60 protein-coding genes, 1 tRNA gene and 1 pseudogene (1 of these 62 running past the window's edge) are annotated in these 54,386 nt (G+C 60.5%); 31 read left to right on the forward strand and 31 right to left on the reverse strand.

Annotated features, from left to right (window positions below):
• Positions 1-469: 469 nt before the first annotated feature.
• From EDE05_RS18160 to EDE05_RS27275, 4 genes and pseudogenes are all read right to left on the reverse strand, one after another.
• Complete coding sequence (locus tag EDE05_RS18160) at positions 470-1,858, reverse strand: M20/M25/M40 family metallo-hydrolase (protein WP_134102181.1); 1,389 nt, start codon at positions 1,856-1,858, stop codon at positions 470-472.
• A 127-nt stretch (positions 1,859-1,985) separates the two neighbouring features.
• Entirely contained in the window at positions 1,986-3,194 is a 1,209-nt protein-coding gene (arsK, locus tag EDE05_RS18165; protein WP_105373954.1) for an arsenite efflux MFS transporter ArsK, read from the reverse strand.
• 13 nt (positions 3,195-3,207) lie between these two features.
• Positions 3,208-3,678, reverse strand: a complete 471-nt coding sequence (gene arsN2 / locus EDE05_RS18170; protein WP_245422985.1) for an arsenic resistance N-acetyltransferase ArsN2 — start codon at positions 3,676-3,678, stop codon at positions 3,208-3,210.
• 60 nt (positions 3,679-3,738) lie between these two features.
• Positions 3,739-4,062, reverse strand: a pseudogene (locus EDE05_RS27275) (metalloregulator ArsR/SmtB family transcription factor); the annotation flags it as partial.
• 42 nt (positions 4,063-4,104) lie between these two features.
• Between EDE05_RS27275 and EDE05_RS18175 the strand changes: the two are divergent.
• Entirely contained in the window at positions 4,105-4,623 is a 519-nt protein-coding gene (locus EDE05_RS18175; RefSeq protein ID WP_105373953.1) for a DUF6428 family protein, read from the forward strand.
• Positions 4,624-4,644: 21 nt separating this feature from the next.
• Here the strand turns inward: EDE05_RS18175 and EDE05_RS18180 are convergent, their stop codons facing one another.
• A complete protein-coding gene (locus EDE05_RS18180) occupies positions 4,645-5,076 on the reverse strand; it encodes a MarR family transcriptional regulator (protein ID WP_105373966.1) in 432 nt (143 codons plus the stop codon).
• 406 nt (positions 5,077-5,482) lie between these two features.
• Between EDE05_RS18180 and polA the strand changes: the two genes are divergently transcribed.
• Complete coding sequence (gene polA / locus EDE05_RS18185; RefSeq protein WP_134102184.1) at positions 5,483-8,467, forward strand: DNA polymerase I; 2,985 nt, start codon at positions 5,483-5,485, stop codon at positions 8,465-8,467.
• Between the two features lie 5 nt (positions 8,468-8,472).
• Here polA and EDE05_RS18190 read toward each other — a convergent pair whose 3' ends face one another.
• The 11 genes from EDE05_RS18190 to phnG all read right to left on the reverse strand — a co-directional run bounded on the left by EDE05_RS18190 (position 8,473) and on the right by phnG (position 16,691).
• Positions 8,473-8,766: a hypothetical protein gene (locus tag EDE05_RS18190; protein WP_134102187.1), complete on the reverse strand. Its 294-nt coding sequence runs from the start codon at positions 8,764-8,766 to the stop codon at positions 8,473-8,475.
• Between the two features lie 82 nt (positions 8,767-8,848).
• Complete coding sequence (gene phnN / locus EDE05_RS18195; RefSeq protein ID WP_245519937.1) at positions 8,849-9,436, reverse strand: phosphonate metabolism protein/1,5-bisphosphokinase (PRPP-forming) PhnN; 588 nt, start codon at positions 9,434-9,436, stop codon at positions 8,849-8,851.
• Positions 9,436-10,575: an alpha-D-ribose 1-methylphosphonate 5-triphosphate diphosphatase gene (locus EDE05_RS18200; protein WP_112796331.1), complete on the reverse strand. Its 1,140-nt coding sequence runs from the start codon at positions 10,573-10,575 to the stop codon at positions 9,436-9,438. Before EDE05_RS18200 ends, phnN begins: the two co-directional genes overlap by 1 nt.
• Positions 10,572-11,285 carry a DUF1045 domain-containing protein gene (locus tag EDE05_RS18205; protein WP_112796333.1) on the reverse strand — a complete coding sequence of 238 codons (714 nt, stop codon included), beginning with the start codon at positions 11,283-11,285 and terminating at the stop codon, positions 10,572-10,574. Before EDE05_RS18205 ends, EDE05_RS18200 begins: the two co-directional genes overlap by 4 nt.
• A 103-nt stretch (positions 11,286-11,388) precedes the next feature.
• Entirely contained in the window at positions 11,389-12,003 is a 615-nt protein-coding gene (locus EDE05_RS18210) for a DapH/DapD/GlmU-related protein (RefSeq protein WP_134102190.1), read from the reverse strand.
• Positions 12,000-12,707 (reverse strand): phosphonate C-P lyase system protein PhnL, encoded by a 708-nt coding sequence (gene phnL, locus EDE05_RS18215; RefSeq protein ID WP_134102193.1) that lies wholly within the window; start codon positions 12,705-12,707, stop codon positions 12,000-12,002. Before phnL ends, EDE05_RS18210 begins: the two co-directional genes overlap by 4 nt.
• Positions 12,708-12,718: 11 nt before the next feature.
• The gene (gene phnK, locus EDE05_RS18220; RefSeq protein ID WP_134102195.1) at positions 12,719-13,495 is read right to left on the reverse strand and encodes a phosphonate C-P lyase system protein PhnK; all 777 of its coding nucleotides are present in this window, start codon (positions 13,493-13,495) and stop codon (positions 12,719-12,721) included.
• Between the two features lie 46 nt (positions 13,496-13,541).
• Positions 13,542-14,423, reverse strand: a complete 882-nt coding sequence (locus EDE05_RS18225; RefSeq protein WP_134102198.1) for an alpha-D-ribose 1-methylphosphonate 5-phosphate C-P-lyase PhnJ — start codon at positions 14,421-14,423, stop codon at positions 13,542-13,544.
• Positions 14,420-15,532 (reverse strand): carbon-phosphorus lyase complex subunit PhnI, encoded by a 1,113-nt coding sequence (locus EDE05_RS18230; protein ID WP_134102201.1) that lies wholly within the window; start codon positions 15,530-15,532, stop codon positions 14,420-14,422. Before EDE05_RS18230 ends, EDE05_RS18225 begins: the two co-directional genes overlap by 4 nt.
• A gap of 83 nt (positions 15,533-15,615) precedes the next feature.
• On the reverse strand, positions 15,616-16,218 hold the full coding sequence (gene phnH, locus EDE05_RS18235; protein ID WP_105373943.1) for a phosphonate C-P lyase system protein PhnH: 603 nt from the start codon (positions 16,216-16,218) through the stop codon (positions 15,616-15,618).
• Positions 16,218-16,691, reverse strand: coding sequence for a phosphonate C-P lyase system protein PhnG (gene phnG, locus EDE05_RS18240; protein ID WP_134102204.1), 474 nt, complete (start codon positions 16,689-16,691; stop codon positions 16,218-16,220). The genes phnH and phnG overlap by 1 nt, the downstream gene beginning before the upstream one ends.
• Positions 16,692-16,774: 83 nt before the next feature.
• Here phnG and phnF point away from each other — a divergent pair, with 83 nt between their 5' ends.
• The gene (gene phnF / locus EDE05_RS18245; protein ID WP_134102207.1) at positions 16,775-17,515 is read left to right on the forward strand and encodes a phosphonate metabolism transcriptional regulator PhnF; all 741 of its coding nucleotides are present in this window, start codon (positions 16,775-16,777) and stop codon (positions 17,513-17,515) included.
• A 37-nt stretch (positions 17,516-17,552) separates the two neighbouring features.
• On the opposite strand, the gene EDE05_RS18250 is transcribed toward phnF, so the two are convergent.
• The 7 genes from EDE05_RS18250 to mepA form a co-directional block, all read right to left on the reverse strand.
• Positions 17,553-18,188 carry a 2,3-bisphosphoglycerate-dependent phosphoglycerate mutase gene (locus tag EDE05_RS18250; protein ID WP_134102210.1) on the reverse strand — a complete coding sequence of 212 codons (636 nt, stop codon included), beginning with the start codon at positions 18,186-18,188 and terminating at the stop codon, positions 17,553-17,555.
• Between the two features lie 25 nt (positions 18,189-18,213).
• Positions 18,214-19,032: a 4-hydroxy-tetrahydrodipicolinate reductase gene (gene dapB / locus EDE05_RS18255; protein ID WP_112796349.1), complete on the reverse strand. Its 819-nt coding sequence runs from the start codon at positions 19,030-19,032 to the stop codon at positions 18,214-18,216.
• Between the two features lie 125 nt (positions 19,033-19,157).
• Positions 19,158-19,853 (reverse strand): YrbL family protein, encoded by a 696-nt coding sequence (locus tag EDE05_RS18260; RefSeq protein ID WP_166675479.1) that lies wholly within the window; start codon positions 19,851-19,853, stop codon positions 19,158-19,160.
• A gap of 87 nt (positions 19,854-19,940) precedes the next feature.
• Positions 19,941-21,728, reverse strand: a complete 1,788-nt coding sequence (locus EDE05_RS18265; RefSeq protein ID WP_134102216.1) for an ABC transporter ATP-binding protein — start codon at positions 21,726-21,728, stop codon at positions 19,941-19,943.
• Between the two features lie 126 nt (positions 21,729-21,854).
• Positions 21,855-22,877 (reverse strand): glucokinase, encoded by a 1,023-nt coding sequence (locus tag EDE05_RS18270; protein ID WP_134102219.1) that lies wholly within the window; start codon positions 22,875-22,877, stop codon positions 21,855-21,857.
• Positions 22,878-22,885: 8 nt separating this feature from the next.
• Entirely contained in the window at positions 22,886-23,266 is a 381-nt protein-coding gene (locus EDE05_RS18275; RefSeq protein ID WP_105373935.1) for a methylglyoxal synthase, read from the reverse strand.
• A gap of 117 nt (positions 23,267-23,383) precedes the next feature.
• Positions 23,384-24,439 (reverse strand): penicillin-insensitive murein endopeptidase, encoded by a 1,056-nt coding sequence (gene mepA, locus EDE05_RS18280; RefSeq protein WP_105373934.1) that lies wholly within the window; start codon positions 24,437-24,439, stop codon positions 23,384-23,386.
• Between the two features lie 185 nt (positions 24,440-24,624).
• Between mepA and EDE05_RS18285 the strand changes: the two genes are divergently transcribed.
• The 7 genes from EDE05_RS18285 (at position 24,625) to pncB (ending at position 33,317) form a co-directional block, all read left to right on the forward strand.
• Positions 24,625-26,484, forward strand: coding sequence for an extracellular solute-binding protein (locus tag EDE05_RS18285; RefSeq protein WP_134102222.1), 1,860 nt, complete (start codon positions 24,625-24,627; stop codon positions 26,482-26,484).
• A 136-nt stretch (positions 26,485-26,620) separates the two neighbouring features.
• Positions 26,621-27,703 (forward strand): microcin C ABC transporter permease YejB, encoded by a 1,083-nt coding sequence (locus EDE05_RS18290; protein ID WP_134102225.1) that lies wholly within the window; start codon positions 26,621-26,623, stop codon positions 27,701-27,703.
• Complete coding sequence (locus EDE05_RS18295; RefSeq protein ID WP_134102228.1) at positions 27,703-28,851, forward strand: ABC transporter permease; 1,149 nt, start codon at positions 27,703-27,705, stop codon at positions 28,849-28,851. The genes EDE05_RS18290 and EDE05_RS18295 overlap by 1 nt, the downstream gene beginning before the upstream one ends.
• Before the next feature lie 4 nt (positions 28,852-28,855).
• On the forward strand, positions 28,856-30,484 hold the full coding sequence (locus EDE05_RS18300) for an ABC transporter ATP-binding protein (RefSeq protein WP_134102231.1): 1,629 nt from the start codon (positions 28,856-28,858) through the stop codon (positions 30,482-30,484).
• Between the two features lie 15 nt (positions 30,485-30,499).
• Positions 30,500-31,450: a glyoxylate/hydroxypyruvate reductase A gene (locus tag EDE05_RS18305; protein ID WP_134102234.1), complete on the forward strand. Its 951-nt coding sequence runs from the start codon at positions 30,500-30,502 to the stop codon at positions 31,448-31,450.
• A gap of 74 nt (positions 31,451-31,524) precedes the next feature.
• Positions 31,525-31,848, forward strand: a complete 324-nt coding sequence (locus EDE05_RS18310; protein WP_245519938.1) for a hypothetical protein — start codon at positions 31,525-31,527, stop codon at positions 31,846-31,848.
• A gap of 164 nt (positions 31,849-32,012) precedes the next feature.
• Positions 32,013-33,317 (forward strand): nicotinate phosphoribosyltransferase, encoded by a 1,305-nt coding sequence (gene pncB, locus EDE05_RS18315; RefSeq protein ID WP_105373927.1) that lies wholly within the window; start codon positions 32,013-32,015, stop codon positions 33,315-33,317.
• 52 nt (positions 33,318-33,369) lie between these two features.
• On the opposite strand, the gene EDE05_RS18320 is transcribed toward pncB, so the two are convergent.
• Complete coding sequence (locus tag EDE05_RS18320) at positions 33,370-33,768, reverse strand: DUF1236 domain-containing protein (RefSeq protein ID WP_105373926.1); 399 nt, start codon at positions 33,766-33,768, stop codon at positions 33,370-33,372.
• Between the two features lie 277 nt (positions 33,769-34,045).
• On the opposite strand from EDE05_RS18320, the gene EDE05_RS18325 reads away from it, so the two are divergent.
• Positions 34,046-34,441, forward strand: coding sequence for a response regulator (locus EDE05_RS18325; protein WP_157949092.1), 396 nt, complete (start codon positions 34,046-34,048; stop codon positions 34,439-34,441).
• Positions 34,442-34,535: 94 nt separating this feature from the next.
• Positions 34,536-35,543 (forward strand): NAD-dependent epimerase/dehydratase family protein, encoded by a 1,008-nt coding sequence (locus EDE05_RS18330; protein WP_112796482.1) that lies wholly within the window; start codon positions 34,536-34,538, stop codon positions 35,541-35,543.
• Between the two features lie 40 nt (positions 35,544-35,583).
• Here EDE05_RS18330 and EDE05_RS18335 read toward each other — a convergent pair whose 3' ends face one another.
• Positions 35,584-37,008, reverse strand: a complete 1,425-nt coding sequence (locus EDE05_RS18335; RefSeq protein ID WP_281033743.1) for a mannose-1-phosphate guanylyltransferase/mannose-6-phosphate isomerase — start codon at positions 37,006-37,008, stop codon at positions 35,584-35,586.
• A gap of 32 nt (positions 37,009-37,040) precedes the next feature.
• On the reverse strand, positions 37,041-38,465 hold the full coding sequence (locus EDE05_RS18340) for a phosphomannomutase (RefSeq protein WP_134102237.1): 1,425 nt from the start codon (positions 38,463-38,465) through the stop codon (positions 37,041-37,043).
• Between the two features lie 264 nt (positions 38,466-38,729).
• Here EDE05_RS18340 and EDE05_RS18345 point away from each other — a divergent pair, with 264 nt between their 5' ends.
• From EDE05_RS18345 to EDE05_RS18385, 9 genes are all read left to right on the forward strand, one after another.
• Entirely contained in the window at positions 38,730-39,059 is a 330-nt protein-coding gene (locus EDE05_RS18345; protein ID WP_112796365.1) for a hypothetical protein, read from the forward strand.
• Between the two features lie 320 nt (positions 39,060-39,379).
• Positions 39,380-40,114, forward strand: coding sequence for a hypothetical protein (locus tag EDE05_RS18350; RefSeq protein ID WP_134102240.1), 735 nt, complete (start codon positions 39,380-39,382; stop codon positions 40,112-40,114).
• The gene (locus tag EDE05_RS18355) at positions 40,107-40,484 is read left to right on the forward strand and encodes an HNH endonuclease (protein ID WP_134102243.1); all 378 of its coding nucleotides are present in this window, start codon (positions 40,107-40,109) and stop codon (positions 40,482-40,484) included. The genes EDE05_RS18350 and EDE05_RS18355 overlap by 8 nt, the downstream gene beginning before the upstream one ends.
• Positions 40,478-40,774 carry a hypothetical protein gene (locus EDE05_RS18360; protein ID WP_134102246.1) on the forward strand — a complete coding sequence of 99 codons (297 nt, stop codon included), beginning with the start codon at positions 40,478-40,480 and terminating at the stop codon, positions 40,772-40,774. The genes EDE05_RS18355 and EDE05_RS18360 overlap by 7 nt, the downstream gene beginning before the upstream one ends.
• A gap of 407 nt (positions 40,775-41,181) precedes the next feature.
• A complete protein-coding gene (locus EDE05_RS26925) occupies positions 41,182-41,451 on the forward strand; it encodes a helix-turn-helix domain-containing protein (protein ID WP_166675480.1) in 270 nt (89 codons plus the stop codon).
• 87 nt (positions 41,452-41,538) lie between these two features.
• On the forward strand, positions 41,539-42,561 hold the full coding sequence (locus EDE05_RS18370; RefSeq protein ID WP_134102251.1) for a phage major capsid protein: 1,023 nt from the start codon (positions 41,539-41,541) through the stop codon (positions 42,559-42,561).
• Positions 42,558-42,779: a hypothetical protein gene (locus EDE05_RS18375; protein ID WP_134102254.1), complete on the forward strand. Its 222-nt coding sequence runs from the start codon at positions 42,558-42,560 to the stop codon at positions 42,777-42,779. Before EDE05_RS18370 ends, EDE05_RS18375 begins: the two co-directional genes overlap by 4 nt.
• Positions 42,776-43,012, forward strand: coding sequence for a hypothetical protein (locus EDE05_RS18380; RefSeq protein WP_134102257.1), 237 nt, complete (start codon positions 42,776-42,778; stop codon positions 43,010-43,012). Before EDE05_RS18375 ends, EDE05_RS18380 begins: the two co-directional genes overlap by 4 nt.
• A gap of 21 nt (positions 43,013-43,033) precedes the next feature.
• Complete coding sequence (locus EDE05_RS18385; RefSeq protein WP_134102260.1) at positions 43,034-45,007, forward strand: phage tail length tape measure family protein; 1,974 nt, start codon at positions 43,034-43,036, stop codon at positions 45,005-45,007.
• A gap of 114 nt (positions 45,008-45,121) precedes the next feature.
• On the opposite strand, the gene EDE05_RS18390 is transcribed toward EDE05_RS18385, so the two are convergent.
• The 4 genes from EDE05_RS18390 to EDE05_RS18405 form a co-directional block, all read right to left on the reverse strand.
• Positions 45,122-45,310 carry a hypothetical protein gene (locus EDE05_RS18390; protein ID WP_134102263.1) on the reverse strand — a complete coding sequence of 63 codons (189 nt, stop codon included), beginning with the start codon at positions 45,308-45,310 and terminating at the stop codon, positions 45,122-45,124.
• Positions 45,311-45,368: 58 nt separating this feature from the next.
• Entirely contained in the window at positions 45,369-45,863 is a 495-nt protein-coding gene (locus tag EDE05_RS18395) for a hypothetical protein (RefSeq protein WP_134102266.1), read from the reverse strand.
• Between the two features lie 119 nt (positions 45,864-45,982).
• Positions 45,983-46,522, reverse strand: coding sequence for a hypothetical protein (locus tag EDE05_RS18400; RefSeq protein ID WP_134102269.1), 540 nt, complete (start codon positions 46,520-46,522; stop codon positions 45,983-45,985).
• Between the two features lie 23 nt (positions 46,523-46,545).
• Positions 46,546-47,121: an Arc family DNA-binding protein gene (locus EDE05_RS18405; RefSeq protein WP_134102272.1), complete on the reverse strand. Its 576-nt coding sequence runs from the start codon at positions 47,119-47,121 to the stop codon at positions 46,546-46,548.
• Positions 47,122-47,223: 102 nt separating this feature from the next.
• On the opposite strand from EDE05_RS18405, the gene EDE05_RS18410 reads away from it, so the two are divergent.
• The 5 genes from EDE05_RS18410 to EDE05_RS18430 are packed head-to-tail and all read left to right on the forward strand — an operon-like array spanning position 47,224 to position 49,300.
• The gene (locus EDE05_RS18410; RefSeq protein WP_134102274.1) at positions 47,224-47,397 is read left to right on the forward strand and encodes an Arc family DNA-binding protein; all 174 of its coding nucleotides are present in this window, start codon (positions 47,224-47,226) and stop codon (positions 47,395-47,397) included.
• 41 nt (positions 47,398-47,438) lie between these two features.
• On the forward strand, positions 47,439-47,753 hold the full coding sequence (locus EDE05_RS18415) for a twin-arginine translocation signal domain-containing protein (RefSeq protein WP_134102277.1): 315 nt from the start codon (positions 47,439-47,441) through the stop codon (positions 47,751-47,753).
• The gene (locus EDE05_RS18420) at positions 47,750-48,004 is read left to right on the forward strand and encodes a hypothetical protein (RefSeq protein WP_134102280.1); all 255 of its coding nucleotides are present in this window, start codon (positions 47,750-47,752) and stop codon (positions 48,002-48,004) included. The genes EDE05_RS18415 and EDE05_RS18420 overlap by 4 nt, the downstream gene beginning before the upstream one ends.
• Positions 48,004-48,213 (forward strand): hypothetical protein, encoded by a 210-nt coding sequence (locus tag EDE05_RS18425; RefSeq protein ID WP_134102283.1) that lies wholly within the window; start codon positions 48,004-48,006, stop codon positions 48,211-48,213. The genes EDE05_RS18420 and EDE05_RS18425 overlap by 1 nt, the downstream gene beginning before the upstream one ends.
• The gene (locus EDE05_RS18430; protein ID WP_134102286.1) at positions 48,206-49,300 is read left to right on the forward strand and encodes a tyrosine-type recombinase/integrase; all 1,095 of its coding nucleotides are present in this window, start codon (positions 48,206-48,208) and stop codon (positions 49,298-49,300) included. Before EDE05_RS18425 ends, EDE05_RS18430 begins: the two co-directional genes overlap by 8 nt.
• A 32-nt stretch (positions 49,301-49,332) precedes the next feature.
• On the opposite strand, the gene EDE05_RS18435 is transcribed toward EDE05_RS18430, so the two are convergent.
• Positions 49,333-49,422, reverse strand: a tRNA-Ser gene (locus tag EDE05_RS18435).
• 222 nt (positions 49,423-49,644) lie between these two features.
• On the opposite strand from EDE05_RS18435, the gene EDE05_RS18440 reads away from it, so the two are divergent.
• The 5 genes from EDE05_RS18440 to EDE05_RS18460 all read left to right on the forward strand — a co-directional run.
• A complete protein-coding gene (locus EDE05_RS18440) occupies positions 49,645-49,971 on the forward strand; it encodes a hypothetical protein (protein ID WP_105373921.1) in 327 nt (108 codons plus the stop codon).
• 303 nt (positions 49,972-50,274) lie between these two features.
• Complete coding sequence (locus EDE05_RS18445) at positions 50,275-51,267, forward strand: BMP family ABC transporter substrate-binding protein (protein ID WP_105373920.1); 993 nt, start codon at positions 50,275-50,277, stop codon at positions 51,265-51,267.
• Positions 51,268-51,365: 98 nt separating this feature from the next.
• Complete coding sequence (locus EDE05_RS18450) at positions 51,366-52,871, forward strand: ABC transporter ATP-binding protein (protein ID WP_134102404.1); 1,506 nt, start codon at positions 51,366-51,368, stop codon at positions 52,869-52,871.
• Positions 52,868-53,971, forward strand: coding sequence for an ABC transporter permease (locus EDE05_RS18455; protein ID WP_105373919.1), 1,104 nt, complete (start codon positions 52,868-52,870; stop codon positions 53,969-53,971). The genes EDE05_RS18450 and EDE05_RS18455 overlap by 4 nt, the downstream gene beginning before the upstream one ends.
• A 3-nt stretch (positions 53,972-53,974) precedes the next feature.
• Positions 53,975-54,386, forward strand: partial view of an ABC transporter permease gene (locus EDE05_RS18460; RefSeq protein ID WP_105373918.1) — the 5' end (the start) only. It continues 560 nt past the right edge of the window; only the first 412 of its 972 coding nucleotides appear in the window; the start codon lies at positions 53,975-53,977; the stop codon falls past the right edge of the window.

The following is a 54,386-nucleotide window of genomic DNA, read 5'->3' on the forward strand; positions in this document are numbered from 1 at the left end:
CTGACGACCTCAACTGCTCCAACCGCCCGGTGCGGACCCGCATGCCGGGTGGTGTGGGAGGGGCGGAGCCAATAGGCTCCCCCCTATCCCGATTTGGGTCTTTCGAGCACCCTTGCAAATCGGAAAAGGCCTTCCTATCTAGGGTTCAATGGCGTTTCCGACGCACCGCAGGTTTGAGCCAAGCGCTTGAGGACTGCGTGTAACGGCAAATACGGGAAACCGTGCCGTCTTGAGACGATATCCATTTCCGCGTTAACGGGATGTTTACCGTTCGGAGAGACGATGACCGCTAGAGCCGCGTTGACTTCTTTGAGGTCGCGAAGCGGCCGCGTCGGAAATGCTTGTCCCATTGAGAGTGACCACGGATGTACTGGCACCCATGAATGGGAGTGGAAAGGTCGGGCTTGCCCGGCCTTTTTGTTTGAGGGCCCTGCAGTGAAAACTGCGGGGCCTTTTCTATGTGGCCCGATTAGCCGGCCAGCGCCGCCAGGATGCGGGTCCAGGAGCGTATGCCCTTGTGGAAGGACTTCAGGTCGTATTTCTCATTGGGCGAATGAATGCGGTCGTCGACGAGGCCGAAGCCGACAAGCAGCGAATCCATCCCGAGCATCTTCTGGAAATCTCCGACGATCGGGATTGACCCGCCCATGCCGATTACGACGGCAGGATTGGTCCATTCGTCGGACAGCGCGTTTCTGGCCTTGGTGAGAACGGGGGAATCGTACGAGAGCTGAATTGCCGGCGAAGCGCCATGCTCGTGGAATTCCACCGAGCAGTCACCGGGGATCCTTGACCGGACATAGGCGCGAAAGGCCTCGCGGATTTTGGCCGGCTCCTGCTGGCCGACGAGGCGGAACGATACCTTGGCGGAGGCCTCGGCCGCGATCACGGTCTTGAAGCCTTCGCCGGTATAGCCGCCCCAGATGCCGTTCACCTCGGCCGTCGGACGCGCCCAGGTGAGTTCCAGAACCGAGCGGCCCTTCTCGCCCGACGGGATCGAAAGGCCGACCTCGCCCAGGAAGGACTTCGCGTCCCGGCCGAGCGTTTCCCAGCCGGCCTTGATGTTCGACGGGGTTTCTTCGACGCCGTCATAAAAACCGTCCAGCGTCACCCGCCCGGTCTCGTCGTGCAGGCCGGCCAGGATATCCGTGAGGATGTGGATGGGATTGGCGGCAGCACCCCCGAAAAGGCCCGAATGAAGGTCCCTGTCGGCCGCCTTGATCGTCAGTTCCTCCCCGACCAGTCCCCGGAGGGCTGCGGCGATGGCCGGCGTATCGCCGTCCCACATGCCGGTATCGCAGACGAGCGCGCAGTCGGCCGTGAGTTCCGCCGCATTGGCTTCGAGGAAGGGTTTGAGCGACGGCGAGCCGGACTCTTCTTCCCCTTCGAAAAGAACCGTCACCCGCACCGGCAGGTTGCCATGAACCTCTTTGTAGGCCCGGCAAGCCTCGACGAAGGTCAGGAGCTGGCCCTTGTCGTCCGAGGTCCCGCGGCCGGTGATGACCTTTCGCCCGTTGCCTAGGTCTTTCACCTTGGGATCGAAAGGATCGTCCTCCCAGAGTTCGATCGGGTCGATCGGCTGCACATCGTAATGGCCGTAAAACAGCACATGCGGCGCATCGGCATGCGGTCCCGGATGATGGCCGACCACCATGGGATGACCGGTCGTATCGCGTACCGAGGCTTCGAAGCCCAGCTCCGTAAGTTGCGCAACGAGCCATTCGGCCGCCTTGCGGCAATCCGCCTTGAAGGCCGGGTCGGTGGAGATCGACTTGATGCGGACGAGGCCGAACAGACGTTCGAGGCTGGCGGGAAGGTTTTGGTCGGCGCGATCGAGGACGGCGGAAAGATCGGTCATGAAAAGATCCCTGTCTTTGAAATGCGAGGCCTTGGCTCTTCCGGACGAGGAAGAGTCAGCCGTGGTGGCGCGCTCCTTGTTAGCAAGCCTATGCATGAAGGCACAATGGCAAAGCGACGTTTGTGTGCTAGGGCGCCGGTTCGCCTGTCGCCCGCTGGTGGCCGGCCAGGCGGCCGATGAGCACGAAGGCAAGCACCGCAATCGCGCCCAGCCCCGCCGTCACCGCCAATGACCATATGACGCCTATCCAGGTCATCGACAAGGCCAGCGCAAAAGGCGCGATGGCCGAGGTGATGAGCCTCGCCGCCATCATCTTGCCTTGCAGCCTGCCGTAACCTTCGCTTCCGAATAGCGACAACGGCAAGGTGCCGGCGACGATGCTGAGAAGCCCGTTGCCCATGCCGAAGATTACCGCGAAAGCCATGGCTCCCGGCACGGAAGGGGCGGTCAGGATCAGTACCAGAACGCCGCCTGGCAACAGCGCTGCCGCGATCGTGGCCAGGTGGAGGGGCTGCAGATCGCGGCCGAGCAGCATATTGATGAGCCGGCTAAGAACTTGCGAAGGGCCGAAAAGCGTGCCGACAATTGCGGCGGTGGCGCCGAGCCCCAGCGCCGACAGTAGCGGCACCATATGCACCAGCGCTGCCGAGCTGACCAGCGACTGCAGCGCAAAGCCTGCGACCATAAGGGCGAATCCGAGGCGCCGCGATCGTGGAGCGAGTACTCCTTCCGCCCGCAAAGGCACTGCTGCTTCGAGAGGTTCCCGGGCGCTTGCGCCACGCGCCAGCCAGGCATGCAGCGGCATGCAGATCAGGAGGTTCAGGGCCGCGAAGACCAGATAGACGTTCTGCCAGGAAAGGTGTTCGTGCAGAGCCGACGTTAGGGGCCAGAAGATCGTCGAGGCGAACCCGGCAATAAGGGTCAGATAGGTGATGCTTCGTTGCGCAACCTCGGGTCGGAGCTGGACAAGAAGAGCGAAAGCAGCGCCGTATTGCACGACGTTGGCCGCAACCTCTATGGCGATCAATGCGGCAACGAAGGCGATCTTCCCCGGCGCCATGGCGCAAGCCGTGAGAGCTGCAGCCGCAACGACCGAACCGAGGGTCATGGCGCGTCCTGCTCCCCAGCGGTCGAACAGCGAGCCGAGCCAGGGAGCGGCCAGGCCGCCGACGAGAAGCGCCGCAGACAATGCCCCGAAGATCCATTCCGTTGACCAGGCAAAATATGCCGCCATGTCCGGCGCCAGGATGCTGAAGCTGTAATAGAGGGTGCCGTACCCGATGATCTGGGTGATGCCGAGGGCGGCAATGGGAGCAATCGGAATGCGGGCACTCATAAGGTTCTGGGGCTCATGCGTTCAAGTCTTCCGACTTCTTCCCAACGTTCGCGTCGGCGCCCGGCGTAAGCGGTTTGGCGAGGAGTGCCGCCGAGGCCGGACAGATGGACGTCGCCTGCCGGGTTTGCAGGATAGCGGTCGGAGCCGCCGACCGATCGATCTTTTCAAACCCGAGGCGTTCGAAGAACGAGGCCGCCGAGGTGGTCAGAAGATAAGCTCGCCGGGCGCCTGCTGAATGGGCGCTCTCAAGGAGAAGGCGGGTTGCCAGATCTCCAAGGCCTTTGCCGCGGTGGTCCGGGAGAATGACGAGCGACCGCAGCAGCGCGTCTCCGTCATGCAGTTCGTATCCGCCGAAGCCGAGGGTATCCGTGCCGCGGGCAATCCGGAAAAAGTGGCGACCGTCCTCGGTCAGATCGTCGGTCGGCAGTGCCGCGGCAGTCAGAGCAATACGCAGGTCGGCGTCATTTCCGGATATGGATTGCAAACTAAGCGACGTTGTACCTTCAGGGTCCCCGATCGCACTTTCCTTGTTCGAAGGACCGCCGCAGGCGGTGACGGTGGCAGCAGGCTTGCAGATTTTTGGATGCCCGGCGCAACAGTCCTCCATCAGAAAGCGGACGAGGTCTGAAAGCGCGTCGTAATTCGCGCTGTAGATGATCGATCGCGATTCCCGCTGCTGGCCGATCAGCCCCGCCCGGTCGAGCTCCTTGAGGTGGAAGGAGATGTTGGACGGCGACGTCCCAATCTTCTCCGCAATCGCTCCCGCGTGCATTCCCGTTGGTCCGGCGATGACCAGCATCCGGACAATCTCCAGGCGCGTTTCCTGCGAAAGCGCGCCGAAGGATGCGAGGGCTTGACGTTTCTCCATAATTCAATGATCCTTGAAATATTGAAACAAGGAGTAGCGCAAATGAATGCGATCGACAAGCCCCGCGCCGCTGATATCACTCTTGGCCTGATGCTCGACACGCTTGCCAGTCACGCGGAGGTGCCGCTGGTATTCCATTACGAGGGCAAGGCCATCAAGCAAGGCTATCACGTGACCGAGGTGAAGGCCGGCCATTTCTCCGCGCTTGATTGCGGCGCCAATCCCGAAGCATGGTCGGAGATATTCGTCCAGCTCTGGGATATCGAAGAAGGCGACAGGACGCACATGCCGGCGGCGAAGTTCTCCAAGATCATCCGCAAGGTGTCCGAGCATGTGCGGCTCGACGGATCCGCCAAGCTGACCTTCGAGGTGAGTGACGGCGTGCAGCCGATGCAGCTCTTTTGTGCGTCGCTTCCCATCTTTGGGGATGGCGCCCTGCATGTGGAATTGTCGCCGCGGCCGGCGAGCTGCAAGCCTCGCGACCGTTGGCTGGCCGAGGAAAGCCGGAAGGCGGCCGCCTGCTGCGGACCGTCCTCGGCAAGCGGCGCGTGCTGTTCCTGATACGGGCGGTTGATGGAGCTGTCAGAGCTTGCGCGCGGTCTCCACGATCGTCCGCATGTATTCGATCATCAGCTCCCGCTCAAATCGCTTGAACCCCTCGAAAAGGGCCGCATCTGCGTCGGCTGCGGCTTCCACGGCCTCCGCTTCGAGATCGCGGCCGGCCTGGGTCAGTGTGATGATTTGCGCCCGTCGGTCGTTGGGATGCGGTGTGCGCTGGATGAGACCGTCGCGCTCCATCCGGGAGAGGGTGTTGGCCAGCGTTGCCTGCTCCACCTCCAGCCGGTCGAGAAGCTGTTTCTGGGTCAGCCCATCCTCCTGCCACAGTTCGAGCAGGACGGGAAACTGTCCCGGAGAAAAGCCCAGTGCCGCAGATCGCGTCTGCAGTGAGCGCGCGAAGCCTTTGGCCAGTTGACCGGCAAGATAGGTCGCCGAACGCGAGCGGTCGAATGCCATGGCTTCGGTCTCCATCCTCTCCGATCTGCCTATGGGGCAGCCGGATATATCGCAGGCCATGCTTTCGCCAAGCCTGTGCGAAGACACGGGAAATGACAAGTCTTTCTGTGCTCTTAAAACGGAAAAACCGCCATGGCCGGGAGGGGACAGCCATGGCGGTTCCGATGGAAGGGCAAAGACCCGGAGAGGGGGGTAGGTCTTTGCCCGGTCTGGTGCGGCGGGGGACAGGCCGTCTTCCAGACTGCGGCGTGATCAGTCGCCGGTACTGCTGAGATGTGCGCCGCAACGGAGCTTTTCAAGGCATTGGGCCATTACAAATCGGTAACGTTCCGGTGAGGCTTTGCAAACCCGCGCCAGCCCAAGTTTTCGTGGACGGAACGAATGCCCCACGCTATTGCTTTGGCCCATGAAAAAAGGCGATCATCTCTTCCTTATCGACGGCTCCGGCTTCATCTTCCGCGCCTTCCATGCGCTGCCGCCGCTCACCCGAAAATCCGACGGACTACCGGTTGGCGCCGTTTCCGGCTTCTGCAATATGCTATGGAAGCTGTTGACCGACGCCCGCGATACGTCCGTCGGCGTCACGCCCACCCATTTCGCCGTCATTTTCGATTATTCCGCGAAGACGTTCCGCAAGGACCTCTACGACGCCTATAAGGCAAACCGCTCCGCGCCCCCGGAAGAGCTGATCCCGCAGTTCGGCCTGATTCGGGAAGCGACCCGCGCCTTCAATCTGCCCTGCATCGAGACGGAAGGTTTCGAGGCGGATGATATTATCGCCACCTATGCCAGGCAGGCCGAGGCGATCGGCGCGGACGTGACCATCGTTTCCTCCGACAAGGACCTGATGCAGCTCGTCACGCCGAATGTCCACATGTACGACAGCATGAAGGACAAGCAGATCGGCATTCCCGACGTCGTCGAGAAATGGGGCGTGCCGCCGGAAAAGATGATCGACCTGCAGGCGATGGTCGGGGATTCGGTGGACAACGTGCCGGGTATCCCGGGTATCGGCCCGAAGACGGCGGCCCAGCTTCTGGAAGAGTTCGGCGACCTCGATACGCTCCTGGCGCGGGCAGGCGAGATCAAGCAGGTGAAGCGACGGGAAAATATCGTCGCCAATGCCGATCTCGCGCGGCTGTCGCGCCGGCTCGTATCGCTGCGCACCGATGTGCCGCTCGAGCTGCCGCTTGATGCGCTGGTGCTGGAGCCTCAGAACGGACCGAAGCTGATCGGATTCCTGAAGACCATGGAATTCGGCACGCTCACGCGGCGTGTTGCGGCGGCCTGCGATTGCGATGCGGACGCCATTGAGCCCGCCGTGGTCAAGGTCGAATGGGGCGACGCCGCCCGAGGCCCCGATCTCGATGCCGGATCTGTAACGCCCGCAGACACCGGAGAAGCCGCGGCCAAGGCACCTGCCAACGCGGCCAAGGCGCCGGTTGCCAAGGGAACGGATGCGGCGACGCCGGCCGAACTTGCCAAGGCCCGCATCGACGCCTTCGCGAATGCCAAGCTCGACCCGAGCTGTTACGTGACGATCCGCGACTTGGAAATGCTGGATGACTGGATCAGGGCGGCCCGCGATACGGGCCTCGTCGCCTTCGATACCGAAACCACGTCGCTCGATCCGATGCAGGCGGAGCTTGTCGGTTTCTCGCTGGCGCTGGCGGACAATATCGACAGCCCGACCGGCCTTGATGTCCGCGCGGCTTATATCCCGCTCAACCACAAGACGGGAGTCGGCGACCTGCTCGGCGGAGGGCTTGCCGAAAACCAGATCCCGATGCGCGAGGCGCTCGCCCGGTTGAAGCCGCTACTGGAGGACCCTGCGGTTCTCAAGGTGGCGCAGAACCTGAAATTCGATTATCTCCTGATGAAACGCCATGGCATCACCGTCGAAAGCTACGACGACACGATGCTGATGTCCTATGTGCTGGAGGCCGGCAAGGCCAACCATGGCATGGACGCGCTGTCGGAACGCTGGCTGAACCACAAGCCGATCACGTTCAAGGACGTCGCCGGCAGCGGCAAGGCCGGAGTAACCTTCGACTTTGTCGACATCGACAAGGCAACGGCGTATGCGGCGGAAGATGCTGATGTGACGCTGCGCCTCTGGATGGCGTTGAAGCCGCAACTTGCCGCGGCCGGCCTGACGCGTATCTACGAGCGCCTGGAGCGCCCGCTGGTGGCTGTCCTCGCCCATATGGAAGAACGCGGCATCACCATCGACCGGCAGATACTCTCCCGCCTTTCCGGCGAACTGGCCCAGAGAGCTGCGGCCTTCGAGGACGAGATTTATACGCTGGCCGGTGAAAGATTCACGATCGGCTCGCCGAAGCAGCTGGGCGACATCCTGTTCGGCAAGATGGGCTTGCCGGGCGGCGCCAAGACGAAGACCGGCCAGTGGTCGACCTCGGCAAGCGTCCTGGAGGATTTGGCCGCCGCCGGGCACGAACTGCCGCGCAAGATCGTCGACTGGCGCCAGCTCACCAAGCTGAAGTCGACCTACACGGATGCTCTGCCGGGTTATGTGCATCCGCAAACCAAGCGGGTCCATACCTGCTACTCGCTGGCCTCCACAACGACCGGTCGCCTGTCGTCTTCCGAGCCGAACCTGCAGAACATTCCGGTGCGCACCCTGGAAGGGCGGAAGATCCGCACGGCCTTCATCTCGACGCCGGGCCACAAGCTGGTCTCGGCCGACTACAGCCAGATTGAACTGCGCGTGCTCGCCCATGTGGCGGATATCCCCCAGCTCCGCCAGGCTTTTTCCGATGGCGTCGACATTCACGCCATGACGGCCTCCGAAATGTTCGGCGTGCCGGTAGAGGGAATGCCGAGCGAGGTTCGCCGGCGTGCCAAGGCGATCAACTTCGGTATCATCTACGGGATTTCGGCCTTCGGCCTTGCGAACCAGCTCAGCATCGAGCGGTCGGAAGCCGGCGAATACATCAAGAAATATTTCGAGCGGTTTCCGGGCATCCGCGACTATATGGAAAGCACGAAGAATTTCGCCCGCGAGAACGGCTATGTAGAGACAATCTTCGGCCGTCGCGCTCACTACCCGGAGATCAAGTCTTCCAACCCTTCGGTCAGGGCTTTCAACGAGCGGGCTTCGATCAATGCGCCGATCCAGGGTTCGGCGGCTGACATCATCCGCCGGGCCATGGTGAAGATGGAGCCGGCGCTGGCCAATGCCGGGCTCTCGGCTCGCATGCTGCTGCAGGTGCATGACGAACTGATCTTCGAGGTGGAGGATGACGAAGTGGAGCGCGCGCTACCCGTGATCGTCTCGACCATGGAGCAGGCCGCCATGCCTGCGATAGCCATGAGGGTGCCGCTGAAGGTCGATGCGCGGGCCGCAACCAATTGGGACGAGGCTCACTGACCGGCTCAATGTCCTTTGGGATAGAGAGATTGAAGCGCCGTGGACAGCAGTTCGTCGGCATAGGAGCAGGCGGTCAGACGGGCCTCGGCCGGCATGTTCATTTCGCCGCAACGCTGTTGCACCGTTTCCATGATCAGGCTTGTGATGCTGCGGGCATATTCAACATCCGCATTGTCGGTGGTGTCCATGGCAAGTGCGAGCGCGGTCATCGAAACGATCTCGAGCACGACCACGCGGGCCTCAAGGTCGGCTATTGCCACGGTTTCCTGCTGTCCGTCACGCGGTTTGATCTGACTCATACTTTTCCTCGTTACTACACAAGAAAAGGCAAATAGAGCCTACGGGAAGACTTTAAAGCGTGGGGCGGAGGTTTTCGCCGAATTATCTTGACGCGGGCATGCAGCTGTGGAGCGCTTCGACCATTAAATGACCTGCCGTTTCTACCGAATCGCTGTTGTCGATCGTTATCACGCGATAGTCGCCGGTGACGGTAAGGGAACTGCGCTCCAGGCGGCGAAGTATTTCCGCCTTCGTCTCTCGGCCGCGGGCCGCCAAGCGCGCCGCGAGGACATCGGTGCTGGCGGTCACGTTGATGACGAAAAGAGACGGATAGACGGCCTTGAAGCGGCTGAGGGCCGAACGGGAGCCGTTTGCGACGACAAGCCGTCCGCGATCGACCGCCGCTTTTGTCTCGATGGGAATGCCGTAACGCAGTCCGTGGGCGCTCCAGGAGACGGCAAAACGACCGGTTTTTTCGAGCGTTTCGAACATTTCTTCGGAAACGGCATCATGGTCTTCGCCGCCGGCCGCTTCGTCGCGCGTAATGACCCGGCGGGTAAAAACGACGCGCTCATTTCCCGCGAAATGCCGGGCGGCATAGGCCATGAGCGTGTCCTTGCCGGCGCCACTCGGACCGACCACCACGACCATCGTGCCGGAAGGCCCGGCGTCTTCCGGCCGCGCGTCCATCAGGCGACCCGTTTGCCTTCCCGCCAGACCGCGCGGACCACCGGCACGCCCTGCTCGTGATGGACACGGACGAGGTCGGCACGCAGACCCGTCTCTATCCGGCCGCGGTCATCAAGACCAACGGTCCGGGCAGGCGTCGCGGTCACCATGGCAAGGGCTTTCGGCAAGGAAATGCTTTCCACTTCATCGGCAAGCACGAATGGCGCATGCAGGAGGCTGAGTGGTACGTAGTCGGAGGAAAGCACGTCGAGTACGCCGCGTTCGGCCAAGTCGCGAGCCGCGATATTACCGGAATGGGATTTGCCGCGCACGATGTTCGGCGCGCCCATCAACACGCTCATGCCCGCGTCGTGCGACGCTTTCGCGGCATCGAAACTGGTGGGAAACTCCGCCAGCCGCACGCCATTCTCGATCGCTTCGCCCACGTGGGCCAATGTAGCGTCGTCGTGACTGGCAACCGTAATGCCGCGCTCGGCGCAGACCTTCGAGATGGCAAGGCGGTGCGGGGTGGAATTGCGTGCCGACTCCTCCTGCCGTTTGGCAATGAACTTCGCGAAGGCTTCGTCGGTTAGGCCACGCTTCTTTTTATAATAGAAGACGTACTGATCCATGGTCTGGAACTGGCGTTGGCCGGGCGCATGATCCATCAGCGAGACGAGCCGGACATAGGGATCATCCTCGAAGTCGACGAAGTGTTCGAGCACGTTGTCGGCCGAGACCTCGCAGCGCAGGTGGATAAGGTGCTCGGAGCGTAGCCGGCCCTCTTGGCTTGCGGCGTGGATGGCGTCGGCCATCTCGCGCATTTCGCCCCTGACAAAACCCCCGTCCTCGTCCGCGCCCATGCGAAGGCAATCGAAGACGGTGGTGATACCGGAGGTCGCCACCTGCGCGTCATGGGCCTGGATTGCCGCAATCGTGTTCCAGCGCACGCCGGGACGCGGCGAATAGTGCTGTTCCAGATGGTCGGTATGCAATTCCACCAAGCCCGGGATCAGATAGTCGCCTTCGAAATCCTCTCCCGTCCGCGTGAGGCCTTCCGAAATGTCGGCGAGTTTGCCGTCGCGAATCTGGACGGAGCCGTGGATCACGCTGTCCTCCAGCACGATACGGGCGTTGGTGAGCACGAGTTCGGCGGTCATGAGGCAATCTTTCTGTTTGCGGCGCTGCGCGCCAGCGGGAACCAGCGATGAACATGGAAGGGGGCGCCGCGCGAAGGTTCGATGAACAGCGCAAGCCCATCGACGGCAAGCGCCTTATGCGCAAATGCGGCAAATCGGCGGTCTAGCTCAAGGCGCATGGCAGAGGCCTGTTCGGGGGGGACCTGGCCGGTGAGCGTCATGTGAAACCGGAATTCGTCCATCACATAGGGATAACCCCAGCGGTCGAGATTGGCGCGCTGGGGAACACTCAGGTTTTCCGGTTTGCGGCGAGCGATATCGGCATCCGTGAGCGGCGCCCGGAACGGCTCGAATTCTTCCACTGTCCGGGCCGCGAAATGCTGCAGTTCGGGATAGATCGTGTCCGGCACGAGCGCAAAGAACCGCCCGAGTTGGCCGATGATGACATTTGGGATGTCGAAAGCGGGCGTGTCGGCAGCAAAGCGTTCTGTGGCGGCGATTAGTTCCGCCTCCGTGCGGTCGGGATGCAGCTCGAAGGGCGCCTTCAGCGTTGCATGGAAACCGTAACGCCGCGGATCGGCAGTCAGCGCATGGACTGTCTCTCCCCGCAGTCCATCCACCTCGGGTGTCGGGAATATTTCACCGCTAAAGGCATCGCGTCCGAGCCAATGGGATGCCATCCTCGTCAAAGGATGGCTTTCGGAAGGCGAAAAATAGAGAGCGTAGCGCAAGACAAGTATCCAGGAATCAGGAGGGGCGAAGGAAGACTAGCCTGTCGATGTGCCCCGAGACAGGACCTCGGCTAAAAGATTTCCATGACATAATGATGATGCTTCAGCCATGGCGGAGAAGGAATTCTTCCGCAGAAAGGGCACGGAAATCATCCAGTGCGGCTCTGAGTTTCAGGTGGTCCCAGTCCCACCATGCAAGCCGGTCCATGGCCTCGCCTATCTCCTTTGTGAAGCGTTCCCGGATGAGCTTTGCCGGCACGCCGCCGACGATCGTGTAGGGCGCGACATCCTTCGAGACGACGGCGCCGGCGCCGATCACGGCGCCGTTGCCGACGGTCACGCCCGGCAGGACCGTTGCTCCGTGTCCGATCCAGACGTCATGACCGATGACGACGCGATGGTCGCGTCGCCACTCGAAGAAGTCTTCCTCGTTTTCCGCATCATCCCAGTAATTTGCGGCACGATAGGTGAAATGATGCAGCGTCGCCCGCCATGTCGGATGGTTGGTGGCGTTGATGCGCACGGACGCCGCCATATTGACGAACTTGCCGATGGTTGCGCACCAGATCGAGCCGTCCTGCATGATGTAGGAATAGTCGCCGATCTCCGCCTCGTCGATCCGGCAGCGCTCCGAGACTTCCGTGTAACGGCCGAGCGTGGAGTTGTTGACGCGGGCGGTCTGGTGGATCGCGGGCTCCAGCCCGACCTTGACGCTCATGCGGCGGCCTTTCTGGGCGAAAATTGGGAAACGTCGAGGATGCGGTCCGCGACCGCCTCACGGACTTCCTCGTCATGGAAGATGCCGAGAAGGGCCACGCCCTCGCGCTTTTTCTCGGCGATCATATCCACCACCACCCTCCGGTTCACCGCGTCGAGCGATGCGGTCGGCTCATCGAGGAGCAGAATGCTGTGGCTGGTGATGAAGCCGCGGGCGATGTTGACGCGTTGCTGCTCGCCGCCCGAGAACGTGGCAGGCGGCAGGCTCCAGAGCTCGCGCGGCAGATTGAGCTTTGCGAGCAGGTCGGAAGCCCTTTCCTTTGCTTCCGGCGCTCCGATCCCGCGAGCGACGAGCGGTTCGGCGACCACGTCGAGCGCAGAGACACGCGGCACGGTGCGCAGGAACTGGCTGACATAACCAAGCGTATGGCGGCGCACGTCGAGCACGGCGCGCGGATCAGCGCGGGCGATATCGACCAGTTTCTCCTTGTGATCGACGAGAATCTGCCCGGCATCGACGGCGTAGTTGCCGTAGAGCATTTTCAGGATGGAGCTTTTGCCGATGCCTGACGGGCCGCCGAGCACGACGCATTCGCCGCTTGCCACCGAAAAGCTCACATCGTTAACGACCGGCAGCTTGACGCCGTCGCGCAGGTGCATGGTGAAGCTTTTGAAGACTTCGGAAACGACGAGGGGAGTTGCCATTGTTTTTCTCCTCACACCTGCAGGATCGATGAGACGAGCAGCTGGGTATAGGGTTCGCGCGGATCGTCGAGCACCCGGTCGGTCAGTCCGTGTTCGATCACATGGCCGTCCTTCATCACCATCATCCGGTGGGACAGCAGGCGGGCCACCGCAAGGTCGTGGGTGACGACGATGGCCGAGAGGCCGAGGTCGTTGACGAGGCCGCGGACAAGGTCGAGCAGGCGGGCCTGGACCGAAACGTCCAGGCCGCCGGTCGGCTCGTCCATGAAGACGAGACGCGGGCCGGTGACGAGGTTGCGGGCGATCTGCAGCCGCTGGCGCATGCCGCCTGAAAAGGCGCGGGGCTGGTCGTCGATACGGTCGGTGCCGATCTCGACACGGGTCAGCCAATCATTGGCCGTCTCGCGGATCTTGCCGTAATGCCGCTCGCCCACCGCCATCAGCCGCTCGCCCACATTGGCACCGGCGGAAACCGTCATGCGCAGTCCGTCGGCCGGGTTCTGATGCACGAAGCCCCAGTCGGTGCGCATCAGGAAGCGGCGTTCAGCCTCGCTCATGTGGTAGAGGTCGCGGAAATTGCCGTCGCGCATGCGGTATTCGACGCTGCCGGTGGTCGGCATCAGCCGGGTCGACAGGCAGTTGAGCAGCGTCGTCTTGCCCGAGCCGGATTCGCCCACGATGGCCAGCACCTCGCCGGGCCAGAGATCGAAGGACACATCCTTGCAGCCGATCCGGCTACCGTAGAATTTCGAAACGCCGCTGACTTTGAGAAGAGGGGTGTCGGTCATGGCGTCTTGTCCTTGAATGTCAGAGGGGAGTAAGCCACAACCGCCATCACTCAGCCGCCTCTTTGGCAGGTGCCAGCATCTCGCCGACATGGCCGTGTTCGCGGCGGTCCTCGCAGTGGTCGGTATCGGAACAGACGAACATGCGGCCGCCCTTGTCGTCGAGCACGACTTCATCGAGATACACGCCCTGCGCGCCGCAGAGCGCGCAGGGTTGTTCGAATTTCTGGATCTCGAAGGGATAATCCTCGAAGTCGAGACTGACGACGTCCGTGTAAGGAGGCACGGCGTAAATGCGTTTTTCTCGGCCCGCGCCGAAAAGCTGCAGGGCTTCCGACATATGCATTTTCGGATTGTCGAACTTCGGCGTCGGAGAGGGGTCCATCACATAGCGGCCCGCCACTTTCACCGGGTAGGCGTAAGTGGTGGAGATGCGGCCGTGGCGGGCAATGTCCTCGTAGAGCTTCACATGCATGAGGCCGTATTCCTCGAGCGCATGCATCTTGCGGGTTTCGGTCTCGCGCGGCTCGAGGAAGCGCAAAGGTTCCGGGATCGGCACCTGGTAGACGAGCACCTGGCCTTTCTCGAGCTGCTGTTCGGGAATGCGGTGGCGCGTCTGGATGATCGTCGCGTCCTTTGTGTGGGTGGTAACGGCGACATTGGCGACCTTCTGGAAAAAGGCTCGGATCGAGACCGCATTGGTCGTATCGTCAGCTCCTTGGTCGATCACCTTCAGCACGTCTTCCGGCCCGATGATCGAGGCTGTGACCTGCACGCCGCCCGTCCCCCAGCCATAGGGCATCGGCATTTCGCGGGAAGCAAAAGGCACCTGGTAACCGGGGATGGCGATCGCCTTCAGAATCGCGCGGCGGATCATCCGTTTCGTCTGCTCGTCGAGATAGGCGAAGTTGTAGGTGGCGAGCTCGGTCACTCTGCGGCCTCCTGGTCAGGATTGTGGTTGCCGTCCCGGCGGGTTTTGTCGATGTCGGCGCGCATCTTGCGCACCAGCGCGAGTTCGGCCTGGAAATCGACGTAATGCGGCAGCTTCAGGTGTTCCACGAAGCCGGTGGCTTGGACATTGTCGGAATGCGAGATGACGAATTCCTCGTCCTGTGCCGGCGCGGTGACATCCTCGCCGAGTTCTTCGGCGCGCAGCGCCCGGTCGACGAGCGACATCGACATCGCCTTGCGCTCGCTCTGGCCGAAGACCAGGCCGTAGCCGCGGGTGAATTGCGGCGGCGCCTTGGACGATCCCTTGAACTGGTTGACCATCTGGCATTCCGTGACGCGGATGCGGCCGAGCGAAACGGCAAAGCCGAGTTCGGCAACCTCAAGCTCGACCTCCACCTCGCCGATCCGGACCTCGCCGACGAAAGGATGGTTGCGGCCGTAGCCGCGTTGGGTGGAATATCCGAGCGCCAGCAGGAAACCCTCGTCCCCGCGGGCGAGCGCCTGCAGGCGGAGATCGCGGCCCATGGGAAATTCCAGCGGTTCGCGGGTCAGATCGCCCGCCTCGTGGTCATAGGGAAATTCGCCATCCGCTTCGATCAGGCCTTCATGGGCGAGAATGTCGGAAACCCGCATGACATGCTCGCCGGACGCGCTTTTGCGCGCCGGCTCCTCGATCGGCTCGTCGCTCAGCAGGGATGGGTCGAGAAGGCGATGAGTATAGTCGAAAGTGGGGCCGAGAAGCTGGCCGCCGGGCAAGTCTTTATAGGTCGCCGAGACGCGGCGCTCCACCTTCATGCCTGCCGTATCGACTGCAACCGAGGTGCCGAAGCGGGGAAGCGTGGTGCGATAGGCGCGTAGCAGGAAGATCGCCTCGATCAGGTCTCCCCGTGACTGTCGGACGGCAAGTGCGGCGAGCGTCCGGTCATAAAGCGAGGCCTCCGCCATCACCCGATCGACGGCGAGTCCCAGCTGTTCCACGATCTGCTCTATGGTGACCGATGGAAGCGAGCGATCGCCGCGACGCCGGTCGGCGAGAAGCCGGTGAGCGTTGTTGATGGCGGCCTCGCCACCCTTGACGGCAACATACATGGTTCATTCTCCTGCCCGTCTTCGGCACCGCTTCCGGTGCGGAAGGATTAGTCGTTGGGTCGAAAGGCGCCCGCACGCGACTTTCATTGGACCGCGATCTGTGTAGTCCGCGGCAGGCACAAGAGGCTCTTGCCCGCCGTCAGGATGACGTCGACGCCGCGCGGAAAGAGCGCGCGGTTATCGGCCCAAAGGCGCGGAAAAACCTCCGGCAGGCCTTTCAGCTTGACCGTCGTCGTCTGTTGAATGCCGGGGCCTTTCAGCGTCAGGGCCTGGCCCTGGCCCAAGGCGCCAATCTCGATCACCAGCGTCGTGGAGCGGTCGGGATATTCCTGTGTCCCGGCGGCAAAGAGGCCGAAGGAGGAGGGTGCCACGCCGGCCTCCACGAAAGCAAAGCGGGATTCCGCCTTCTCGCGCGTGATCGGCGCACCGGTATGAAAGCCGATCCACTCGGCTGCGGGCGACTTGAGGAGGCCCGCGCTCAGCCATGTCGGGGTGTCGTGGTCGCAGAGCGTCAGCGCGATTGCGCCCGCTGCTTGGCCGAGCGGCTCGGGCTGGCCGATATCCATTGCGATGGTGTGTACCGTTCCCGGCCGCGCCATGCCATCCATCAGCATGCGAAAGACGCCCTGCGAGTGGAATACCGGTTCCTGGAACCCGCCGGACAGAGCTTGCGTCTTGATGTTCATCAGTCCTCCCCCCGCACCATTGTGAAGAAATCGACGCGGGTGGCGGCCGTTTCCTCCGCTGTCCGCTTGTCTTCCGCCGCGATGCGCGCCTCAATCGGACCGAGCAGGTTGCTTTCCACGAAGTCTCGTTTCGCCCTTTCCTGCCAAAGTGCATCGAAGATCGCCGCAAGCCGCGCCTTCGCCTTGTCGGTGCCGAGCGCATGGGCGTGGCCGGCAACGCCGGACGGTAGGAGGATCGTTGCCCGCGTCACGGTGGCTTCCCCGAGATTGAACGGGGCGCCTCCGCCGCCGATCCGCCCGCGTATCATCACCAGACCGGTTTCCGGTCCGCGCACGGCTTTCACCTCGGGTCTGTCGGGCAGCGTGTCCCAGGAGGCCTGCAGTTCATCCATCCTGGCCTGAGCCAATAGGCCGGCAGCGCGGCGGCGGCCTTGGATATCGGCAATCGGCTCGATTTCTTCTGCTGGGTCCATTGCTAAACCTCTAAATGTCTATTAATATAGACAACCATACAAATTACTTTACCTGTAACCTTTGGATATAACAAGCGTGTGACATGGATGTGGGGCAAGTGAACGTACAGCGGCAGAATGGCGTGGCCCTCTGGCGCCAGATTGCGGACCGGATTCGCGCATCGATCGCCAATGGCGAGTACGACGCCTCCGGCAAGGTGCCGCCGGAGATGGTGCTGGCGGCCCAGTTCGGGGTCAACCGCCATACGGTAAGAAGTGCGCTCGCGGCCCTGGCGCAGGAAGGCATCGTGCGGGCCGTGCAGGGCCTTGGCACGTTGATCGAGCGCAAGGAACGCCTGAATTTCCCGATCACGCGCCGCACCCGTTTCAATGAAGGTATCGGCGATCAGGCGCGGGAAAAGGAAGGCCTTCTTCTGCATTCGGGCGAGGAGCCGGCGTCGGCCAGTGTGGCGATACCGCTGGGCCTTGAGGAGGGCGCGCCGGTGATCCGACTGGAAACACTCCGCAAGGCCGACAGCCGGCCGGTTTCGCGGTCGACTGCATGGTTTCCGGCCGCACGCTTCGCCGGAATTGCGGAAGCCTATCGCGACAGCGGTTCGATCACTGCCGCTTTCAAGGCGCTTGGCCTTCCCGATTATTTGAGAACTTGGACGGAAATAACGGCGAGCCACGCCGACGAGCAGGACCGTGTGGATCTCAGGCTGTCGCCGGGAGCGATCATTCTGATCGCACGGGCTCTGAACACCGATCCGGACGGGGCGCCGATCCAGTATGCCGTCAGCCGGTTTCCGGCCGACAGCGTCCAGTTTACGATCGAGAACTGAACGGCTCGCTCAGGTCTCGATCGGAAGGAAAGCCGCCTCAGTGGGCGCCGGACATATCACCAAGAACTTCCTTGGATGCGACGGTCGAGTCCGGGTTCAGCTTGTAGACCATCGGCACGCCGGTTGCGAGGTTGAGCTTCAGGATCTCCTCCTTGCTCAGCCGGTCGAGCACCATCACCAGCGAGCGCAAGGAATTGCCATGCGCGGCGACGAGCACCGTCTGTCCGCGCAGCACGCGCGGCAGGATTTCGGTCAGATAGTAGGGCCAGACGCGGGCGCCGGTATCGCGCAGGCTTTCGCCGCCGGGCGGCGGCACGTCATAGGAACGGCGCCAGATATGCACCTGCTCCTCGCCCCACTTGGCACGGGCATCGTCCTTGTTGAGGCCGGAAAGATCGCCGTAGTCACGCTCGTTGAGGGCTTGGTCGCGGATGGTTTCGAGATCCGGCTGGCCCACCTTGTCGAGCACGATCTTCAGCGTGTCCTGAGCGCGCTTCAGCACCGATGTGAAGGCGATGTCGAACTGGATGCCCGTATCGGCAAGCGCCTGGCCACCGGTTTCGGCCTCCTGAATGCCGAGCGGAGTGAGGTCGGGATCGCGCCATCCGGTGAAAAGGTTCTTCAGGTTCCAGTCGCTCTGGCCGTGGCGAACAAGGACGAGAGTTCCGCTCATAAGATCAATTCCTCCAGATGGATTTTCAGGAAAGCCCGAGTACATCGAGCATCGAATAGAAGCCGGGCTTCTTGTCGCGCGCCCAGAGCGCAGCGGCAACGGCGCCGCGCGCAAAGATGGAACGGTCGCGGGCGCTGTGCGAAAGCGTCACGAGTTCGCCTTCCCCTGCAAGGATAACCGAATGATCGCCGACGACCGAGCCGCCGCGCAGCGTCGCAAATCCGATCGTTCCGGCAGGGCGCGGCCCGGTATGGCCGTCGCGTACGCGTACCGACTGGCTGGCAAGATCCACGCCGCGACCCTTGGCCGCCGCTGCGCCGAGGAGCAGCGCGGTGCCGGACGGCGCGTCGACCTTGTGCTTGTGGTGCATTTCCACGATCTCGATATCCCAGGCTGAGGCAGGCAGAGCCTTGGCGGCTTGAGCGGTCAGGACACCGAGCAGGTTGACGCCGAGGCTCATATTGCCGGATTTGACCACGCGCGCATGGCGGGCTGCTGCCTGGAACTTCTCCTCGTCTGCGGCCGAGCACCCCGTTGTGCCGATCACGTGGACGATACGCGCCTGCGCAGCCAGGCCGGCAAATGCGACGCTTGTTGCCGGTGTGGTGAAATCGAGCACGCCTTCGGCATCCAGAAAGGCTTGCAGGGGATCGGTGGTGACGGGCACTCCGAGCGGTCCGACTCCGGCGAGTTCGCCGGCGTCCTTGCCGACAAAAGCCGATCCCTCGCGCCCGACTGCCGCATGCAGCTTTACGCCTTCGGTTTCATGGATCACTCGGATCAGGGCTTGACCCATCCGGCCCGCTGCCCCGACCACCACGAGTTTCATGTCGCTATTGCTCATTCCGCCTCACCAGCCGACACATCACGGCGTCTGCTCCACGCCGCGATCGATAGCAGAGAGGTCTGGTTGCACGGAACTTTCGACAGGTCAAGGCGACGTGCGCCTTCGCTCGGTCGTCCGCGCGATCAACCGGCGAGTTTGATCGCCTCCGGTCTCGGATCGAGGCGTTCGGGCTGTGAGCCCGATTGCATGGCCTTCGCCATCTTCCAAAGCACCTTGCGGTGATAGCGCTCCAGCTTCAATCCGTTGAGATAGCGGCTCGCCGAATAGAGCTTGAAGAGGCTCTTGTCTCCCGTGCCGTCGATGCAGACGATGTGTTCGCCCCCATCCGCCTTCGGAGCCACGACGAAATTGCCGGGGGTCTTGTCCATCAGCACGATATGTCTCTTGCGACATTCCCCGAAGAAATCGGCCAGCATGTCGTAGTGCCGTTGCGTAACTTTGCCCGAGCGCGCGAGCGAAAGAAGCGTCGGCGCCATCTGGCCGTTCCGGTCGCAGATCTTCTCCACGACAAGGCCGAGGCCCAGTGACGTATGGACAAGCCCAAAGACCTTGGCGATGGGAAGTTCAGCGGCATTCCATTGTGCGGATTTTCGCGCCTGTTCCAGGTATTCGTCGAATTCGCGGCGGAATGTCATATAGGCGCCAAATCGGCGATACTTGCGAAAGAACAGGAGTCTGTGCCTGGTCTTTCGGCTTCCGTTCACGCCGATGCATTCGGGCTTGACCAGCTTTATCAGAACATCCGGATAGTCCGCGGACGCATACACATCCCGGGCAGAGCCTTCGGCGATCTTCGACCATCCGTCGGCCAAATCCAAAGGCGATCCGAACAAATAAATACCCCCCGCATGTTTGTCACAAAATTGTAACAAACATGTGGGGGCAGATCAATGAGTTATGGTTGCTTAGAAAAGTTCGGACCCGGAGGTGCGCTGGAGATTGTTCAGCCGGGCATAGATGCCGTTGGCCATCTGTATCAGCGAATTGTGGTCGCCTTCTTCCACGACCTTGCCCTGTTGCATGACGATGATCTTGTCCGCCCGAACCACGGTGGACAACCGGTGGGCGATGACGACGACGGTGCGGCCATGCATGGCTTCGTCAAGCGCCTTCTGGACTGCGGCTTCGGATTCGGTGTCGAGGGCGGAGGTCGCTTCGTCCAGAAGCAGGATGGGAGCGTTGCGAACAAGAGCGCGGGCGATGGAAAGTCTCTGCCGCTGGCCGCCGGAAAGCGTGACGCCGTTTTCGCCAACCGGGGTTTCGTAACCCTGGGGCTGTTCCATGATGAAGTCATGCGCGTAAGCCAGGCGGGCGGCTTCCTCCACTTCGAGGTCCGTGGCTTCTGGCCGGCCGTAGCGGATGTTGTCGCGGATCGTGCCCTCGAACAGATAGGGCTGCTGCGAAACGTAGGCGAGCTGGCTGCGTAACGACCGTTTTGTGATGTCGGCGATATCCTGCCCATCGATCAGGATCGCCCCTCCAGCCGGATCGTAGAAACGCGGGATCAGGCTGATGACGGTCGACTTTCCCGCTCCCGACGGTCCGACCAGGGCGGTGGTCTTTCCGCCCTCGGCGACAAAACTGACACCATTCAGGACGCTGTCGGCTCCATAGCCGAAACGGACATCCCGGAATTCTATCTTCGCCTCGGTCACGACAAGATCCCTGGCGTCCGGCAGATCGCGCTGGCGCGGCTCCATGTCGAGAAGCTCGTAAATCATCCGGGCGTTGACGACAGCGCGTTCCATTTGCACCTGAAGTCGCGCAAGCCGGCGTGCAGGGTCATAGGCCATGAGAAGCGCGGTGACGAAAGCGAAAAACGCCCCGGGAGGGATATTGTCGTAGATCGACCGGAAGGCGGCATAGGCAAGCACGCTCGATATCGCAAAGCCGGCGAAGGTTTCGGTAAGCGGCGCCGTCCGTTCCGTCAGGCGGGCGATACGGTTTGCACGGTTTTCCGCGGCTCGGATGATCTTTTCGAGCTTGCGCGTCAGTTCCTCTTCCATCGTGAATGACTTGACGATGGTCATGCCGAGGATCGTTTCCTGGGTCGCTCCGAGCACGTGGCTATTGAGCTCGATCGCCTCCTTGGTTGCCGCGCGCAGACGTCTGGACACGTATCGGAGGGCAAGAAAGAGCGGCGGTGCGACCGCAAAAACAATCAGCGACAGGACCCAGTCCTTCAGGATCATCACGCCGATCAGCGAAACAAGGGTCAGGAGATCGCGCGCCGTCGACGTCACCGTCAGGTTCAAGACGTCACGAATGCCGTTTATGTTCTGGCTGATCCGAGCCGCCAGATGAGCCGAGCGGGACTCGTTAAAGAAACCGACCGACAGCGTCATCAGGTGCGAAAAGAGCCTTCGCTGGTAGCTGGCGACGATGTTGTTGCCGATCTTCGAAAGCGTGACCGAATGGCCATAGGTTGCGAGACCTCGGAGCACGAAGGCGGTGAAGATGGAGAGGCAGATCAGCCAGACGACATCTGCGCGCTTGTTGGCAAAAGCCTCGTTGACCACTGACTCCATGATCCAGGCGGTGAATGCCGTCGACAGTGCCACGACCGCGAGACAGAAAATCGCGAAGGCATAACCGCGGATATGGGCGCGACCGTTTTCGGCAATCACGCGCCTCAATACGGCAACAACGGTCTCTGAATCGACTTGTCGTTTGATATTCTTGGCGGCTTTCAAAAGGCTTTCCCGTTTCGGCCCACCGGCCGGCAGTTCCGTGTGCCGGCGGTATTAACCGTTCAGGCGAAGTTTTGAAAGCCGCAGGACCAAGATTCGGCGACGCTGTTGCATTCGGGCATGGAGCTGTTACCGCTGCCAGCGGCGGCCATCCATGGAAATTCCGTAGGCGGCGGGGGTTCTGGCGAAGCTCGCAAGCCCGGCAAGTGCGGCCTGCGGATGAGTGACCACGAAAGTCGGGATTGTGGCCATCAGCTCGCTATGCGGCGCCTTGTCCTCGAATGCGGCCCGGAAAGCCGGCGCTCTCAGGGCAGGAAGTATCTTTTGCGAGATGCCGCCGGCGAGATAGACGCCGCCCCGAGCCATGAAGATCAGCGCCATGTCGCCGGCCACCCGGCCAAGATAGGTGGCAAATAGCGAAAGCGTCTCGGCGGCTTGCGGATTTCCGCCGTTGAGACCATTTGCCGTGATGTCTGCCGGGTCGGAGAAAGCGGGTTCAATTCCGTCGGCGGCACACACGGCCTGATAGATGTTGACGACGCCGCGGCCGCTCAGGATCTCTTCTGCCGAAATGCGGCCTTCTATCCGCTTGAGATGCGGAAAGATCTCGAAATCCCGCTCCGAGCGCGGACCCACATCCACATGCCCTCCTTCGCCCGGAACCGGGAACCAGATATGACGCGCATAGACAAGACCCGCGACGCCGAGGCCGGTACCAGGCCCAAGGACGACGCGGGACGCCATGTGCGGCTCTCCCTTCGGCCCGAGCGCTTCGCGGTATTCGTCCGGCAGCGCGGCAGCGGCCAGCGCCTGCGCCTCGAAATCGTTGACGACCAGAACATCCTCGAAACCGAGATTGGCGATCATCGCCTTGGGACGGACGACCCAGTCGCAATTCGTCAGATCGATTTCGTCTCCGTCGATCGGCCCTGCGACGGCAAGTATCGCCGAACGAGGTTGGACGGAGGTCTTGTCGAGGACTACGGCCTGGATCGCATCGTCGATGGTCGGATAGTCGGCCGTCCGCACGTTCGGAAACGCTTTCGGCTCCGCATAGGCGTCGATCAGGATGGAGAAGCGGGCATTGGTGCCGCCGATATCGCCGATCAGGATGGGAAAGGGCAGCTTGTCGGTCTTCATGCTATCGGCCATCGCGAGGCTCAGTCCTTCTGAAAGTCGATGAGTTTTTCGGCCGTGGCACGATTGAGCGCCATCGGAATGTCGTAGACGGTCGCAAGCCGCGTCAGTGCCTTGACGTCCACGTCATGCGGCAGGGCGCTCAAGGGGTCTATGAAAAAGATCAGCATGTCGACCTCGCCGGTGGCGATCATCGCACCGATCTGCTGGTCCCCGCCGAGCGGACCGCTTTTCAGCCGCGTGACGTCGAGGCTCGGACAGGCATCCTGTACCCGCCCTCCGGTCGTGCCGGTGGCGACGATGCGAAAGCGCGACAGCGAGCCTTGATGATGGCGGGCGAAATCCGCCATGTCGTCCTTTTTCTGGTCGTGCGCGATCAGCGCGATGCAGGGCTTGGGCGGCATGACAGGAGCCTTCTCCCAGGAATGGTTTCAATCGATTTACACGCTTCTAGCGTGCCCGATTGTTCTTGGGAAGGTGGGGGAGCTGCCGACGCTTTCAAGCGCCGGCCTTGTCGATCGTTATTGCAGCGGCCGGGGCGTCGGGAGAGGAATCTCGGCAGTCGGCACAGGCGGATCGTTGATGATGGCTTCGATGTTGCTGGCCGGCGTAGCGGAGGCTGGCTGGGAGGTGAAAGCCATTGCGCCGCCGCCGAAGGTCGCCTCCTCTTCGGCGCGCGCAGGGGCCGCAAGCACGGCTGCGCAAGCCTTTGGCAGATCCGACAGCATCACGGGACGCGGTTTCACCGGCTTCCTGTTTGGATCGGGTTTCGGTGCCGCCCAGGGTTCCTTGGTAAACCACCAGGCAAGCGACTTGTCGCACCCGTCGCCGGCCGTGACCGGCGCCTGCTTCTGGCAGCCGGACGCTCCGGCGGGGCAATGGATGCGGATGTGGAAGTGTTCGTCGTGGCCGTAGATCGGTCGAACCTTGCCGAGAAGCGAGCGGTCGCCCGTCCAGGTGTCGCAGAGCTTCTTCTTGATCGCCGGGTTGACGAAGACGCGCTCCACCTGCGGATAACTCGCCGCCTGCATTACCACGCGGGCGTGGGTGGGTGTCCATCGCTTCGGGTCGACGGTCAGGAACTTGCTCTTGTCGAGCATGGAGGTGAACGGCATGCTTTCGCGTTCCTGCGGCGAAAGGGGCTGGTTGGGTTTCGGCGTAAACCAGACATCCGCGTCGAGGCCGATCTGGTGCGACGAATGGCCGGATAACATCGGCCCCCCGCGGGGCTGGGAAATGTCGCCAACGAGGATGCCGGATCCCCAGCCGAGCTTGGCCGCATCGCGGGAAAACTGCTCCAGAAGCGTAATCATCTGCGGATTGCCCCAACGCCGATTGCGCGAAAGGCGCATGGCCTGCCAAGTCGGACCGTCGGTCGGCAGCGCCACTGCGCCCGACATGCAACCCTTTGCGTAAAAACCGACCGGCTGGGGATCGGCCTTGCTCGGCAGCGCCACGCCGCCGAAAAGCTGTTTAGCCGGGGTGCCCTCCTGTGCTGCCGAAGGTCCGGCCAATGCGGTGCAAAGAAGCGCGGTCGCAACCGCCTGCAAAATAATTGAACGCGAAATCGATGCCATGCCCATCCGCCGCAAATCACTCGGTAGCTTCGAATCTACTGTGAAATACGATTTTGGTGAAATGGAGATCGAAGAAGCGCTGTCCCGATACGGAAGATAAAGCGCTTGTGAGCAGGAGTTCCTGTTTTTTGCCGCCTTTTGCCCTATGCTTCGGCGCAACAAAGAATTCGAACAAGGGGTAGCGAATGAATTTGGCTCGGCTGAAGGTGATCTTTGCGGTTGTGTTGGCGGTGGCTCTCGTGTCATCGCCCGTGGCAGCACAGGAACCGATATGGCGCCACGGCATAGCACTGATGGGCGAACCGAAGCTTCCGGCCGATTTCAAGCATTTTCCCTATGTGAATCCGGACGCGCCAAAGGGTGGCGTGCTGAACATGTCGAGTTCCAGTACGAGCATGGCTTCGGCAGGTACGTTCGATTCCTTCAATCCTGTGCTTACACTTCGCGGTGTGCCGCCGGCAGGGCTCTCGCAGGTTTTCGACACGCTGATGAAATCGTCGGAAGATGAAGTTTCGACCTCCTACGGACTCATTGCCGAAAGCCTCAGCTTTCCGGATGACGTTTCTTCAGTGACTTTCAAGCTTCGCCCGGAGGCGAAGTGGCCGGACGGCGAGCCGATTACACCAGAAGACGTGATTTTCAGTTTTGAGAAATCGAAAGAGCTTAACCCTCGCGGCGCGGCCTATTATCAGCACGTCACCGGAGTCGAAAAGACCGGTGACCGCGAAGTAACGTTCCGATTTGACGAGAAAAACAATCGCGAGCTGCCTTCGATCCTCGGCCAACTGGTGATTGTTCCGAAACATTGGTGGGAAGGCACCGATGCTAGTGGCAAGAAGCGAGACATTTCCAAGACGACGCTCGAACCTGTCATGGGGTCCGGGGCTTACAAGATCGATTCCTTCCAGGCCGGATCGAGCATCCGCTACGAGCTTCGTGACGACTATTGGGGTAAGAATCTGCCCGTGAATGTCGGCCAGAACAACATACGGACGATCAATTATATCTTCTATACGGATCGGGATGTGGAATTCGAAGCCTTCCGCTCGGGCGCCACCGATTTCTGGCAGGAAACGCAGGCCGCGCGCTGGGCTACCAAATATGACTTCCCCGCTATCAAGGATGGCCGGGTTAAAAAGGAGGAAATTCCCAATCCCTATCGCGCTACAGGCATCATGCAGGCCTTGGTGCCGAACCTGCGGCGTGATCTGTTCAAGGATCAGAGGATACGCCGTGCTTTAAACCTGGCCCTGGATTTTGAGGAAATCAACCGAACGGTGCTCTACAACCAGTATACCCGGGTCAACAGCTATTTCTTTGGAACGGAACTCGCTTCTGCAGGCCTTCCGGAAGGAAGGGAGTTAGAAATCTTAAACGAGATCAAGGATAAGGTTCCGGCCAGTGTCTTCACCACGCCCTATACTAACCCTGTCGGTGGCGATCCCAACAAAGTTCGTGACAATCTCCGTCAAGCTGTTGCGCTTTTCAAGGAAGCCGGATGGGAACTCAAGGGTAACCGCATGGTCCATTCCAAGACCGGCCAACCCTTCGCTTTTGAAATCCTGCTGAGCAGCCCGCAACTCGAACGTGTCGCACTTCCGTACACGCAAAGCCTCAAGAAGATCGGCGTCGAAGCGCGGGTAAGGCCGGTTGACGCGGCTCAATACCAAAACCGCACCCGCAGCTACGATTTCGATATGACGTGGGTCGTCTGGGGACAGACTCTGAATCCCGGCAACGAGCAGATCTATCACTGGGGTTCCAAGTCCGCCAACGAACCAGGCAGCGATAACTATGCCGGCATAGCCGATCCGGGGATCGACATTCTGATCAACAAGATTGTCTTCGCCAAAGATCGGCCGGAGCTCGTGGCGGCCACCAAAGCTCTGGATCGGGTACTACTTGCGCATGACTACGTCGTGCCGCTCTATTACATGATGGCGATGCGGATCGCTTATTGGGACCGGTTCGAACGCCCTGCTAATCTACCGGAATATGGCATCGGTTTTCCAGATGCCTGGTGGTCGAAGAGTGCCGGCAAGTGACGAGACTTGCGCCGCAGGCCGGCTCCTGTTCCAAATGGGGCCAGATGATTCGCAGGCAGGTACGAGGAAAACGCCGTTTGACGTTGGTTATGATGCGCGGTGAGGCAAAGTTCGCCATGACGGACAGGGAGTTCTAATGGGCGCCTATATCCTCCGCCGTCTCCTGCTGATGATACCGACGCTTGTCGGCATCATGGCGATTTCCTTTCTCGTCGTGCAGTTTGCGCCTGGTGGCCCCGTCGAGCAGATCATCGCGCAGATTCAGGGCCAGGACACCGGCGACCGGCTTTCCGGCGGTGGCAGCGATGTGCTGAGCCAGGGCGGTGGAGAAGAGTCCCGTTATCGCGGCGCCCAAGGGCTCGATCCTGAATTCATCAAGAAACTCGAACAGCAGTTCGGCTTCGATAAGCCGCCGCTGACGCGGTTCCTCGACATGATGTGGAACTACATCCGCTTCGATTTCGGAGAGAGCTTCTTCCGAAATACCTCCGTTATTGGACTGATTGGCGAGAAGCTGCCGGTGTCGATCTCGCTTGGCTTCTGGATTCTGGTCGTTTCCTACCTGATCTCCATACCGCTCGGCATCCGCAAGGCGGTGAAGGACGGATCGACCTTCGATGTCTGGACCTCCGGCATCATCATCATCGGTTATGCCGTACCGAGCTTCCTTTTCGGCATCCTGCTAATCGTGCTGTTTGCCGGCGGGTCCTTCTTCGATTGGTTTCCGCTGCGCGGCCTCGTGTCGGACAATTTTTCCGAGCTCTCCTGGTGGGAAAAGGTCCTCGACTACTTCTGGCACCTGACCCTGCCGTTGATCGCGCTTTCGCTTTCGGCTTTCGCCACCACGACGCTGCTCACCAAGAACTCCTTCATCGACGAGATCAAGAAGCAATATGTCGTCACCGCCCGCGCCAAGGGCCTTAACGAGCGTCAGGTCCTGTACGGTCACGTTTTCCGTAACGCCATGCTGATCGTCATCGCCGGCTTTCCCGGCGCCTTCATTTCGGCCTTCTTCACCGGATCGCTTTTGATCGAGAATATCTTCTCGCTCGATGGCCTGGGCCGGCTGAGCTACCTCGCGGTCGTCAATCGCGACTATCCGATCGTCTTCGGCACGCTCTACATCTTCTCGCTGATCGGCCTCATCGTCGCGCTGATCTCCGACCTGATCTACACCTGGATCGATCCGCGCATCGACTTCGAGCGGAGGGATGTCTGATGGAGGCATCCGCCGCAAAGACCACGGTTCAGGTAGATCGGCCGTCCAGGCGACCCTGGCTTTCGCCGACCAATCGGCGTCGGCTGGACAACTTCCGTGCCAACAAGCGCGGTTACTGGTCCTTCTGGATTTTCATGATCCTGTTCGTGCTCAGCCTGATGGCCGAGTTCATCGCCAACGACCGGCCGATCCTTGCCTCGTACAAGGGGGAAATTCTTTATCCGGTTCTTGTCGATTATCCGGAGGAAAAGTTTGGAGGCTTCCTGGCCACCACCGATTACCGGTCGGACTTCATTCAGCAGGAGATCGATGCCAACGGCTGGATGATCTGGCCACCGATTCGCTATTCCTACCAGACGGTCAATTCCAATATTCCGCATTCGGCTCCCACCGAACCGTTCTGGATGATGGCCAAAGGGGATCGGTGCAAGGCCTATCCGCAAGGCGATCAGGATCCCAACTGCATCCTCGGCAACCTGAACTGGCTCGGCACCGATGACCAAGCCCGAGACGTGACGGCGCGGATGATCTATGGATTCCGTATTTCGGTCCTGTTCGGCCTGGCGCTCACCATCTGTTCGGCGATCATCGGCGTCACGGCCGGCGCGATCCAGGGATATTTCGGAGGTTGGACGGACCTCCTGCTCCAGCGCTTCATCGAGATCTGGTCGTCCATGCCGGTTCTCTACATCCTTTTGATCATCGCGGCGATCCTGCCGCCCGGATTCTTCGTCCTGCTCGGCATCATGCTGCTTTTCTCGTGGGTGGGATTTGTCGGCGTGGTGCGGGCGGAGTTTCTGAGAGCCCGCAACTTCGAATATGTCCGGGCGGCGCGTGCGCTCGGCGTCGGCAACTGGACCATCATGTACCGGCACCTCCTGCCGAATGCCATGGTGGCGACGCTCACCTTCCTGCCGTTCATCCTGTCCGGCTCGATCGCGACTCTGACCTCGCTCGACTTCCTCGGCTTCGGCATGCCGCCGGGTTCGCCGTCGCTGGGCGAGATGGTCGCGCAGGGCAAGAACAACCTGCAGGCACCGTGGCTGGGGCTCACCGCCTTCTTCACAATGTCGGTCATGCTGTCGCTGCTGATCTTCGTCGGCGAAGCAGTGCGCGATGCCTTCGATCCAAGAAAGACGTTCGGTTGAGCCTATGACAGAACCGCTCCTTTCCGTCCGTGATCTCTCAGTCGCCTTCCGTCAGGGAAGCGATACCTCGCTTGCCGTCGACAGGGTTTCCTTCGATATCCATCCGGGCGAAGTCGTGGCGCTGGTGGGAGAATCCGGATCCGGCAAATCGGTGACGGCCAATTCGATCCTGAAGCTTCTTCCCTATCCGGCCGCCAGCCATCCGTCGGGCGAGATCTTTTTCGAAGGCAAGGACCTGTTGAGGGCCTCCGAGCCGGAGCTCCGTAATGTCCGCGGCGACGACATCACGATGATCTTCCAGGAGCCGATGACATCGCTCAATCCGCTCCACACGATCGAAAAGCAGATCGGCGAGATTCTCGAGCTGCATAAGGGCATCACCGGCCAGATCGCCCGCATCCGCACCCTCGAACTGCTCAATCAGGTTGGCATCCGCGAGCCCGAGAAACGACTGACCGCCTATCCGCACGAACTTTCCGGCGGACAGCGCCAGCGTGTGATGATCGCCATGGCCTTGGCGAACCGGCCGAAACTGCTGATCGCCGACGAGCCCACGACAGCGCTCGACGTCACGGTTCAGGCGCAGATACTCGACCTCCTGCGCAGCCTCAAGGGCGAGCACGGGATGTCGATGCTGTTCATAACCCACGATCTCGGCATCGTCCGCAAATTTGCCGACCGCGTCTGCGTGATGACCAAGGGCAGGATCGTCGAGAGCGGCACCGTTGAGGACGTCTTCTCCCGTCCGCAGCATGAATACACCCGCCACCTGCTGGGCTCCGAGCCGCGCGGCGAACCGCCGCCGGCCAATCCGACGAAACCGGTCATCATGGAAGGCAAGGACATCCGTGTCTGGTTTCCGATCAAGGCAGGCCTGATGCGCAGGGTCGTCGACCACGTGAAGGCGGTGGACGGCATCGATCTCACTCTGCGCGCCGGCGAAACTCTTGGTGTCGTCGGGGAGTCCGGCTCCGGCAAGACCACGCTCGGCCTGGCGCTCGCCCGTCTCATCTCGTCGCAAGGCCGTATCGCCTTCATCGGTAACGAGATCGACAAGTTCTCGTTCAAGGAGATGCTGCCCTTCCGCGACCGGCTGCAGGTGGTGTTCCAGGATCCCTACGGATCGCTCAGCCCCCGCATGTCTGTCGGAGAAATCGTAGCTGAAGGGCTGAAGGTGCACGAGCGCTCGCTCTCCGCCGACGAACGGGATAAACGTGTCGCCTGGGCGCTGACGGAGGTCGGGCTCGACCCGGCCACACGCTGGCGGTATCCGCATGAGTTTTCCGGCGGCCAGCGGCAACGCATTGCAATTGCGCGGGCCATGGTCCTGAAGCCGCGTTTCGTCATGCTGGACGAACCGACATCGGCGCTCGACATGACCGTACAGGCGCAGGTCGTCGATCTCTTGCGGGATCTCCAAAGGAAGTACGATCTGGCCTACCTTTTCATCAGTCACGACCTGAAGGTTGTGAAGGCGCTTGCCAATCATGTGATCGTCATGCGGCTCGGCAAGGTGGTGGAAGAGGGGCCGGCCGAGCAGATATTCAAGGCACCGAAGGAGCAATATACCCGGGCCTTGATGGCCGCTGCCTTCAATCTGGAGGCAGTCGAGACCTCCGCCATCAGCCAGTAGCCCTAAGGTAACCTTATGTCCGCCCAAAAGCCCGTCGTCATCGATCTCAAATTTGAGCGTCGCGAGGTCGATGCGGCGCTTGCCAATGCCTTTTCCGGCCGGCAGGTGCTGCGCGCCTCCGATCCTGACCTCGATCTGTCGGAAGCCCGTTATGCGGTCATCTGGAAACCGGAGCCAAACCTGTTTCGGCGGGCTCCAAATCTGCAAGTGCTGTTTTCGGGCGGAGCAGGCGTGGATCACATCCTCACGCTGCCAGATCTGCCGGATATCCCGATCGTTCGCTTCGTCGATGAGAGCCTGACGACCCGCATGAGCGAGTGGGTGGTGCTGCAGGCCTTGAGCCACCTGCGTCAGGTGCCGGCCTATCTGAAGCAGCAGCGCGAACGCCAGTGGCGCGAGCTTCCACAGCCGGAGGCAAGGGACTTGACCGTCGGAGTCATGGGTCTTGGTGTGCTCGGCCAGGATTCGGCAAGGAAGCTGAAGATCATGGGCTTCAACGTCATCGGCTGGTCGCGCAGCAGGAAGACGATCGACGGTATCGAGACATTCGACGGCGCCGAACTGGAGACGTTCTTGTCCAGGACGGACATGCTTGTCGGCCTCCTGCCTCTGACGTCAGATACGCGAGGCATCTTCGACGCGGCCCTGTTTTCCAAGCTTCGGAAGGGTGTGGCACTTGGAAAGCCGGTCTTCATCAATGCCGGCCGCGGGGGCAGTCAGGTCGAGGCGGACGTCGTCGCGGCGCTGGAAACCGGGGTCCTGGGCGGCGCCTCGCTCGATGTATTCGAAAAGGAGCCGCTGCCGGCTGACAGCCCCCTGTGGCGGATGGAGAATGTGATGGTAACGCCGCACGCGGCGTCGGCTTCCGATGTCCGGGCTTTGTTTCGCAATGCGGAAGCCCAGATGGAGCGTTTCGAGGCGGGACAGCCTCTGCAGCATCTGGTCGACCGCCGCACCGGCTATTGACGCACGGGAACATTCGCATCCCAGGACCGTTTCTTGCGCAGGAGCCGGGCACTCCGGCAGACAAGGAGCGAATCATGAACACCCGTTTCGATCCCAAGGAGCCTGCAGGCCGCCGTCCCAGCCCGCCCGGTTCGCCCGCCGAAGAGCCGATGAGCGCGACGGAAGCCCGTCAGGGGCGAAGAGGATCGCCGGTCCTGATCGTGCTGGTGGCCGGTCTCATCCTGGCTCTGCTCGCATGGGGGGCCGCAGAATGGTGGGGCGAGGCGACCGATCCCCCTGCGGAACAGACGGCAACACCGCCTGCGGCCAGCACCGCGCCGGAAAACCCGAATGCCGCACCGTCCGCCAATCCGGCCAATCCGCCGGCTCCGACACCGCCTGCCAGCACCAATCCATAAGGCTGCAATCGGCATCGCTCGGCCGCGATCCCTCGCGGCCGAATTGCGTTCTGGACTTCCTCCGCTTTTTTTTCGATAAAACTGCCGGAGGTTGATCAGCCGCTGCCTCCGGATGCATCTCACTCGGCGGAGCCGGTCTGTAATGGATCGGGGGCAGGCAGGGCATGACCAAGACCGATATTGCGAGCAGGGTTTACAATCATACTTGGAAGCTCGACCCGATCATCCGAAGCCTGATCGATACGGACTTCTACAAGCTCCTGATGCTGCAGATGATCTGGAAGCTCTATCCCGATGTCGACGCGAGTTTTTCCCTGATCAACCGCACGACCAGCGTCAGGCTTGCGGAAGAGATCGACGAGGGCATGCTGCGCGAGCAGCTCGATCACGCCCGTACGGTCGGCCTTTCGAAGAAGGAGATGATCTGGCTTGCCGGTAACACGTTCTACGGAAAGAAGCAGATCTTCGAGCCGGAATTCCTGAATTGGCTGTCCACCTACAAGTTGCCCGAATACGAACTGTCCAAGCGCGACGGTCAGTTCGAGTTGAGCTTCCATGGCCGCTGGATGGAAACCACGCTCTGGGAAATTCCGGCACTCGCCATCATCAACGAGCTCCGATCCCGGGCGGCCATGCGGCGCATGGGTCCCTTTACCCTGGACGTTCTATATGCCCGCGCCAAGGCCAAGATGTGGGAAAAGGTCGAACGGCTGCGCACCCTGCCAGGGCTGCGCATCTCCGATTTCGGCACGCGGCGGCGCCACAGCTTTCTCTGGCAGCGCTGGTGTGTCGAAGCGTTGAAGGAAGGGATCGGCGAGGCGTTCACCGGCACCAGCAATGTGTTGCTCGCCATGGATTCGGACCTCGAAGCCGTCGGCACCAACGCCCATGAATTGCCGATGGTCGTAGCGGCCTTGGCCAATAGCGACGAGGAATTGCGGGCGGCACCTTACAAGGTCCTCAAGGACTGGAATCGGCTCTATCACGGCAATCTGTTGATTGTTCTGCCGGATGCTTTCGGCACCGCGGCATTTCTCCGGGATGCTCCCGAATGGGTCGCAGACTGGACCGGCTTTCGGCCCGACAGTGCGCCTCCTATCGAGGGTGGAGAAAAGATCATCGAGTGGTGGCAGCGGATGGGCCGCGACCCGAAAAGCAAGTTGCTGATCTTTTCGGACGGGCTCGATGTCGACGCCATCATCGACACGTATCGGCATTTCGAGGGCCGGGTCCGGATGAGTTTTGGCTGGGGGACGAACCTCACCAACGACTTTGCCGGCTGCGCGCCGCAAAACGTCGAAAGCCTGAAGCCGATCTCGCTCGTCTGCAAGGTCAGCGAGGCCAATGGGCGACCTGCGGTCAAGCTGTCGGACAATCTGCGAAAAGCCACCGGGGATCCGGCAGAGGTCGAGCGTTATTTGAGGTTTTTCGGCCAGGAAGACCGCGTCGATCAGGCGGTATTCGTCTGAAAATACAGGCCCTCGATACAACGAGGGCCTGTATTTCATAAGTGGTTTTGGCTTACTGGATGACCTGAACAACCGTGTGCGTCTGCGGGTCCACGATCACGCGCTGATTGTTGACAACCGCATAGGCGTATTTCGGATTGCTCGGAACCGGGGTCACGACAACCTTCTTCGGAAGCGGCTTACCGACCACGATCTTTTCTTCGACCATGACGGAGGTCGTCGAAGCGGGCTGTTCTTCCACATAGGTGACGACCTCACGCGGCGGCGGGTCGATCGCAGTGCCGGCGACGGCGCCAACGACGCCGCCGACTGCGGCGCCGACAGGACCACCAACGATCGCACCGGTTACTGCACCGCCGGCTGCGCCGTTAACGGTGCTTTGTTGCGCACCTGCCTGAGTAGCGAAGCAAGCGGCGAGAATGGCGCAGGAAGTCACAATAATCTTTTTCATAGTTCTTCTCCTTCGTAGAGCTTCCGAGCAGATAACCCTCGAACCTCAAGGCGGTTCCGGCGACCTTGTAACCTTTCGTAAGCGAGTGAAAACTTGGGAGAGCGACGGGAGCAGCGGCGAGAGACTTTGGAGAGCCGGGTTTATCTTGATTTGCAGGTTCAGCGCCCGTTAACGATGCGGGCTCATGCTTGCCAAAAAAACCATCCTGAAAATCCTCCTCCTATTGCCAAGAGGAGATCGGATTCTATTTGTTTTCCTGAAGCCGGGAGGTTCTTGTATGGAATATCGTTTCCTTATCGTCGAAGACAGCCTGCTGGTGGCGATGGATATCGAGGATGCCATTCACCGGAGCGGCCACGATGTGGTCGGCATTGCGCCCGACATGACGGTGGCACTGAATTACACGCGCGATACGGATATCGCTTTCGTCGATGTCCGCCTTGCCGACGGCGAGACCGGCCCGGAAATTGCCAAGGCGCTTGCTGAATATGGCATCGTGGTGATCATGATCACGGGTAACCCCGGCCTTGTCGCCGCCGGCGTGTCCGGCGTCCTCGGCGTCATGGCCAAACCGCTTACCGACCAGGCCTCCATGGACCTGATCCAGTTCGCTGTCGACCGCAAGAATGGCCGGCCCGGCACGCCGCCCGCGAGACTGCGGCTCTTTCACTAGACATCGCCGAGGCGAGCAATAGCTGCCGAACCAGCGGATGACAGACCGCGGCTTCCGCTGTATGGGAGACGCTACGGCAGCAGCGGGTTTTTCAATGCGTTATTTCATCACCGGAACGGCAGGCTTCATCGGGTTTCATCTGGCACGGCGCCTGCTGGAACAAGGACACCAGGTCCTCGGCTTTGACGGCATGACGCCCTATTACAGCCTGCGGCTGAAGGAAGCCCGACATGCGGGTCTCGCGCAGTTTCCCACCTTCCGGCCGGTGATCGGCATGCTCGAAGACAAGCCGCTGCTGGAGGAGGCGATCTCCGGCTTCAAGCCGGATGTCATGGTTCATCTCGCAGCCCAGGCCGGCGTGCGCTACAGTCTCGAAAACCCGAAGGCGTATCTGGATTCGAACCTAGTCGGTTCCTGGAATATCCTGGAGCTCGCCCGCACCCATGGCGTGGGCCATCTGATGCTTGCCTCCACGTCCTCCGTCTATGGCGCCAATCCGGAGGTGCCCTTCCGGGAGACGGACAAGGCCGACGAGCCGCTGACCTTTTATGCCGCTACGAAGAAGAGCATGGAGCTGATGGCCCACAGCTATGCCCATCTCTACAAGCTGCCGATCACCGCCTTTCGGTTCTTCACCGTTTACGGGCCCTGGGGCCGTCCGGACATGGCGCTCTTCAAGTTCGTCAAGGCGATGATCGAGGAGCGCGAGATCGAAATCTACGGCGAAGGCAAGATGAGCCGGGACTTTACCTATATCGACGACCTGGTGGATTCGATCATCGACCTGTCGCGCATCTTTCCTGCTGAGGATAACCGGGTGGCAGATGTCGACACGTTGTCCCGCCAGGGCCCGTTCCGCGTGGTCAACATTGGCGGAGGGCAACCGGCAGGCCTCCTCGATTTTGTGGAGACCATCGAACGGGTCATGGGCAAACCTGCCAAGCGCAGGATGCTACCGATGCAGAAGGGCGACGTGCCGAGGACCTATGCAAGCCCCGATCTTCTTGTCGCGCTGACCGGTCGCAAACCCGAAACCGGTCTCGACGAGGGTGTGAAAGCCTTCGTCGAATGGTATCTCGACCACCGCAGCGAGATCGATTGATCTCGTGAGTGATGTCACGCCGCCAATGGCGGCGCTCCCCTCACCCTCTTCCGAACTCGTCCACAATACGGATGATGTCGTCTTCGCCGAGATATGATCCGGTCTGGACCTCGATCATTTCGAGGGTGATCTTGCCTGGATTGGCGAGGCGGTGGACCTCGCCCTGGGGGATGTAGACGGATTCGTTTTCGCGCACGATCTTGATCTCGTCGCCGATCGTCACCTCTGCGGTGCCCTTGACGCAGATCCAGTGCTCGGAGCGGTGATGGTGTTTCTGCAGGGATAGTTTCTTGCCGGGGATGACGAACAGCCGTTTGACCTGGAAGCGGTCGCCGTTGAGCACCGAGGTATAACCGCCCCAGGGGCGGTAGGAGGTCGGATGGGTTTGTGTGAGTGCCGCGGTCGCCTTTGCGGCGGCGAGTTGCTTGACGAGCCTGCCGACATCCTGGCTGTCCTCCAGCCGGCCGACATAGACGGCGTCCTCGCTGGCGATGACGGCCACCCCGTCCAGGCCCTGGACGGCCAGATGGCTGGTGCGCGACATGACCAGCGAGTTCCTGGTGTTGACGAGCGTCGCATGGCCGGAGGCGACGTTGCCGGCCGCATCGCGGACCCCGAGCTTCCAGACGGCATCCCAGCTTCCAAGGTCCGACCAGGTGAAGGACGAGGGCACGACCGCCGCGTTCGAGGTCCTTTCCATGATCGCATAGTCGATCGAGATGTCGGGGCTTGCGGCAAAGGTTTCGGCATCCAGCCGGATGAAGTCGAGATCCTTGGTGGCCTTTGCGAGTGCGGCGCGGGCGGCCGTTTCGACTTCAGGGGCGAAGGTGGCCAGTTCCTGCAGCACCTGTCCGGCCGCAAACATGAAGATGCCGGAATTCCAGGCAAAGCCGCCGGTTGAAAGCATCGTCTGCGCGTCCGGCAGGGCCGGCTTTTCGACGAACCGCTTGACGGCATGGGCTCCCGTCTTCAGCTTGTCGCCGATCTCGATATACCCGTAACCGGTGGCAGGCTCGGTCGGCGTGATGCCGAAGGTGACGAGCTTGCCGGCAAGAGCGGTGTTGCGGGCGATGCCGATCGCCTCGAAGTAGCCCTGATCGGCGACGATCTCGTGATCGGAGGCCAGCACCTGCAGGATGGCGTCCTCGCCGAACCGGCCGGCAACGAAGGCGGCGGCGGCGGCAACCGCCGGTGCGGTGTTGCGGGCGACCGGCTCGAGCAGGATGCCGGACAGCTTGACGCCGAGTTCGCGCGCCTGTTCGGCCACCAGGAAGCGGAAGTCCTCGTTGGTGATCACCACCGGCGCTTCGTAAAGCGTTTGATCGCAGACCCGCGCGAGCGTCGCCTGGAACAGCGTCCGGTCGCCGATAAACTGGATGAACTGTTTGGGCGCACTGGCGCGCGACAGCGGCCAAAGCCTGGTGCCCTTGCCGCCGGCCATGATCACGGGAACGATTTTGCTCAACTTGTTCTCTCCAATCTCGTCGTCGCCGGCGCTCAAGCCCGGGTCCTGATTGCCCAGCCGCGGATCAGCCTGAGCCCTTCTTCAAGCAGAGCCTTGGCCTCGTCTTCGCTGTCGGCCTCCACATAACAGCGCATCTCCGGCGCATTTCCGGAGGGCCGCAGATGCACGATGCGGCCGTCGGCAAGCGTAACGCGTAAGCCGTCGATCTCGCTTGTGGCCGCCACAGCAGCGATCGGCGCCAGGAAGGCGGCAAGATTGTCGCGTGAGGCTCTGAGATGCGCCATCAGCGCGGCACTGGTTTCGACGGCAAAATTCTCCAGCCGGTCGGCCGCCGCAAACGGCAGACGGAAGGATGCGGCGATCTCAGACAACGGCTGCTTCTTGTCGGCGGCAAGCGAAAGAACGGCCAGTACCGGCAGGAAACTGTCGCGGGTCGGCAGCGGATCGAGCCTGCCGCCAGCAACGGTAAACGGGGAGGCGGTCAACAGCCCGCCATTGGCTTCGAAGCCCATGACCCTGTCCCGTCCGGCCTCAAGCGCCTCGAGCATGCCGGCGATCACGAAGGGCGAACCGACCCTGGTGCGGATCACCTCGAAATCGCCGGCCGTATCGATGCCGGAATTGGAGGTGACCGGCGTCACCACGACATCGGCCTTGAGGAATTTGGCGGTGATCAGGCCGATCAGATCGCCGCGCAACGGCTCGCCTCTTTCGTCGGCGACCAGCGGCCGATCGCCGTCGCCATCGGCCGAAACCACCGCGTCGAGCCGGTGTTCCCGCGCCCAGCCCTTCAGAAGCCCGATCGTCTCGGCCGAGACGGCCTCGGTATCGACGGGCAGGAAGTCCTCGCAACGGCCGAGCGGCATGACCTCGGCGCCAAAACCCTGGAGAACCTCGACCATCAGGTCGCGGGCGACGGTGGAGTGCTGGTAGACGCCGAGCTTCAGGCCGGCCAGCGCATCGGCAGGCAGGACGCGTCGGTTGCGGGAAAGAAACAGGGCATTCGCGTCCGCCGACCGGTCCGGCGCCTCGGCGGGCGCCGTCTCCACCTCCCGGCCGGTAAGCTCGGCGGCGATCGCGGCGATCCGCTCCTCGTCGGATTTGTCGATCTCGCCGTCCGGACGGTAGAACTTGATGCCGTTGCGGTCGGCTGGAATATGCGATCCGGTCACCATCAGCGAGGCGGCCCCGAGCTTCAGCCCGTAAAGCGCAAGCGCCGGCGTCGGCAACGCGCCGCAGTCGACCGGCGACAGTCCGGCACGGGCAAGTGCACCGATGCAGGTGGCGGCAATGCCCGGGCTCGAAGCGCGAAAATCCCGCCCCACCAGCACCAGTCCCCCCGGCTTCGCAGCACCCGTTTCCAGAAGATGCCGCGCAAAAGCCTGCGCATAAACAACCGACGCCCGTCCCGCCAGATCCTCAACAAGCCCACGAAGTCCACTCGTTCCAAATTTCATCAAGTGCCCATAAAGAAAGTCAGCCGCTCAATGTCCTAGTTTATTCCGCCTGAAAATAAAGAGATAACTGTCGGGGAAGCTAACCTGCAAGCGCTGTCTCTGCAAAATCCGGAAGCGGCTTCGGTTCACGTCGGGCGTTATCATGTTTCCGGTTGCGCTTGGCCGCCTTGTCGCAAGGGTGTTATCCTTTGGTTCGGATCGGTGTGTCCGTTCGCTGGCGGTGCAAGATTTCGCCCGCTTCCGCTTTCCAGGAAGGAGATCCCGATGGGGTCACGCATTTGGAAATCCATCGCGTTTGTGGCTCCGCTTTCCGGCCTGGCACTTCTGATGGGCTTCGGTGAGCAGATCGATGAAGGCGCCTGTTCCGGAACTCTAGCCTTCGAGAAGTCAAGGCAGCTCTTGGAAGAGCGGCCGGAGGTGCTCGATATCGCCCCGGGAAGTTTCCGCTGGGAGGGCGACTGCCGTTTCGCCATGCAGGGTTATGCCGATGTCGCGACTGCGGGCGCGCCAAGCCGCAGGACTTTCGAGCTCCTGGTGGCCCTGGAGCCAGGAAGTCATCGCTGGCAGGAGGTCAGTTTTTCCATGGGAGATTGATCGCTCAGTATTGAACGGACGGACGAATCTGGAAAGACGGCAGGATTTTGGGAGAATGGCGGACAGAGAGGAAATCCCCCGCCGCCTGTAGATCAACGGCTTAGTTTGCCTAACAGCAAAAAACAGGGCCTTGAATTTGTTGAGGCTTCCGACGCGCTTCCCACAGAAATCGAGACCGCCGCGCGCTGGCTCTACCTAAACCGGGAGCTTGTCTCCGGTCCTCTTATTCCGTTTCTTCGCTGCCGCTTCGGCATCAAGACGGCTGAAGCCGTCGCGGTCTCACGGCGCGCTCATGCTCTCGAATATCCGGGGGTGGCGCAATGAGTGATTTGCAGCCATCCGCCGCGCTCTTGCGCACCCGTCTCGTTTCGCGACCTGTGTATGAGCGAGATCGAAAGTTCGAAAATGGAGAAGGTACGCGGCCAGTCACGCAATCCTTCCTTCGTCAGGCGGCTTCGATCGCAGCCGATAAAGTTCTGAAGCAAACCGCGCGGCGTCGCCCGACCACCGAAGAGCGGGAGAAGGAAGTCGCCCGCCGCCGCGCCTGGGGTGGCGGCAGCAACATGCCGGCCCATCTTCGCGCCAAATACACAGAAGCCGAGCGCGCCGCCCTCTCCGTCATAGCGGAGCAGTGCAGGCGCAAGGGTTACTGCGACCTTTGCATCAAGGAGATTGCGAAGATCGCGGGGATCGGGCGCACGTCCGTCCAAAATGCGATCCGCAAGGCTGGTTCTAAAACGATGGCGCACATCAGCGTTAGGGAGCGGCCGCAGCAAGGCGGGGTCAGCCTTACCAACATCATCAAGATCATCTGCCGCGACTGGCTGGGCTGGATTGGTCGCGCCATAGGGTTCAAACGTTTGAGCACTTCAGAGACTGGAGTAAAAAACTCTCTCTCTAAGTATGCCGAAACGCCAAAAATGGCTTTTGAGAGGGAGTGTATCGCCGCCTTTCGCGATCCTATCAAAGCTCTTCCTCAAGTAGAAAAACCTTCCAATCAATGGGGCTCCGTTCCGCGTTGGGCGCATGGCTTGGGAGGTGCTGCGCATGGGTAGGCTCAAGACGCTGAAGCCACGCCTATCGACGATGCAGCCACGGCTCGGTGCGGCTAAGCCGGTCAGCCGCAAAGATGCCGAGGCGCGGCGTCTCAAGCAACGCGATGCAGAGCTGCATTGGCGGAAGTGGTACGGCATCCAGCGCTGGAAGGATCTGCGTGTGGAGGTCTGGAAGCGTGATGGCTGGATCTGCCAGAAAACCGGCGTGCTTTGCATCGGTAAGTACCCGGCAGGCAATAGTCCGGTTGCCGACCACATCAAACCTCACAACGGCAATCCTGATCTCTTCTGGGACATGAGCAACATTCAGACCGTGAGCAAGGAATACCACGACAGTCAGAAGCAGAGGCAGGAGAAGCGCAGATGGTGAGCGGGATCGATCTAGCGGAAACAGGCATCAATCGCCTTGTACGGTCGCTGTTAGCCGATGGCGTCAGGGTCCGCGAAGTGAATACGATGCTGATGCTTGCGGCTGTCAGGAGGCTGGTCGACGAGGCTGGCGAAGACCTGGCAATCCATGTGCTCAAGTGCATGGTCAATCAGATCGAGGAAGGCGCGTATCGAAGCGATTATATCGCGCCGGAATACTGGCTCCAGACTGAGCACCCAGCCAAGCCGGTCCTGACGATCATCGAGGGAGGGGGTGGGTCGAAAGTCTAGAAACCTTAGGTTTCTCCACCCGCGCCCCTCTCATTCGCAGATTTTTTCTTCGGGCGATTAAATTTCAGACGATGGCCCGCCCCGCGCAACCCGGCGAGATCAAGCAGAGTTAAGCCTCTGATAAGCTTAGGAAAATACCGTGAGCGAGAAAGAAAGCGCCCAAAATACGGGATTAAATTGCATCGGCGATGCCATTGCGATTTGTGTGGTTTGTGGGGCGGAGTTTCCGAAGTCTGCCCGATCATCTCGGGCAGTCTGTTCGGACAACTGCAAGCGGGAGCGCGGCCGGCGGTATTCGAAGGCCTACCACCGGGATGCGATGCAGATCGAAGCCCGCGTGCTCGCCATGTTCGGCGGCCGGCAACCGACATACCAGGATTTCCTCGACCTGGTTCAAGGAAGGCGACATGAGCGGGATTGATCCGGCCGAGGTGTCGGCTCTCATCGATCGCATCGTGTCCGGTCTATTGGAACTCAAAGCAGCCCTGGGAGGCGATACTGCAGCTCCCCCTGTTGAGGATTTGATTGATACGGCCACAGCTGCTGAACGCTTCGGAATGTCCTCAGATACCGTCCGCTGGCTATGCGAGGAGAAGGGGTTCGGCGAGAAGAGGGGCGGACGGTGGATGGTGAGCCTTTCGGCTCTCCAATCGTACAAACGGGAGAAACGGGAGTGAATTCGGCCTCAAACGGGAGAAAATGCGGGTTGTGCACTCCCGTTTCGTTTCCGACCCTAAGCGCAGACCAACGCAAAGGGTGAAAACATGAATGATCCCATCAGTTCCGACGTCGGCGTGATCGCAAAGGCACTTGCGGCCGCAGGCGGATCGTATCCGCTGGCTCGCGAGATCGCCGAGACCCGCAAAGCCTCGCCGCGCGTCCTGCGCATCCTCGACAAGGCTGCGATCAGCGCGGGCAGCTTGAGCGACGGTGATTTCGGCGAGATCCTTGCCGACTGGCGCATCTCCTCGGCCGGATTTTTCACGAGCCTGCGCTCCCGCTCGATCTTCTTCCGCCTTTTGGACTTCGGCTTTGCCCGGGTTCCTCTGCGCACGCGCCTCGGCGTCGTGACGGCCTCCGCGACCGGCTGGATCGTTGGCGAAGGTCAGCCGGTCCCAGTTTCGAAACTTACGCTGAAGGGCGGTGCGCTCGATCCCGTGAAGGCGGCGGCTCTACTGGTCATCACGTCCGAAGTTGCCCAGTCCATGACTGATGGCGCTTACACGCTTGTTAACACCGAGCTGCGCGGCGCGGTGAGCGATACCGTCGACGAAAAGTTCTTCTCAGAGGTCATCGACGGCTCCTCGCTGTCGATCGTTAGCAGCGGCAACGACATCGCGAGCGTCAAGGCGGATCTCCTGCGGCTGCTGAACAACGTCAACGACGGCGACGGCGGTCAGATGCTTTGGGCTATGTCGCCCGATGTGGCCAATGGGCTGGCACTGATGCCGGAAACGTTCCGCAACATGTCGCCTCAGGGTGGCGAGTTGCTGGAACTTCCCGCTTATGTCAGCCGCACCATTCCCGCCGGAACGCTGCGTTTGATCAATGGCGCTGCGATCGCCGCCGACGCAGACACGATCGCTCTCGACGCCTCGCGACAAGCCGACATCAAGATGGCCGATAATCCGACGAATAACAGCGTCACGCCCACCCGTGAGGAACTGGTAAGCATGTTCCAGACCGGCAGCGTAGCGGTGAAGGCGATCGTCAGCTTTGGCGTCGAACGCGTCCGCGACAATGCGGTCGCCGAGCTGACTGGCCTCGCTTGGAGTGTCGAACCATGAATATTTCCGCCGAGAAGTTCGGCGGCGTGCTGGCCGAGATGGTGAAAAGTTACATCGAGCGCAGAATTGGCAAGGATGATGGCAAGTCTATCCGTGAAGCGCTCGATGACATGGAGCGTCGGCAGATGGAGCTTGCACGCAGGATTTCCGATCTTGAGGGGAGTGCCAAAGCGGATCGGCCGCGCGTCCGAATAGCGGCGGGGAGTGAGCGGATATGATCGAGGCGGAGGCGGTTCTTTGCGAAGACGGTAGAACTGTCCTCGTCTACCTCTATCAGCACGATGATCTTGTCGGCACTCGTAGCCAATCCCTGCCTTTGACGATCTCCGATGGGGAATTTGAGGAGATCCGGCCGGAATGGGAGCGGGTGTGGGAGGCCACAGGCCTTGCCCTCGATCTGAAGGGCGGCGGTTTGACTGACGCCGCCGCCCTTCATGACAGATGCATATGATCTCCAATCGGGAAAGACGTGATGGCAACCGACAATGAGAGCCTGGTACTGTCGATCAGCGCCGATACTCGCCAGATCCAGCGGCAGTTAAAGCAGCTCATCGGGCAAACCGAGCGTGACACGAAGTCGATCGAGAATGCTTTCGGCGGGATCGACAAGGCCGCAACGGGAGCGTTCGGCCGCGTGGCCGCCAATGGCAATTCTGCGTTCAAGGCGGCCGAACTGGGGGCAAAAAGATTTGGCTCTGCCATGGAAACCTCAAAGGTCCAGACAGCCAACCTCGCTGCGCAGCTCAATGACATTTCAGTTCAGCTTGCGGGCGGCCAGTCGCCTTTCCAGATCGCGCTTCAGCAGGGAACACAGATCACCCAGGCCCTTGGAAGCCAAGCAGGTGTGCGGGGCGCGGTGTCTGCCGTGGCTGGCGCCTTCACGTCGCTTCTCAATCCGGTTTCACTCGCGACGATCGGGATCATCGCACTCGGCGGCACGGCTATCCAGTATTTCACTGAGCTGCTTTCGAGCGGGGAGCAAACGGAGGAGACGCTGCAGAAGCAAGCGCAGCTCATCCAGCAAGTTGCGGATAGATGGGGCGATGCGGTTCCCGCGCTGCGAGAGTATGCGGACGAGCTGAAACGGACGCAGGACAGCGCGAGCCTCCAGGAAGGGGTTGCGATCGTCAACGAGAAGAAGCTCGCGGACGTCCGAAAAGCGGTCGACGACACCAAAGTGAAGGTTGCGGACGTCGTGGCGCAGCTGCAGGCGGCCGGCGAGGAGGCGGAAACGATCACTGCCTTGCAGTCCTCGTTCAATGACTTCGCTAAATCGGCCAAGGACGGTTCGCTTCAGGTGGAGCAAGTTCAAAAGGTCACGGACGCCCTGGCGACCGCAATCAACAATACTGGTCTGCCCATCGTCGTTGATTTCAAGACCGCTTTTGAGGAGTTGGGCAAGGCAGCTTTGGGTGCGGCCACCGGCGTCAATCAGGTTAAGCAGCAAGCTGCTGCTGCCAGGCTTACCTCCGATAATCTTCCGGCTCTCGGAACTCTCGCGCCGCTGCAAAGCGTCAACGGGCAAATCACGGCCGATAGCGTTGCCATCCAGAACGATCGGGCGAATGCGGCAAAATCTCAGTACCAGCAGGAGAAGGAAAGGGAGGAGCGCCTGGCTTCGCGGTCGCGCGGCAAGGGCGGGCGATCTCAGGCCATCAGCGAGGCCGAGCGAGAGAAAAAGGCTGTTGTTGATCTCATCGAGCAACTCGAATTTGAGCAAAGTATGGTGGGTAAAACTGCGGCCGAGCGCGCTGAAGCAAATGCCCTGCGGCGCGCTGGGTCTGCCGCAACGGAGGAGCAGCGGGCCAAGATTTCGCAGCTCGTCGAGGCGACCTATGCCGAGCGCGATGCGATACGTGCTAGCGAGGAGGCAATGGAGCAATTGCGGGATGTCAGCCGCGACGTTCTGGAGGGCCTTGTTTCCGATCTAAGGGAAGGCAAAAGCGGCGCCGATATCCTCGCGAACGCTCTAGACCGCGTCGCCGATCGGCTGCTTGATTCGGTGTTTGACAATTTGTTTAGCGGAGCCACAGGAAGAACCGGAAAGGGACTGTTCGGCGGCTCGATTATTCCTGGCATCCTTCACGATGGCGGCGTGGCCGGCCGCGATGGGTACGGCCATGGCCGCCGGGTGCCTACGTCAGTTTTTGCCAGCGCGCCGCGGTACCATACTGGCGGTATTGCCGGCCTGAAACCGGACGAAGTTCCGGCGATCCTCCAGAGGGGGGAGCGCGTCATCCCTAGAGGTGGCGGATCTCCAGCAGGTGGCGACGGGATAAAGGTGGACGTGGGCGTTACCGTCGACCAGAACGGTAACCTTCAAGCTTTCGTGAAAAGCATCTCTGATGCCTCGGCGGCAGGCGTGGTGAAACGTTATGATAGGGACAGTTACAGCCGCACAATCCAGCATATACGCAAGGGCAAGAGCAGCATGGATCTCAAATGACGAGTTTTTAGCAAAAAAAACGGTCGCAGCTCTCATCCGACGGCATCAACCGTTTCTAGGTCTCAGTCAGGTAGAGGAGCACTAGAAAAGCCCCGCTAACGGGGCTCCTAGATCTTACGCGCAGGCGACAAGTAAGTCATGCCGCGAATAGCTTACCGTATGGTCTTGCTCTTGCGGAGGAGGAACCGTGAGCACACTCTTGATGACCTCATCCTGTTTCCAGCGCGCGATACGGCTCGCAGAACGCTCTTTCGTGCGTTCCATCAATTCGATTTGCTGATCGCGATTGAGAGGCTTTATCATCACTCAGTCTCCTACTAGGTAGAAGTGTACTCCTAAACTATTAACGCTTTTCCTTGCGTCAAGGTTGCGTGAACATCCAAATATGCCGCCCATGATAGGGATCTGGATGTGCGCAAATGTAGCCACGGCGAACAAAAACGCCCCCGATCGCCCTATACTTGTGCAGAGCTTTGATGGGCAGATTTGCCTCGTGCGTTATCATCTCTACTTCGACCGGCGCCACTTCGTCAATGAGCTTGTCTACCGCTAGGCATATGACCTGCAAGATGCGTTGTCTAGCTATACGATCGGTGATGGTCATCCTCGTTTCAAGGCCATCGCTAAAAAATAGTTCATCACCATTGGCAGCTTTTACGACATGGAATACCAACTCGTGTCTCATTGGGCCGTATCCGGCTACCGTTGCTAAGCACACGAAAATGGAGAATACGGCGTCGCTATCGTCGCAAACTCCTACTGGAATGCGAATAATTGTTTCGCCTTGCCCCGCCTCGGAGTTGATTTGGGTTAGAACAAGAGGATGATCGCTATCAAGCGTGCAGATAAAAGCCATCTAGTTAGTTCTAAACCGCACCATAAAAGGAATCGAACAGTGGGGTGATAGCAGTTTGCCCGATAAACTTGTAGCTGCTGAGTCACTATACACAGGACTCGGTGAGGGGCTATCGCCGTTCATTCCAGATTGGGAGTTTCGCCATCGACGGCGAAAGCTTGCTTCACTTCGGTTCGAACTTTTGTGACATCTTTCCTACGTGCCCAGTGATTTCTACCGAAAGTGTCGGTGAAACCCACATCGACGACGTTTTGAGTTGCGATCGCGGCGTGTTTCTTAACGAAGAATGCGTTGAAGCTTTCTCCAACATCAATTTTCTTGGGTAGGCCCCCACTAAACGGCCCAAGCGTGAAGTCCGTTCGCGCTGGGAAATCATGCAGCGGGTTGAGCATGAACAACTTGAGTTTCTTGAACCTCGAAACTTTTGTTCTTCCAACTGCGAGATGAAGCGTCACCTGACCTGGTCCGTAGTTAGTCGCACTGAGCGTCAGCATCTCGACACCCTCATAATCCTCGCCCATTACGAACCCCGAATAGAAGGAGACCCGAACCTTTGCCTTCGGGTAGATGAACTTCGACCATACGTTCCAGACGAAACCAGCAAGCGACACTGCGAAGGAAAAGATACTGACGACGAATGCCCAGTCAGCAGTTGTCAAACGAACCTCCTAGATCGCGATAGTCAGCCATCTTGGTCTCTCGACGCATTTTCGGTAGCCTCATCTTCTGCCAGATCCGCAAGATGCTGCTTCAAGAAAGCCAGCGCTTCCCGTCGATATGCGTCCCTCCGCTCCTTGATCACCTTTCGTGCCTCCTGCTCATTGAGGTCAGGGTTTGCAAGCATAGCGTTGAGGACCGCTGTTCTTTCTACGGCCGAAATCACATCATAAGCCCATATCGCCAGCTCGGCTGGGATCTCGTCTACATAATTGAGGACGTGATACATAAGCTTGCGTTGGAAATCGAAGCCCTGTTCTGCGACAAAGCTTAATTTCTCCCCTGCCTTCGCCATAGCGTCTATACGACGCTGAGCATCTTCTAGGGTTCGCTCATCGTCCTCAGATTGACTAGCGAGCGAGTGGAGCTTGGCCAGCAAAAGTTCGTAGTGAGATCGGGGGTGCTCCACCGCGTATGAGAGGCGCTCGACGATTTCAGCGTTAACGGAACGATTTGCTGCCGATGCTGCCTCCTCGAGAGCAGAATAGACGTCCTTGGGGATGCGGATTGTGTAGCGGGCGTAGTCGTCTTGTTTGGCCATCCCAAACGTAAACACTAAAATGGTGAAAAAACCAATAGGGTCCAGTTGCGCACTAAATTAGTGCATGATAGCCTCCGTTCACCAAATTAGTGAAAGGAGGCAATGGTGAGCACAGCTCAAAGCCAATTCAAATTAAACATGCCCCAGGACGTTAAGCAGTGGCTCGCGGATGAGGCAGAGAGAAATCTGCGATCGCAAACCGCCGAGATCGTTCTGGCTCTAAAAGAGAAAATGCATCGTCAGTCCCAAACGAAAAAAGCCGACGCACTGGCCTAGGAACCCGCGTCGGCTTTTTCGTGCAATTAGGAAATCACCAAATGCAAAAACACCCTACACCAACGGAAGGCGAGGGCGCAAGCCTATCGCGCCGCAACTTCATCACCATGGCCGCCGCCAGCACCGCCGCAACCTTGCCGTCCGTGGCGCTCGCAGAGGCAAGCGGTAAAACCAGCCGCTTGCCTCTGCCTCTCGACCAGCAGTTCGATATCTGCGTCGCCAATCTGCGGAATGTCCTGATGGCGATGCATCCGGAAGTGATCCAAATAGAAGTTGACTACCACCCGTTTAACCACGGCCGGAACTTTAGCCTTGTGATGATCGGCCATCGGCCGAGAAGAGGCGGTGCGAGATGAAGTCCGCCGCGAAGAAACCGGTCAACTGGGAAAAGTACGCTGCGGCCGATCCGCTGATCACCGTGGTCGACGATTTGGAAATCCCGATAGCCATCCTGCGCGCCGTTTTCCTGGCCCTCAGCAATCCCGAGGCTTCGGATATCGGCTATAAGGAGGATTGTTTACGCGCTCTGGAACACGCGGCCGGCCAAGTCGCTGACGTTCAGAAATCTGCGCTCGCTGCAGTCAATCAGATCCGAGAGGACGTCTGATGGTCGGCTCCCAGGCAGAAACCGCCCGTCGCAATCGGTCTTTGAATATCCGGCAATCGGACGTTGCTCGCGCCATTCGTGGCGCGATCCAGGCAGGTATGGAGGTGCGCGAGGTCATCGCCACGAAAGATGGCATCCGCATTCTCTCGGCATCGTCTGGCCCTGCCTCCTCCTCGAATTCATGGGACGAGGTTCTGAAAGATGGCTAGGCGCTCGCGAACAACATTCCCAAAATTCGTTTATCCGCAGCGCGACCGTTATGGAAACGTGCGCCCCCGCTTCAAGCGGGGGCTCTTCTCCACCTATCTTAAATCGCCGTTCCCCTCCGAGGCCTTCGATCAGGAATACCAGGCCGCGTTACGCAGTGAAAAGGCCGCCCAAGGCGAGATCGGCAAGGGGCGCACGAAGGCCGGCAGCATGGCGGCACTTGTCGTCTCCTACTACGCCTCTCCTGAATTTAAGGGTACAGCCGCTAGCACGCAGACGACCTATCGCGGTATCTGCGAAAAGATCCGAAAGGACCATGGCGAACGCATGGTGAAAGACCTGCGGCGACAGCACGTCAAAGCCATCATTGGCAAGATGAGCGCCACGCCCGCTGCCGCCAACAATTATCTCCGGATGCTGCGCATTCTCATGCGGCATGCCATCGATATCGAGCTGATCAGCCGCGACCCAACGCTGAAGCTCAAGGGCTACAGCAATAAATCGTCCGGCTTTCACACTTGGACCGAGGTGGAAATTGCCGCTTTCGAGGCACGTCATCCGATCGGCACGAAGCCGCGCCTTGCAATGGCGCTGATGCTCTACACCGGCCAGCGACGAGGCGATGCCGTGACGCTCGGTTGGCAGCATGTGAGCGGACAGCGCATTTCTGTCGTTCAGGAGAAGACCAAGACGCGCCTTGCAATCAAGATGCACGGATCACTCGTCGAGGCACTGGAAATGGCACCGAAGGATAAGCCGGCTTTCCTGCTGACCTCATTCAACAAGCCCTTTACGCCGGCCGGCTTCGGAAACTGGTTTCGCGAACAATGCAACGACGCTGGCTTGCCACACTGCACCTCCCACGGATTGCGCAAGGCAGCGGCGCGGCGGCTGGCCGAAGCGAATAACAGCGCGAACCACATTGCGGCCGTAACGGGCCACCTCTCACTTAAGGAAGTCGAGCGCTACACGCGCGCGGCGGATCAAGAAAAGATGGCAGATGCGGCCGTCGATACCATGCCGGAACGATCAGACCGGCAAGCCGAAAACTCCCAACAGAACGAACTTGTTGGGACAAACGACGAGTAAGGAGCTGATATGATTACTGAAGTGGAAGAGAATGGCGGACAGAGAGGGATTCGAACCCTCGATACGCTTTCACGTATACACGCGTTCCAGGCGTGCGCCTTCAACCACTCGGCCACCTGTCCTTAGGATAAAGGGCTGCGTGCAAATCGGGGGCAACACAGCGGTCGGGCGCGATATATACCGATGAATTCCGAAGGATCAACCGGAATCTGAACGATTTTTGACAACAGCACGTAAAACCTTGGGGTCGCGTTGCCAAGCTGGGAGGCGACGGCTATTTCTTTCGATATGGGACCGGTGTTGTCCGGCTCATCGGCGGTCGACAACGAAATGGCTAATAGAAAATGCGAATACTTCGCTTCGTCTTCCATACGGTGAGCGCTCTGGCGCTTCTTGCTGCAATCATCGCCGGCACCCTGGATTCGATTCAATCCGTCTCCGCGTCTTCGGTCGTGCTGACCAGCCTTGGCAATGCCTGGCTCAATCTCGATCCGGAAAGCCTCGCGCTCAGCGAAATCTATGCCGAGACTTATATCAGCGCCGATCTCTGGCGCCCCTTCGTAGCGCCGGTTCTGGCGCAGCCAGCTTTTGCAATCTTCCTGACCCTGGCGCTCCTCTTCTGGATGGCTGGCTACGAAAAACCGCGTTTTGCGGGACGGTTTTCCGCCTGAACCCTTCCCGCCGGCATGTTAAGATGCTGGGTAGCCGTTGCGGCCTGAGGAGAGTAGTCGTCTTCCCGGCTGGCATGAAAATATGCGTCGCGCCCCAGATTCATGCAGTTATTTCGGACCTTTGTTCAAGTTTTCGGCAGGTTCGCCATTCTTTACCAACTGAAAAAAATCTCGTGAATTTTTCCGAAACCCGTGCAAGAGTGACCGCAGCCAGACCCTGAAAAGAAAAAGGGCAGGTGGCCGCAGAAGTGCCCGGGGGACGGGCTTGCGGGAGGATCAAACAGCTAAAAACAGGGCTGCACGATGAAAAGAACCCTTTTAAGCCTCATTGCCTTGGGCGCCATGTCGGCCACCGCGCTTTCAGCGGAGGTGAAGCCGGCGCTGGTCTATGGTACCGGCGGCAAGTTCGACAAATCCTTTAACGAGGCAGCTTTTGCCGGCGCCGAGCAGTTCAAGAAGGAAACGGGGATCGAATATCGCGACTTCGAGCCCACCAGCGATACCCAGGGCGAACAGGCAATCCGCAACTTCGCCAGCCGCGGCTACAATCCTGTCGTTGCTGTCTCCTTTGCCTGGACTTCGGCCATGGAAAAGGTTGCGGCGGAATTCCCGGACACCAAGTTCGCGATCGTTGACTCGGTCGTCGACCTGAAGAATGTCCGTTCGGTCGTCTACAAGGAAGAGGAAGGCTCCTATCTCGTCGGTCTGCTCGCCGGCATGGCATCCAAGACCGGCAAGGTCGGCTTCATCGGTGGTATGGACATTCCGTTGATCCGCAAGTTCGGCTGCGGTTATGTCCAGGGCGTCAAGGCCGCAAAGGCGGATGCGCAGGTTTTCCAGAACATGACCGGCACCACCGGTGCGGCGTGGAACGATCCTGTCCGTGGCGGTGAGTTGACCAAGAACCAGATCGACCAGGGCGCCGATGTCATCTACGCGGCAGCGGGTGCGACCGGCCTCGGTGTGCTACAGACTGCGGCCGACAACAAGAAGCTGTCGATCGGCGTCGATTCCAACCAGAATCACCTGCATCCCGGCTCCGTCCTGACCTCCATGGTCAAGCGTGTCGACCTTGCTGTCTATAACACCTTCAAGGACACCAAGGACGACAAGTTTACCGCCGGCGTCCAGGCTCTCGGCGTCAAGGAAGACGGCGTGGCCTATGCGCTCGACGACAACAACAAGTCGTTGATTACCGCTGAAATGAAGGCTGCCGTGGAAAAGGCCAAGGCCGACATCATCGCCGGCACCGTCAAGGTGCACGACTATATGTCGGATAAATCCTGCCCCAAATAAAAGACACGCCTGAAGGGCGCATGGTGGTCCGGATCGCCATGCGCCCTTTTTCATAATGTGGAAAGGCGAACCATTTGAGCCTCGACCTCCCCAAAGAGATTGAGCCTGCAATCGAGCTTGTCGGCATCGACAAGAAGTTCGGTGCGGTGCATGCGAACAAGAACATCAATCTGACCGTGGCCAAGGGATCGATCCATGGCGTCATCGGCGAAAACGGCGCGGGAAAATCGACGCTGATGTCGATCCTCTACGGCTTCTATCATGCCGATCAGGGCGAAATCCGCATTTCAGGCAAGCCGATCGCAATCCGCGACAGCCAGGCGGCGATCGCTGCGGGCATCGGCATGGTGCACCAGCACTTTATGCTGGTTGAAAATTTTACGGTTCTGGAAAACGTCATGCTGGGCGCCGAAGGCGGGCAATTGCTTCGCAAGGGCGTTGCAAGTGCCCGCAAGGAATTGAAGCGCCTGGAGGACGACTACGGCCTCGAGGTCGATCCCGATGCGGTGGTCGAAGAATTGCCTGTGGGCAGCCAGCAACGCGTGGAGATTCTGAAAGCACTCTACCGCGGGGCAGAAATCCTCATCCTGGACGAGCCGACCGGCGTGTTGACGCCGGCGGAGGCCGACCACCTCTTCAAGGTGCTGCGTGTACTGCGCGACCAGGGTAAGACGATCATTCTCATCACCCACAAGCTGCGCGAGATCATGGCGATCACCGACACGGTTTCGGTCATGCGCCGCGGCGAAATGGTGGCAACCCGCAAGACGTCCGAGACGACTGTCGAGGAATTGGCCGAACTGATGGTCGGCCGCCGCGTATTGTTGCATGTGGAAAAAGGCGACGCGAATCCGGGCCGGGTTCTGCTGTCGGTCAGGAACCTGACGGTTAGGGATGCTCGCGGCGTCACCATGGTGGACGATGTTTCCTTCGATGTCCGCGCCGGCGAAATCGTCGGTATTGCCGGGGTTGCGGGCAACGGCCAATCCGAGCTCCTGGAGGCGATCGCCGGTATTCGCAAACCTTACTCTGGCGAGATATTCATCGACGGCAAGCCGGTTGCCGGGATCGGTCCGGCGGGCTTGCGCGATCTTGGCCTCGCCCACATTCCCGAGGATCGGCACCATATGGGCCTGGTGCTGAAATTCGAGGAATACGAGAACTCGATCCTCGGTTACCACCGCGACCCACGTTATGGGCGTGGCGCGATGCTCGATCTTGATGCGATGCGCAAGGATGCGGAAGAAAAGATCGCGAAATACGACATCCGGCCGCCGAACCCGCGGTTGAAGACGGCGAATTTCTCCGGTGGCAACCAGCAGAAGATCGTCGTCGCCCGGGAGATCGAGCGCGATCCGGATGTGCTGATCATCGGCCAGCCGACCCGTGGTGTCGATATCGGCGCCATCGAGTTCATTCACAAGCGGATCATCGACATGCGGGATGCAGGCAAGGCAGTGCTCCTGGTGTCGGTGGAACTCGACGAAATCCGTTCCCTTTCAGACCGTATACTGGTGATGTTTGCCGGCAAGGTCGTCGGGGAGAAGACCGGTGATGCCGGCGAACAGACATTGGGCCTGATGATGGCCGGGATCGCCGCATGAGCACCGCATCCGTTCAGCTTCCCGCCTGGATCAACTACATCGTCGTCCCGATCCTCAATCTCGTCCTTGCCTTCTTTTTTTCCGGCCTCGTGGTCTGGGCTATCGGAGAAAGCCCGCTCGAGGCCCTGCGCCTGCTGTTGATCGGTGCGCTCGGCCGCGGCGAAGGCATAGGCTTTACGCTCTTCTACGCCACGAGCTTCATCTTTACCGGGTTGTCGGTGGCGGTCGCCATCCATGCCGGGCTGTTCAACATCGGGTCGGAAGGACAGGCCTATCTCGGCGGCCTCGGCGCGGCGCTCGTCGCGCTCTCGCTCGATCGCTACGTGCCCTGGTACGTGACCATGCCCTTTGCGGTCATCGGCGCGGCTCTCTTCGGTGCCGCCTGCGCCGCGATACCGGCGTGGCTTCAGGCCAAGCGCGGCAGCCATATCGTCATCACCACGATCATGTTCAATTTCATCACGTCGTCGCTGATGAACTATCTGCTCGTGCGGGTGCTGATCGTGCCGGGCAAGATGGCGCCGGAAACGCGCACCTTCCTGGAAGGCGGCCAGCTCCCGAAGCTCGACTGGCTGATTTCGATGTTCGGCGGCAAGCTGGGCGCAGCCCCGCTCAACTTCTCCTTCCTGATCGCGCTTGTCATGTGTTTCCTGGTCTGGATGCTGATCTGGCGCACCAAGCTCGGTTATGAAATGCGCACGCTCGGCATCAGCCCGACGGCGGCGGGTTATGCCGGCATCCCCTACGCAAAGATCGTCATGATCGCCATGCTGATCTCCGGCGGCCTTGCGGGCATGATGGCGCTCAACCCCGTCATGGGAGCTTCGGCAAGGCTGCAGATCGAGTTCGTCGGCGGCGCAGGCTTCGTCGGTATCGCCGTATCGCTGATGGGTCGCAACCACCCTGTCGGGATCATTCTCGCCGCACTGCTCTTCGGAATTCTCTATCAGGGCGGAGCGGAGCTCTCCTTCGACATGCCGAGCATCACCCGTGACATGATCGTCGTCATCCAGGGCCTGGTGATCCTCTTTGCGGGCGCGCTGGAATACATGCTTCGGCCGGCAATCGTTCGGCTTTACCAGCAGATTTCCGGGAAGTAGCTCATGGATTATTTCGATATTTTCATCGGCATTCTCGGTTCAGCGGTCCGTCTGTCCATCCCCTTGCTGTTCACCGCGCTGGCAGGGCTGTTTTCGGAGCGGGCGGGGATTTTCGATATTGGTCTCGAAGGCAAGATGCTGGTCTCGGCTTTCGCCTCGGCCTGTGCCGCCTACTGGACTGGCAACGCCTGGCTCGGCCTTGCGGCGGGCATCCTGGTCGCGATCGCGTTTTCTTTCATTCATGGTTTTGCCTCGATCACCAATCGCGGCAACCAGATCGTTTCCGGCGTGGCTCTGAATTTCGTGGCCGCCGGCTTGACGATCGTGCTCGGCCAAGCGTGGTTCGGGCAAGGCGGCCGTACGGCGCAGGTGCCGGGCTCGGGCCGGTTCGCGCCGATCATCCTGCCGGGTACCG

It is taken from the genome of Neorhizobium sp. R1-B (genome assembly GCF_004368875.1).
Lineage (GTDB): Bacteria > Pseudomonadota > Alphaproteobacteria > Rhizobiales > Rhizobiaceae > Neorhizobium > Neorhizobium huautlense.

What these genes read in the sequence shown, in the direction of transcription:
- EDE05_RS18160 (WP_134102181.1), bottom strand. Translation starts at nt 1,858, where the DNA reads ATGACCGATCTTTCCGCCGTCCTCGATCGCGCCGACCAAAACCTTCCC.
- arsK (WP_105373954.1), bottom strand. Translation starts at nt 3,194, where the DNA reads ATGAGTGCCCGCATTCCGATTGCTCCCATTGCCGCCCTCGGCATCACC.
- EDE05_RS18175 (WP_105373953.1), top strand. Translation starts at nt 4,105, where the DNA reads ATGAATGCGATCGACAAGCCCCGCGCCGCTGATATCACTCTTGGCCTG.
- EDE05_RS18180 (WP_105373966.1), bottom strand. Translation starts at nt 5,076, where the DNA reads ATGGCATTCGACCGCTCGCGTTCGGCGACCTATCTTGCCGGTCAACTG.
- polA (WP_134102184.1), top strand. Translation starts at nt 5,483, where the DNA reads ATGAAAAAAGGCGATCATCTCTTCCTTATCGACGGCTCCGGCTTCATC.
- EDE05_RS18190 (WP_134102187.1), bottom strand. Translation starts at nt 8,766, where the DNA reads ATGAGTCAGATCAAACCGCGTGACGGACAGCAGGAAACCGTGGCAATA.
- phnN (WP_245519937.1), bottom strand. Translation starts at nt 9,436, where the DNA reads ATGGACGCGCGGCCGGAAGACGCCGGGCCTTCCGGCACGATGGTCGTG.
- EDE05_RS18200 (WP_112796331.1), bottom strand. Translation starts at nt 10,575, where the DNA reads ATGACCGCCGAACTCGTGCTCACCAACGCCCGTATCGTGCTGGAGGAC.
- EDE05_RS18210 (WP_134102190.1), bottom strand. Translation starts at nt 12,003, where the DNA reads ATGAGCGTCAAGGTCGGGCTGGAGCCCGCGATCCACCAGACCGCCCGC.
- phnL (WP_134102193.1), bottom strand. Translation starts at nt 12,707, where the DNA reads ATGGCAACTCCCCTCGTCGTTTCCGAAGTCTTCAAAAGCTTCACCATG.
- phnK (WP_134102195.1), bottom strand. Translation starts at nt 13,495, where the DNA reads ATGACCGACACCCCTCTTCTCAAAGTCAGCGGCGTTTCGAAATTCTAC.
- EDE05_RS18230 (WP_134102201.1), bottom strand. Translation starts at nt 15,532, where the DNA reads ATGTATGTTGCCGTCAAGGGTGGCGAGGCCGCCATCAACAACGCTCAC.
- phnH (WP_105373943.1), bottom strand. Translation starts at nt 16,218, where the DNA reads ATGAACATCAAGACGCAAGCTCTGTCCGGCGGGTTCCAGGAACCGGTA.
- phnG (WP_134102204.1), bottom strand. Translation starts at nt 16,691, where the DNA reads ATGGACCCAGCAGAAGAAATCGAGCCGATTGCCGATATCCAAGGCCGC.
- phnF (WP_134102207.1), top strand. Translation starts at nt 16,775, where the DNA reads ATGGATGTGGGGCAAGTGAACGTACAGCGGCAGAATGGCGTGGCCCTC.
- EDE05_RS18250 (WP_134102210.1), bottom strand. Translation starts at nt 18,188, where the DNA reads ATGAGCGGAACTCTCGTCCTTGTTCGCCACGGCCAGAGCGACTGGAAC.
- dapB (WP_112796349.1), bottom strand. Translation starts at nt 19,032, where the DNA reads ATGAGCAATAGCGACATGAAACTCGTGGTGGTCGGGGCAGCGGGCCGG.
- EDE05_RS18270 (WP_134102219.1), bottom strand. Translation starts at nt 22,877, where the DNA reads ATGGCCGATAGCATGAAGACCGACAAGCTGCCCTTTCCCATCCTGATC.
- EDE05_RS18275 (WP_105373935.1), bottom strand. Translation starts at nt 23,266, where the DNA reads ATGCCGCCCAAGCCCTGCATCGCGCTGATCGCGCACGACCAGAAAAAG.
- mepA (WP_105373934.1), bottom strand. Translation starts at nt 24,439, where the DNA reads ATGGCATCGATTTCGCGTTCAATTATTTTGCAGGCGGTTGCGACCGCG.
- EDE05_RS18285 (WP_134102222.1), top strand. Translation starts at nt 24,625, where the DNA reads ATGAATTTGGCTCGGCTGAAGGTGATCTTTGCGGTTGTGTTGGCGGTG.
- EDE05_RS18290 (WP_134102225.1), top strand. Translation starts at nt 26,621, where the DNA reads ATGGGCGCCTATATCCTCCGCCGTCTCCTGCTGATGATACCGACGCTT.
- EDE05_RS18295 (WP_134102228.1), top strand. Translation starts at nt 27,703, where the DNA reads ATGGAGGCATCCGCCGCAAAGACCACGGTTCAGGTAGATCGGCCGTCC.
- EDE05_RS18300 (WP_134102231.1), top strand. Translation starts at nt 28,856, where the DNA reads ATGACAGAACCGCTCCTTTCCGTCCGTGATCTCTCAGTCGCCTTCCGT.
- EDE05_RS18305 (WP_134102234.1), top strand. Translation starts at nt 30,500, where the DNA reads ATGTCCGCCCAAAAGCCCGTCGTCATCGATCTCAAATTTGAGCGTCGC.
- EDE05_RS18310 (WP_245519938.1), top strand. Translation starts at nt 31,525, where the DNA reads ATGAACACCCGTTTCGATCCCAAGGAGCCTGCAGGCCGCCGTCCCAGC.
- pncB (WP_105373927.1), top strand. Translation starts at nt 32,013, where the DNA reads ATGACCAAGACCGATATTGCGAGCAGGGTTTACAATCATACTTGGAAG.
- EDE05_RS18320 (WP_105373926.1), bottom strand. Translation starts at nt 33,768, where the DNA reads ATGAAAAAGATTATTGTGACTTCCTGCGCCATTCTCGCCGCTTGCTTC.
- EDE05_RS18325 (WP_157949092.1), top strand. Translation starts at nt 34,046, where the DNA reads ATGGAATATCGTTTCCTTATCGTCGAAGACAGCCTGCTGGTGGCGATG.
- EDE05_RS18330 (WP_112796482.1), top strand. Translation starts at nt 34,536, where the DNA reads ATGCGTTATTTCATCACCGGAACGGCAGGCTTCATCGGGTTTCATCTG.
- EDE05_RS18340 (WP_134102237.1), bottom strand. Translation starts at nt 38,465, where the DNA reads ATGAAATTTGGAACGAGTGGACTTCGTGGGCTTGTTGAGGATCTGGCG.
- EDE05_RS18345 (WP_112796365.1), top strand. Translation starts at nt 38,730, where the DNA reads ATGGGGTCACGCATTTGGAAATCCATCGCGTTTGTGGCTCCGCTTTCC.
- EDE05_RS18350 (WP_134102240.1), top strand. Translation starts at nt 39,380, where the DNA reads ATGAGTGATTTGCAGCCATCCGCCGCGCTCTTGCGCACCCGTCTCGTT.
- EDE05_RS18355 (WP_134102243.1), top strand. Translation starts at nt 40,107, where the DNA reads ATGGGTAGGCTCAAGACGCTGAAGCCACGCCTATCGACGATGCAGCCA.
- EDE05_RS18360 (WP_134102246.1), top strand. Translation starts at nt 40,478, where the DNA reads ATGGTGAGCGGGATCGATCTAGCGGAAACAGGCATCAATCGCCTTGTA.
- EDE05_RS26925 (WP_166675480.1), top strand. Translation starts at nt 41,182, where the DNA reads ATGAGCGGGATTGATCCGGCCGAGGTGTCGGCTCTCATCGATCGCATC.
- EDE05_RS18370 (WP_134102251.1), top strand. Translation starts at nt 41,539, where the DNA reads ATGAATGATCCCATCAGTTCCGACGTCGGCGTGATCGCAAAGGCACTT.
- EDE05_RS18375 (WP_134102254.1), top strand. Translation starts at nt 42,558, where the DNA reads ATGAATATTTCCGCCGAGAAGTTCGGCGGCGTGCTGGCCGAGATGGTG.
- EDE05_RS18380 (WP_134102257.1), top strand. Translation starts at nt 42,776, where the DNA reads ATGATCGAGGCGGAGGCGGTTCTTTGCGAAGACGGTAGAACTGTCCTC.
- EDE05_RS18385 (WP_134102260.1), top strand. Translation starts at nt 43,034, where the DNA reads ATGGCAACCGACAATGAGAGCCTGGTACTGTCGATCAGCGCCGATACT.
- EDE05_RS18390 (WP_134102263.1), bottom strand. Translation starts at nt 45,310, where the DNA reads ATGATAAAGCCTCTCAATCGCGATCAGCAAATCGAATTGATGGAACGC.
- EDE05_RS18395 (WP_134102266.1), bottom strand. Translation starts at nt 45,863, where the DNA reads ATGGCTTTTATCTGCACGCTTGATAGCGATCATCCTCTTGTTCTAACC.
- EDE05_RS18405 (WP_134102272.1), bottom strand. Translation starts at nt 47,121, where the DNA reads ATGGCCAAACAAGACGACTACGCCCGCTACACAATCCGCATCCCCAAG.
- EDE05_RS18410 (WP_134102274.1), top strand. Translation starts at nt 47,224, where the DNA reads ATGGTGAGCACAGCTCAAAGCCAATTCAAATTAAACATGCCCCAGGAC.
- EDE05_RS18415 (WP_134102277.1), top strand. Translation starts at nt 47,439, where the DNA reads ATGCAAAAACACCCTACACCAACGGAAGGCGAGGGCGCAAGCCTATCG.
- EDE05_RS18420 (WP_134102280.1), top strand. Translation starts at nt 47,750, where the DNA reads ATGAAGTCCGCCGCGAAGAAACCGGTCAACTGGGAAAAGTACGCTGCG.
- EDE05_RS18425 (WP_134102283.1), top strand. Translation starts at nt 48,004, where the DNA reads ATGGTCGGCTCCCAGGCAGAAACCGCCCGTCGCAATCGGTCTTTGAAT.
- EDE05_RS18430 (WP_134102286.1), top strand. Translation starts at nt 48,206, where the DNA reads ATGGCTAGGCGCTCGCGAACAACATTCCCAAAATTCGTTTATCCGCAG.
- EDE05_RS18440 (WP_105373921.1), top strand. Translation starts at nt 49,645, where the DNA reads ATGCGAATACTTCGCTTCGTCTTCCATACGGTGAGCGCTCTGGCGCTT.
- EDE05_RS18445 (WP_105373920.1), top strand. Translation starts at nt 50,275, where the DNA reads ATGAAAAGAACCCTTTTAAGCCTCATTGCCTTGGGCGCCATGTCGGCC.
- EDE05_RS18455 (WP_105373919.1), top strand. Translation starts at nt 52,868, where the DNA reads ATGAGCACCGCATCCGTTCAGCTTCCCGCCTGGATCAACTACATCGTC.